Below are 57,105 nucleotides of genomic sequence, written 5' to 3' on the forward strand. Positions count from 1 at the left end.
TTACAGTTACTATCGCGATTTTGGATTTTTTGTGGATTTGGAATGACTTTTTGCTTCCATTGTTGATGCTGACGGATGTGAACCATTACACCCTGATTCTCTCGACCAATATGCTGTTTGGAGAGTACAACAAGGAATGGTCACTTATCCTGGCCGCACTCGTGCTGACCTCCATCCCGGTTATCCTGATCTATGCATTCTTTCAGAAATTCATTATGGAAGGAATCGCGGAGGGAGCGGTTAAGGGATAAGGTGGAAAGCCTTCCTATCAATAAGGAAGGCTTTTTTCTCTGATTCAGCTTTTTTCGCGCCAACGTTTCAATAAAAAGATAGGAAGGGTTACAAACAAAATTGCAAAGGCTACAATGATCCACCACTGAGGGTCAATGATATACAACACGACTCCGATCAGCAGAACTGTTGTTATTATGGAAATTCTCACTTTCAACATTGTTCTCTTACTCACCCTAGCTTCTAATTTTGGCAGCGTTATGAGGGTGATTGCAGTTAACGCAGCAAAAAATGTTGAGGTAAATGAATTATAGATAATATCAGCTCCTTAATCTAATTACCCACCCAGGAATGTTCGGAATTAATGTGATAAAACAGAAACCCTCCGCTGAGGAAGGCTTTTGTTTTGGAACGACGCACATCCAACGTTACTTCGAGAAAATACTTATAATAAAAAATAAAAGCGAAATGATGATCAAAGTTAGATATATACTAGAAACCCGTTTTCCGATTGTAGCTCCAAACTCTTTAGGATTTTTATATCCAATGATTAAACTGGGAATAAAAAAAATACTGGATAGATAAATGGTGTAGTGAAACCTAGTATTATCGACAGGATTGGACCATGCGGACAATCCAAAAAAGGAAAGCAACTGGTCTCCCCATATGTAATCGCCAAATTCAAAAGAAACAGCCATGCCAAGAAGAGATAACAGCAGTGAAAGTGATCCCCAGCCTACTTTTTTTCTGTTTTTTCTCAACAATTCAAAGATAATTAGTAAAATTGCAATTGCTTGTATGCTGTATGTCAACATGATTGAAAACATAAAGTACCTCCTTGAACATCAGAATCAAATGATAAGATGTCAATTTCGGAAATAAGTGTACCATTTTATGGTATGTTTTCATATGCCTTTCAATATAGCGATCGTAAGATCAAATGGAACGCGAAGCGGCCTTAGCCATACAATATTTCATCTGAATGTAAAAGGAGATGATTATGTTGGCTACCTTCTCGGCCGCGCTTCAAGTAAAAAAGCGGATGGCCAAGCGAGTCTTAAAAATGTCCGGTGTCCACGGCATTGGCGTAGGATACAGGGACCCTGCCCATCCCAAAAAGGGAGCCGCTGTCATTGTGTACACGGACCGTTTAGCGTCGGCCTCTACTGGACTCCTGTCGGCCACCGCATTAGGAAAGAAAACGAACGTTCCAGTCCGAATTGTAAAGACTGGAAAGATCAGAGCCAATGCTACGGACTACAGAATGCGCATACGCCCGGTCATCGCCGGCTACAGTGTCGGGACGATTGAAGGCTCCGGTACAACCGGACTCATCGTTGCCCCAACTGGAGCGCCGGCTACACGTTATCTTTTTAGCAACAACCATGTCCTCAATCCCTCCAATACAGACAATCGGGAGGCTACAATTCAGCCAGGCGGAGCCGATGGGGGGACGGTTGCTCAGGATCGTATAGGACGGCTATATCGTTACGTACGCTTGAATCCCACCGGAACGAACCTGATTGATGGGGCGCTTTCGCTTCCGACCCGTAACAACCTGCTCAATCCGCGTTATGCCACAGTAGGAGCGATTCCGGGTCATGTGACCGCTTATCGCATAGGGGATAGGTTGAAGAAGGTAGGGCGTACGACCGGGCGGGTCAATGGCACGGTAGAGTCCGTCTATACGGACCTGCAAATCAATTATGGTGGAGAGTTGGGCTTACTGACCTTCGAAGATCAGACGGTTATTAGAGGTACGACTCCTGTATCACTACCCGGGGATTCTGGCTCTGTATGGCTCAGACAGTCTGATAATTATGCAGCTGCGGTTAATTATGCAGGCACGGCAGATGGTCGCTTATCCATAGCCTTTCCAGTGCAGTGGGCCATGCAGGTATTCAACACACGGGTAGCCCGCCCCAACGGGGCAGGCAGGGTGCTGAGGGTAGATACAGGATCTTCCCCTCGCTCCTATACTAGACAACTCACCAGTGAGGAACTGGCTCGCTTAAGACCAAGAACGACACGCATTAGACGGAGCTAAACGCCCTCCCGATGGAAAAATTGCCGCTGATCGTCCCGGTAAGGCGTCAATTTAAATGCTTTCCATAGGGCGGCTCACTTCGGAAGCATCACCTCCCCGGATTTCACCCCTGATTACAGAATTAATATAAGAAATCCGGGGTGGAGGCAATGAGAAGCACCAGCAGAAGTAATTCACGATCCCAATCATTTACGACGCAAATGATTCACGACACAGATGATTCACGGTACAAATCATTCACAATCTAAAACGTTAATGGCATGAAATGAATGCATAATGCATTCTAATCTGCCCCCTCAGCATATGCTTGGACTCCCACATCAGGGGCTGTAATGATGCTACTTGCCGAGGCCAAGCCCCGGATTTCCTGAGCGGTCAGGGCTCTGTTGTAAATGATCAGTTCATCTACTGCGCCGTTCAGATAGGGATCATCAAACTGGGATTTTCCAATATAGTTCCGGTCTGTCAGTCCAAGGCTGGAAGGATTCAGCGTCATGTTCGTGTTACGCGTCCCCTCTACACCGTCCACATACATCGTTCCAGTATTGCCTGACAAAGTCACGGCGACATGCTTCCAAACCCCTGTTGCTAGCTCCGGCGCATTCAACTGTTGTTCCTTTCCGTTCCCCGAGATAGTGATAGCGAAGCGCATACCAGTTCCCTCGGCCTTAGGTGTCAAAAACATATACCGATCCGTGCCTGCTCCAAAATCAAACAGGCGTGCCCAGCCGTTATGCGTGTTCACCCGTACCCACGCGGCAATGGTAAAGTCATTGAGGCTGCTAACGATACCACCGGGCAGGCTAGCATAGGCGTCTGTACCGTTAAAGTGCAGGGCATTGCCTTTCCGTCCGGCTCCCCACGCGCCTCCATTTACACTGGCCTGCTGTCCATAACCTGACGAATCGGCTGCGGTAGATCCGGCCGTTTCGTCAAATTCATAACGGGCTATGATGTCTCCAGCGGGAGACGGATTACCTGTACTCGACTGAATACGGATATCATAGTTGGCTGCCGTACCGATATTCAGTCTGACCGTGATCGCAGAGCTGTTAGCAGCCGTGACTGATCCGGTTTTTGTGCCGTCTACGAGCACGTCATACGTACCTGCCGCGAGTCCGGTCAAGCTCATAACGGTAGTATGAGTCGTGCCTGGGGTCATATTTTTCAGTGTCAGGCGCATGTTGTTCTTGGACTTGGACACGATGGCCAAGGTATATTGGTCCCGGTTCAACTCCAGACTCAGCTTCTGGGTGATCAGATGCAGACGTTGGAATACGCCGTCTTTTGGAGTAACCGTATAGCTGTTATTGCTTTCTGTAACGTCACAGCCATAACCGAACAAACCGAATATGGGATCGACAGCCACATCCGAGCTTAGAATTTTAATGGCTCCAAACAGCCCTAGATCGGCTTCCCCGGACATGCCACGCCATCCGTTAAAGAGAGGGCCGCCGTCCAGACCGAGTGCGCCATAATTGCCTTTGCCTGCCTGATATGTCCACGATACCGCCCCGATATTGGCAGGATCAGAGCTGATCTGTCCCGAGTTAATCGCCCCGATGTTCGCCAGCTTGGCGGCATAGGATAGACGCTGATCCACTTCAGGCTTGGACGAATAACGACGTGTCCAGTCATCCATCGCATAGCCGGCCAGTGAGGTCGTGTACTGGAAGTTCCACCAATTCTCTCCGGTAATGGTGACCGGATCGGCGTAATAGTACCAGACAGGCATATGACCGCGTGCAGCACGCGTTTTGGCGTTGATTTTGCTCATCATCGTCGTGTTGTTGTTCATTTTGGCGAGTGTATATACGGCTTCTTCGCCTGTATTGTCATAGTTATACTCAGAGCCATAAGGATAGGTGGTATTCTTGAAATTGTTGTACTTGGTAGCCATTTTGGCAATCAGGTCGTTAGCCTCGGTGGTCAAGCCTTCTTCCTGAAGCGCTTTAATAATATCAGGTGTAGTTAGCTCACCCATGAGTCCCGTGTTCCAGTTATAGGCAACAGGGCCTTCATACAACGCTTTAAAAATATGATAAGCACGTAGCAAATATGTGTTTTTGCTATTGCGATAGCTGATCAGGTTGGGATACAGCTTGGCAAGTTTATACATGCTAAAAAACGTATTATAAATGTGCGGATAGGCATAGCCCCGGTACGTTGGTGTCGTATTAGGCTGCGGCATCAGGAAATCAGGAACCAGATAATCGCTATGATGGCCTTCCATCAAATTCGTCCAGATGGCCACTTCCAAATAATCATCGACTGCCTTGATCTCAGATGCCACGGGCTTCTGAACGTTTTTCTCCGCCAGAAACTGACCGTGAGTTAGCCCCCAATCGTCACCCCAGCCCCAGTAACCAGCAAAGCTGTTGCGTTTGGCCTTGTACTGCATCATCCAGTCATCAAAGACCTTGTCCCTCAGGTCGCCTGGCACGTTCCATTGGGTGCTGTTGACCATGAAGGTAGAGTGACGCTGAAGTGCAGCTTCGATTGGCTCGATGGCATAGAACTGGAGAACGGTTTTTTCGCCGTTACCATAGTTAACCATAATATTGTTATGTCCCAGTCGTCCCAGTGTAAGTTCATATATTTTATGGTTTGTAGGGGCTGTTTCCAGATAGCTGATGGTCGTTTCCGACGGATATTGCGCGGTGACAGAGGTAATGGATTTGCTGGTATGCAGATCGAATTTAGCCTTGAGATTGGTTGGGACAATCATACCCGGAACCACGGTCACATCCACATGTCCCTCACTGTACAGCCTGTCCTTTACGGCCTGCTCGTCCGCTACCTTGTAAAATTTAAAGGCATACGTTTTGCTTTCACCAGGAGCCAGCGACAGACTGGTGCTTCCAAGATAGCCACGGTTGGTGCTCTTGATGACATTGGAGTGGATATAGAACACATTCAGTCCTTCAGACCACCCCCCTTGCTCCATAGCCCATGTGCTGCCGGGATGCTCCTCAGTTCTCCAATGGTCCTGATATTCGAGACCAGCCCCCGTTGAGGCATCAGGGATTAGTAGTACATACGGTCCGATGCCGCTAGGTCGTCCAGCGGTAATAAAGGAACTGTTATGGCCTACAAAGGAGTGTGAGAGTACTCTGGTTTCATAAATTTGTTCATTATTGCCACCGGACCAGTACTCGTTAAACGGAAGTGGCAGTCCCCAATCTCCGATCTCCAGCGTTTGATTAGAGCTGTTCGTTACTTTCATTTGCCAGTGCAAATAATCGTTAACCAACGAATAAGTTTCATGTAAAATGAAATTACGTATTCCCTGATGGTTTGATGAATTCTGATAGGCCACCTGGACACTGTTTCCAGAAGAGGTGATCTGGCGCGCATCAGCAGAATTGCTTGTCCATGCCCGAGTCCACGTTCCGTTGCCGAGACGATAGGTGAACATAAGTTCACCCAGCCATTGATGATCCGACGTATTCTGTTTAGGTGCGTTGGAGCTGTTCATAACATAGTTGGTATTAAAAGTGTCCCCTACCAGTCGCAAGGAAGAGAGATCCCCGTAATCTCCGACAGAGATGGAGAACACTTGATTAGATAGCTGTACTGTCATGCTATCAACCTCCTAACAAAGGTTCGTGAGTGTGCTCACTACGTTAATATATGTGTGAGAAATACTTTTGCTACCCTATGTATGAGAATTGATAGAAAATAGATTCATATAGATATCCTAGAGGGCTCTCAATCGTGGAGGTAGAGATATAATGAAAAATAAAATGGAGTTGCCAAAGATTCCTGCGAATTTACCCGTATTAAATGAAGAAATGCGCTCCATACGATCCAAAGACGAACTCAGTATAGGGTCTGTAGAGGATATCATTTTGGACAATATGGAAGCGGTTAAGGTTTCATTAGAGAAGATGACTTTTAAAAATGTAACGATCATGGAATCGTCATTGCCGGAAAGTGAATGGACAGACGTTATTTTTGATAAATGCGATCTATCGAATGTTAATTTTTCAGGTTCCTTTATCCATCGGGTAGAGTTCAGAAACTGTAAATTGCTTGGAACAGACTTTTCCAGAAGCAGGCTCCAAAACGTTCGCTTTTCGAATTGCTTAGGGGATTATTCGATGTTCCGTTTTGCTAATTTCAAGCAAGTTGGTTTTGAGGATTGTTCTTTGATAAGTGCAGATCTGTATCATTTAACACTACAAAAAGCTTCTTTTGCCCGTTGCAATCTGGATCAAGCGGTGCTATCCGGGTCCAAGCTCAAGGGAATTGATCTCAGTGATTGCGAATTTGATGGATTACAAGTAGAGATAGAAGACTTGAATGGCTGCATCATTTCACCGCATCAGGCCTCATCCTTTGTGGGCCTTTTGGGGCTAGTGATTAAATAAGGGGTTCCTCACTGATTTTTAACATGGTTCCAAGCCTGGCGCAGACGGTTACACCCTTCAATAATTTGTTGCTCCGTTAAATGGGCAAAGATAAAGCAGGCAGATGGAGGTCCCGGTGTCAGTTGATAATCGGCGGCATCACGCCAAGTGACTCCGTAAAATCGTGCTGTCTGCATCAAATGATGATACTGGGCAGACTCATGCTTCCAGATGGCATAGGCATGTAGCCCGCAATCGTTCTGATGCCAGTGAAACAGTTCATTCAACTGCTGTATTTCCCGCTGGAACACGTCGTAGCGTGATCTGTATATGCGAGTCATCCGACGCACATGACGAACGTAGTCGCCGCGCATCATAAAACGTGCCAGTGCGCGCTGTTCCAAGCGGGCAGGCGGCAGGGGATCGTATAGTCGTTTGGCAGCTGTCAGCGCTTGGGCTAATTCAACGGGCAGGATTGCAAACCCGAGTCGAAGGCTGCTGAACATGCTTTTGGAAAAGGAGCCGACATAGATGACACATTCTGCGCGATCCAGTGCTTTTAACGGTTCTATGGGTCGTCCTGCCCAGCGGAATTCACTGTCATAATCGTCCTCAATGATCCACGCTCCCTTGGATGCTGCCCATTGCAAAATATGTTGACGGCGTGTTAATGGCAACACTGCACCGGTTGGAAACTGTCGTCCAGGTGTAACAAACAGCAATTTGGAATCCCAATCCTGTGGGACAATTCCGTGTTGATCCATTTCGGCAGCGAGTATCTGTCCGCCTGAGGCAGTAACTGCACGGTAGATGCCGGAATAACAAGGATTCTCCAATACAATTCGATCTTGTTCATGAATAAGCAATTGACTTAATAACGTGATTACTTCCATGGAACCACTGCATAATACGATTTGATCCGGGCTGGCCGTAATTCCGCGTGTTCTGCCAACATGATGGCAAATCGCTTCACGTAGCCATTCATCACCGCTCACTGGTGCAGCCGTCTCGTCAGCCGAGGGCTTTTGCAGATCTTTTCCAGCGGCAGTCAGTGCACTTTTCCATGCGATCTGTGAATTGCCCTCCAATACAACTTCTCCTGCCTGAAAAGAAATCAAAGGCTGTTGCGTACGGTCTCTATCTGTAGCAGTAGTAGGAGAGGGCTGTAAGCTTCGTTCTCTTTCGATCTGCATGATTCGTTGTCCCCATGCTGACAGAGTAGGGGATTTTTGCTTTGCAACGGGTGGATTCTGATTCTGCTGGCCGATTTGAGATGGGTTTGGTAGCACCGCTGTCTGTTGCATAACAAAGGTTCCTCTGCCTACTGCCGAGTCTACATATCCTTCTGCCAGCAGCATATCGTATGCTTCTTTAACACTCCCTCGCGAAATTCCATACATCACAGCCAGATCACGAGTGGAAGGCAGACGCGTACCACTGGCAAGGGAACCATTGAGGATTCCCTCACGAAGAGCATGATACAATGCCAAATATTTTAGATGATATTTTTGAAGCGCGCGCTGATAAGTAATCGTAATATCCATATTCTTCTCCTTCAATTGGGCCACTCATTTTCGTTCATATTGGGTCTTTTTATGAATCCATTTTCAACATAATCTGAAATGTATCATTGGTCAATAGATGGAAGGAGAGTTCACTATGAGAAGGAAAGAATTTGCGGTGGCAGAACTAGAGGAAATAGAGCAGTTTCTAAGCGAGGTCAGTTTCGGATTTTTAGGTATGAACAGCGAGGATGGTTTTCCGCGTGTGGTTCCCTTGAATTTCGCTTATGGAAATGGCGTTTTTTATATTCATGGCAGCCGTGCTGGAGAAAAGATGGAACGGATGAAAGAGGATAATCGGGTTACCTTTTCAGCCGCCAAAGAATATGCGCTCATTCCATCTTATTTTACGGATGAACATATGGCATGTCCGGCGACTTCATTTTTTAAAAGCATTACCGTGCGTGGTCATGCGGAGCATGTAGTGGATTTGGAAGAAAAAGCATCGGCCTTTTCCATTTTTATGAGTAAGCTGCAACCGGAAGGCGGGTATGACACGATTGATGCTAGCGATTCTCGGTATGCTTCACGTTTGAAAGGGGTCGCTCTGATCAAAATTGTACCGGAGGAATGGACTGCCAAGTTTAAATTCGGTCAAAATGTCAAAGAACAGGAACGTCAGAAAATTATCGACGGCTTGCAACAACGGGGGCTGGATGATGATCTGACAACGATTGAGATGATGCGCAAATATTGTCCTCATCACTCGGTTTAATAAACCCTGCTCGCTCACCATCAGATTGGTTAATTATACCTTGTAGGGAGATGCCCTTGATTTTCCGAAACTTTCAGTCCTTCCGTATTAGGACTTTTGAAGGACAGGTATATATCATCCTCAAGCCCGTTGTTCTTACTGCAAAGGAACTTTATAATACGATAGATTTGTGGCGTAAGGGGGCAAGACCGTGATGGGAGCAGGAGTCAGAAGTCGGGAGAGTCGACGGTTGTTACTGGAAGCAGGGGCTGAAGAGTTCGCTCAGACGGGGTTTTATCAGACAAAGGTAAGTTCGATCGCGGCACGCGCAGGATTGACGCAGCCGGATTTTTATATTCATTTTGAAAGCAAGGAACAGATGTATGATGAGCTTGTGGAGAGCTTTCGTACTTTGGTGAATGAAACGGTTCAAAGCATGAAGATAGGCCCGGATCAAAGCGAAGCTGAAATTTTGCAACGGGGACAAGTGTTTCTGGAAGCTATTTTTCGCGTGTTGTCTAATAATCCGGCGATCACTCGTGTCGGATTTTACCAGGCGGCAGACTCAGTGCGCATTAAGGCGGAAATGGTCGAACATATCAAAAAGCATCTACTGGCGGCGCAACGATGGGGCTCCTGCCGTGAGGAACTGGACCCTGAACTGACAGCAGAATGCGTGATCGGCTTGATTGAACGGCTGACGTTAACGAAATTGCTGCCTGGACGTGAAAGTCCGTCTGTGCTTGCCAAGCAGGCACGAAACCTTCTGTATCACGGTATGCTCGGGTCTGAAGAATAACAGGACTGTACAACCCCAACCTAGATTTGGGCGGCAGGCGCGGCATTTGTCCCTATCATGGATGACGGCATAAGCATAAGATGCTTTTGTAAACCATGAAGGGAGGAATCACCATGTCTGGAGTAGGCGCTGGTTATGGAGCTTTTACATCTACAGGAGCGATTCTGGTACTTTTCATTCTGCTCGTTATTATTTCCAAAGCATTCGTCATCTAATTCGTAGCTCATGAATCTGATTTCGGGCGATTTGTTGTAATCGACAGAGGGAGGAGGAACTTAAGATGGGTGAAGTAGAAAGAGGTTGCGGTGGTGGCGGCTATAACATGTTTACTTCCACTGGTGTTATTCTGGTACTCTTTATTTTGCTGGTTATCATCACACGTACCATTTTCATCTAAAGCAATAATCATGGGCTTGAGCGCCGATGCTTCGGGTCTATGACCGTGCAAACCAAACTAGGAACCGTCTCCAACAGGGGCGGTTTCATTTTTGTGTAAAAGTTGACGTTGACGTTAACGTTATAGAAGCGTAGTATTTATATATAATCTTTTTCATAAGGTGGGTGTCATGGTTACGTATAAAATTGATGAGGTCGCCAAACAAAGCGGATTAACCAAGCGAACCATTCGTTATTATGAGGAAATCGGCTTATTGCCCTCTCCACAGCGCAGTGAAGGAAATATGCGCCTGTATACGCAGGAGGATGTGGATTTACTAAAAAAAATAGTGAGTGCCAAGGAAGTACTTGGATTCTCCTTGCAAGAGCTTCAGCGTTACATCTCCGCAGCGGAAATGCTTAAGGGTCAGCGGGAGGAATATCGCGAGCGAACAGAGCATTTGCAACCGAACGAGCGACGGTCCATGTTGGAGGATATGGAAAGTACATTGAACGAACAGTTGGAATTAATGGAGGGAAAAATCAACAGCATACGTATGCTCCAGACTGAGCTGGAGGAGTTGCGGGTTAGGGTGCGTGAACGCAAGATTCTTCTGGATGAGGAACTTGATCACGACCCATCATAACAAGAACATTTACATTCAGATGTGGAGGTAACATCATATTATGAGTTCACAACATGCATTACCTGAAGAGTTAAAAGAACGCTCAGGCTTGCTGTCTCAACCTAAAGCGGTATGGGCGGTTGCCTTTGCTTGTGTTATTTCATTTATGGGGCTGGGATTGGTCGATCCGATTCTTCCGGCCATTGCTGATCAGCTTCATGCTACGAAAAGCCAAGTGTCATTGCTGTTTACCAGCTATAATCTGGTGACAGGCGTTGCGATGCTGATTACGGGCGTCGTATCAAGTCGATTGGGTGTCAAATGGACGCTACTAACCGGGATTTTATTTATTATTGTGTTTGCCGGATTGGGCGGCACGGCCAATACAGTTGGCGGAATTGTAGGCTACCGAGCAGGCTGGGGTTTGGGGAACGCTTTGTTTATCGCAACAGCGCTGTCTGCGATTGTAGGTCTGTCTACTTCTGGAACAGCTAAAGCAATTATTTTATATGAAGCGGCCTTGGGCCTCGGGATTTCAGTAGGTCCGCTGCTGGGCGGTGAGTTAGGCTCCATTTCCTGGCGTGGTCCGTTTTTCGGTGTAGCCGGACTGATGGTCGTGGGATTTTTGTTCATTACGTTTATGCTGCCTTCGATTCCAAAGCCCAAAAAACGTGGTTCCATTGCCGATCCGTTCAAAGCGCTAAGTTATCCGGCTTTGCTCACGCTCGGCATTGTGGCGTTGTTATATAACTTTGGATTTTTTACGTTGATGGCGTATTCTCCATATGTAATGCATCTGGACGAGCATGGTTTGGGTTATGTGTTTTTTGGTTGGGGAATTATGCTGGCCTTTACCTCGGTGTTTGTGGCTCCAAAGATTCAAGCACGCTTGAGCGTGGTATCTTCCATTAGTATCATGCTGACGCTGTTTGCCATTGATTTAGGTGTTATGGCGATTGGGACGGTAGCCGGTTCGCCAACGACTGTCATTGTCGCCGTCATTGTAGCTGGTATTTTCCTGGGGATTAACAATACATTGATTACAACCGCTGTTATGCAGGCTGCTCCAGTGGAGCGCTCGACAGCATCTGCGGCCTACAGCTTCATGCGGTTTTTGGGCGGGGCCATTTCGCCGTGGCTTGCAGGGAAGCTGTCAGAGTGGTACTCAGCAGAAACCCCGTTTTATTTTGGAGCATTGATGGTACTGATTGGTGTAGTTGTGCTGATCGGACGTCGTAGACATATGCAGGATATTCAGGTGGATGCACACTAAGATCGAACTTCTGAGGAGGAAAAAGAGGATGAGCGAATACAAACATATTCTGGTCGCAATTGATGGTTCGGAACACGCGATGAGGGCGTTGGAGACCGCCAAAACGTTGTCTAAGCAGCTTCAGGGGAACCCGCATCTGACTGTATTGCATGTAAACCCGGCTTTATCCATGAATGAGCCCCCGATTGGGGTCGATGTGGATGAGCGGATCGAAGAGGAAGGTCGTCATATCCTGGAACCTGCATCCGACTATTTAAAGGACGCGGACATCCCTTGCCGTATGTTGGCGGGTCATGGTAATCCGGCGAGTATCATTTGTGAAATTGCAGATCAGGAAAAGGTGGATCTGATCATTATGGGAACACGGGGAAAAGGACTTGTTTCCGAAATGATACTGGGCAGCGTGAGTCATCATGTGATTCAGCATGCACCTTGTCCGGTGCTGACGGTAAAATAGATGGTAAAAGAGACGTTAATATAGAGAAAAGGAGGAAAAAGCATGCAGCAGCATTTATTTATTGGAGGAGAATGGAAGGTAGCTTCAACGTACACGACGTTGAAATCACCGTATTCCGGGGAAATCATTGCTGAGGTGGCAGAGGCCACGCCAGAAGATGTCAAGGTTGCTATTCAGGCGGCCTCTGATGCACGCTCGGAGATGCGGACCATGCCAGCGCACCAGCGGTCAGCCATTTTGGAGAAACTGGCTGACCTGCTGGAAGAGCGGCGTGAGGATGCAGCGCGCATCATTGCACGCGAAGCGTCAAAACCATGGAAAGCTGCGCTGGCGGAGGTTGACCGGACGGTGCAAACCTACAAGTTCGCAGCTGAAGAAGCCAAACGGATTCACGGGAAAACCATTCCGCTGGATGCCGCACCGGGCGGCGAGGGCCGTATGGCCTACACGCTCAAAGAACCTGTCGGAGTAGTAGGAGCTATTACACCATTTAACTTCCCGATGAATCTGGTCGCTCATAAAGTGGGTCCCGCGCTGGCAGCAGGCAATACAGTCGTATTAAAGCCTGCGGAGCAGACGCCGTTGTCGGCTTACCTAATCGCGGAGCTGTTGGAGCATGCTGGATTGCCTGCGGGCGCTCTTAACGTGATCAGCGGCGATGGTAAAACCATTGGCGACGTACTTGTCACTGATCCGCGCGTCAGCTATATCACTTTTACCGGTAGCCCGGCGGTCGGTACAGAAATTCGCTCCAAGGCTGGCTTGAAGCGGGTCACGCTGGAGCTGGGTTCCAACGCGGCCGTTATTATCGACCGTGATACGGATGTGGAAGCGGTCATCGACCGTTGTGTGAGTGGAGCCTTTGCCAATCAAGGGCAGGTGTGCATATCCGTTCAACGTATTTACGTTGTCGATGAACTGTATGATACCTTTGTATCCCGATTTATAGAAGCAACTCAACGTTTAAAAATGGGAGATCCGCTAGAGCCGGACACGGATGTATCCGCGCTTATTTCAGCCAAGGACGTCGAACGTGTCCGTGAATGGTTGGAAGAAGCGGTTCGAGCAGGTGCGAGAATCGCTCTGGGTGGCCAAGTCAAGGGAGGTATTTTGGAGCCGACGGTTTTGCTTAATGTGGACCCGACTTCCAAGGTATCCTGTCGTGAAGTGTTTGCCCCGCTCGTGCTGATTCATTCTGTTAGCTCTATAGATGAAGCCGTAAACCATGTGAATGATTCGATCTATGGCCTGCAGGCGGGAATTTACACACGTAATATCACGACCGCGCTGGATGCAGCAGACAAGCTTGAGGTTGGCGGCGTGGTGATCAATGACATTCCAAGCTTCCGTGTCGACCATATGCCGTATGGTGGTGTGAAGCAAAGTGGCACCGGACGCGAAGGCATAAAGTATGCTATGGAAGAAATGCTGGAAACAAAGCTGATCGTTATTAAACGGTAGTAGTTATATAAAAGCCTATCTGATGGACATAGATAATACGTTTTGCGTATGTCTGTTCATTAGATAGGCTTTTTTGGCACCTTCTACGTGATTGTCAGATGAAAATAAAGTGTTTTCTTAGTGCTAGATTAAGATAAGGCTCTTTTAAATCACTACTGCTACCCGCGTATGTTCTTTAATTAATATTTGAAAATGGAATATAATGGCGGATGGTCGTAGCCCCAAAGAGACAATAACAAAATAGACCTAGCCAAATGATTTTTTAAAAAAGGCAGTGCCTGAGAAGGGTTATGAAATTAAAGTACCAAAGATCTTTCAAGGCTAAACGTAAAAATGAGGATGTTGCAGCAACCAGAGTAGGCTTAATCTCCCATGAGTGCTTCCCAAAAGGGAGCGACAAGCCACTAAACCCTTTGAAAATGCACGTTTCTCCTTGGAAGTTTACAGCAACAAGGAATTCACCCCAAAAAAGGTTGTTTTAGTTCATTCAAATGATTAAACTAACGGTTAACAGTAGGTTCAAGTAATCGATGAGATGAAGAGGGGGAAACCGAAATGAAGACGATCAAGTGCATGATGGACCACCTGTACTGGGCGGACGGACGCATCTTGGACGCGCTCGAGGAGAGTGAGACGAAGAACAAGGACCTTCTGAAGCTGGTTCGGCACGTCGCGGTCGCGGAACGAGTCTGGCTGTCCCGATTGCAGGGCAAGGGCAGCGCGCAATATTCGTTGTGGGAGGAAGCGGAAGACCTGTCGGCGATCCGGACGATGTTCGAAGAAAACGCCGAACAATATCGTGTCTATATCGAAGGGCTCGAGGAATCCGAGTTGGACGAGATGATCGACTATGCGAACCAGAGCGGGGTTCCGTTCCGAACGTCCGTCCGGGACATCCTGTTGCAGGTCCTCTTACATGGGCAATATCACCGTGGACAGATCAACCCGGCACTTCGGATCGAATCGGCAGAGCCTGTCCAAGTCGATTACATCACGTTCGCGAGGCTCTGAAAAGTTCCGCAATGAGAAGGAATGGAAACGCAGTAAAACCGAAATATCCTACTGCACAAGAAATGGCAAAGGTAACTCAGGATGAACTTAGGCAAACTCTAATTGCGATTGGAGCAAAATCGGCTGCTACAAAGCCTCTACGGTTTTAGCAGAGCTGTTTAGGATCAAAGAGAGCCCATACCCTTATAAATTGGAAAATTAATTTGCTTCCAAATACGGTTATGGGCTTATTGATAAAGCGTATTTAGCTTGAGTTTTAGACCGTTGGAACTGTTCCACCGTCAATATTATATTCACTTCCTGTAATAGAAGCGGCCCGGTCGGATACCAGAAAAGCAACAAGCTCAGCGACTTCTTCTGGTAGTCCTGGACGACCAATTGGAATTCCTCCCAACGAGTCCATTAGTTGTTTTAATGCACTTTCTCGGTCACCTGTCGTCTCAGCAATCCGATCAATCAAACTTTGTGCTGCCTTCGTTTCGATAAAGCCTGGCGCAACTGTATTAATACGAATGCCTTGAGGCGAAAACTGCTTGGATAACCCTTTGCTGTAAGTAGTTAAAGCTGCTTTGGCCGCAGCATAAGCCAATGTTGCATCATACAGCGGCAAGCGACGCTGAATGGATGAAATATGAATAATAACACCGGCTCCCTTTTTAACCATAGCCGGTAGCAGTCCACGGTCTAAACGGACAGCAGCAAACAGATTGGCGTTAAAAGTTTGCTGCCAATGCTCGTCTGTCAAGATAAGGGCTCCCCCGGATGGGGCTGATGAGCCTCCAACATTGTTGACAAGAATATCTACACCGCCTAGGCGCTCAAGAACACCGTTTACTACTTTACCTACACCCTCAGGCGTACTAATATCGGCTGGAATAAACAGGTCCTGATTTTCTGAATTAGCTGGAGTAGTTCGAGCCGTAGTTATTACGGTAGCACCTGCAGCCGTAAGTCTCTTAGCAATAGCCTCTCCCATTCCTTTGGTACCGCCCGTGACCAAGGCCTTTTTGCCTTTAAACTCACTTACAATGTTTTCTAATTGAAAACTCATGCGAATAATTCCTCCTGATTTTCACAATGTGGTTGAGAAATACCTCTAGGGATCTCTACTCCGAGTTCACTTGTCCTGCGAGCCTTACAAACTAGCGACAATGACGCCCCGGTACCGCCCTCCACGTAGTCGATGCTTTAGGGCTTTTTGATAGGCTGGACTAAAGTACCAAGCTTGTGCTTCCTCAAAAGTGGGGAATTCCAGGATGGTCAACCCTTCAATATCGGGTCCTTCGAGGACCTGGTATGCGCCATACATTGCTAGAGGTTTGACGGAATGTCCCGCCAAACCTGCCGGTGCCAACTGAGAATAGAGTTGGAGTTCAGTTTGATCGGTACTCTGTTCACGTATAAAAACAACATAAGCGGGCATATACGTTTTCCCTTTCTTATTTTTTTCAGGATTTTGCAAAATTCGATTCCAGTCGCTCCGAAGTGCAAGATATAGACGAACTAAACCATCTCGATCTATATCTTGTTCATTGGAAGTCGCTTATGGAATTTTTGCAAAATCCTCTTTTAATTACTTTATGGAAGTGTAATAATCAGTTCTTTAATTTTATTGTTGTTTACTAGAAATTGATGTTTAAGTAGGAGTGGGTCGGGAAGATTCGATTTATCAAAGTCTCCGTCTACTTTCGCAGTTACGACGACGGTATTATTTGTGTCATCCATATCCATGATCTCGAAGGTGACATTCGGCTCCAATATTTCTGCTTCACACCATGATTTTATGGCTTCCATACCTTTGATTTCGCGATGATTATCCAAGATCAACGCATCTTTATCGAAAGCGGAAGTAAATGTTTCAAACCGGGATTTGTTCGCTGATGTAAAGTAAGTTTCTACTGCTGCTGGCATGGGTCTATGTGGATTCATTGATTCTTCAACCTCCTATGGTGAGATGTTGTGAGCGATAACTTCAAACTCATCATAGCAGTGATAATATGACTACATGATGTCATATTATAGAGGATCATTTAAATTTCTTTTCATCGTTTCTAAATGAGCCAATATTCTTGTACGTACTTGTTCGGGGCTAACTTCTATAAGGAGGGGACCAAAAGACAGCAGATAACTGTCCAGCCAATTGCCTACAGGAAATTGTGCCGTAATGGAATAAGAGCCGTCTTCCTTCTGAGTAATTGTTTTCTCGGCAAATTCATCGTATACGCGGTAAGCTCCTTGAGCAGAAATATGAAGAGTTACTTCAATGGTATGAAGCAAGTTGTTCATCTTTGTATCTGTAGATGCTACCACCGTTCTTGGCTCATAACTAATTTCGGTAACTGCAATCTCTTTCATTCGGCTAATCTTAAATACACGATGACTTTCGGTATTTAAACAGTAACCTTCCACATACCAGGATTTATCTTTAAACAAGAGCTTGGCAGGTTCGACGCTACGATAACTCTGTTCCCCGGCGACGTTATAATAGCGGAACTTTATAACATGGTTTGTAATTATTGCGTTGCGTATGAGAGTAAATAGCTGTCTCTGACTGCTTGGGCTTCCCCATGGCGAAAAATCTACCTCGATCCAGTTACCCATGTCTTTTTTAAAAAGCCTACTCAATTTGTTCAGTACTTCTTCTACTTGTGGGATGGTAGCGGTAGCCACACTCTGAAGGGCCATTAAGATATCATCTTGTTCCTGCTCGGACAGTAAAGAGGTGTTAAAGACATAACCCTCCATCAATGATATTCCGCCACCCTTGCCTCTACTGCTATAGATGGGAATCCCAGCTGCGCTTAAGGCATCTATGTCCCGATAAATGGTTCGTGTGGAAACCTCAAAATGTTCTGCCAATTCATCAGCAGTCACTTTTTTCTTATGGAGTAACATATAAACGATTTCAAAATGTCTGCTTAACGGCATACGCTTCACCTCTCTCGGTAGCATACACCTTATAACATGACATTATAAAGTCATATTAAGTGATTGCTCTACATCACACCCTAATGTGCATCAACTGGGGTACTTTATTTTCTTTGAACAGCGATAATAACACTGCCTTTGGATCAGATGTTTAAATAATTTTTTTGACAAGTTGAACAAAAAGCCCTTGCATAGTAAAAAGGAATATACTATACTGAGGCCAATTGAGTTAGTGATTGATCAATTACTAACTCAATTAACAAGCAATGGAGGTGCTATTCATGAGCAGGATACCGCTCAAGGTTACTCAAACGTATCTTTATCGGAACTATGGATTGAGCATATTCAGTTAATTGAAGGTGTACAAAATTAAGTAATTGATCAATCACTTACTTTAAAGTAAACGGAGGAAAACCAATGAAACATCTTATTATTTACGCACATCCATCTGAGGGAAGTTTTAATCATGCGATTTTGAACACAGCAGTCGAGGGGCTAAAGCAAAAAGGACATGATGTGGTTGTTCGTGATCTATATGCAATCAATTTTCAACCTGTGGTTAGCAGCAGCGAGGTCATTGGAGGCATTGGAGAGGATGTTGTACGGGAGCAGGAGTATTTGCAATGGGCAGAGGTAATCACCTTTATTTATCCTATTTGGTGGACGGGGATGCCAGCCATTATGAAGGGCTATATAGACCGCGTATTCTCTTACGGATTTGCTTATAAATATGTAAATGGAGTGCAGATGGGATTACTCAAGGGAAAGAAAGCCATTATCCTCAATACACAAGGAAAATCACATGCGGAATATGCCAGCAATGGCATGGATCAAGCCCTTCGCCTGACGTCCGACAAAGGTATATTTGAATACTGTGGACTTGACGTCATGTATCATCTATTTTTCGAGTCGGTACCTCAATCTGATGAAGATACGCGTAAGAAGTGGCTTCGCCAGATTGCAGACATGGCCAGCAAAGCCTAATAAAAATAGGTTAAGGAGAAGAAGGCCTGTGATATTAAGCCTTCTTCTTTTGGAATGTGCAATAAATATGTTTGATAGTGCAGTAAAACTGAATTGGTAATTTAACAGGGCCTATATAGTGATATCTATGCCTTGAGTATGAATGCTTACCGAAGATTTAGATAGCTCGATGGCCTGAGCAAACAATTGATCGAAGGATTTACGGTCCACAAGCCCTTTGTACGAGACAACGTTATCCATCGCGTCCAGCTCCTTGCTTTTCACCTTGCTGGTGACGGCCTCAAGGATGTGTTGATCCAAGTTGTTTGCTTTTTGGAATTCACTTTTGACTTGGGACAGAGTGGAGCCATAACTTTCGAGCTTCGCCAATACGTTAGCAAATAGGCTTCGGATATCGTCGCTTTCAGTAATATGGTCAAGTCCTAATGTTTGGGGACTCACATCCAAGAGATTGACATCCGTCTGCTGCGTTGTACTATCTTTAGGCTGGATAACCTCTTGGAATGCTCCATCGGTGGCTTTGTTATACATTTTGGCAGTTCCTTTTAAGAATCCCCCATATAAACCTGTAATTGTATCCGTCATTTCTTGAAGATGTTCCTTGATTTCAGACTTCGCTTGCTCCTTATATTCTGAAGATGCGTTACTTTGGTCAATCTTATCCAATTCATCCAGCCAAGGATCTACCGAGTTTTTCAGGCTTTGATGCAATGCAGTATATATTCCTTGTACGACCCCTAATCCCCGATCAATGAGAGCGCTTTGAGTCAATCCATCATCTAGCGCACTTTTGTTATTCATTTGCTTCAAATTCAGCATTTTCTCTGTACGTTCACTTTTTTCCGCCTGGGCATTCTGCTGCATACGGGAAGCAGTCTGCTGGTTGAGCTGTTGAACCGTCGAATTATTGATTGAATTCCCTTGTTTGCTGATGCGATTGAAAGCTACTGGCAGAGATGCATTGTTTAACCTCATTAAATTCGTACCTCCTATGTATATTGAATATGAATACGCATACTCTATCACTATCGGCAGAGATCGAGAAAAATTAAAGGAAAGTGCACGCGCATTCGTATACCCTCCCTGTTAAACAAGCATTCTAATTAGTGATAGGCTGGTCTGACCTGTATTCCTCATTTTTTCCAAAATAATACGCTTGGCCGCTGCTATAGCTTTGGTCAAGGGATGATATAGAGGGGTTTTCACCTTTTTGGGCTTCATTCACCGCTAGGTTGTGCAGTTTATTTTTGGTCAAGGATGTTTTACTACAGAAAAATGAATAAATAAATGAAATGACCTTCTCTAATTAAAGAAGGCCATTTTTTAATTCAGGAACCAATATTAAATGTAGCACTGCCTTTTGCTATAGGCGTTCTCGCTTGTAAGTCATTCAGTGGGTCTTTATACCTGGTTTGGAATTTTCGCATGGACGTTTTTGCATTTTGTCGGTTAGCTATGATGCTGCGTATCACGGTTCAAAAGTAGCTGTACATGATGAAATCACTGGTGTATATCTATGTAGGGTATCAAGCTGTGGTTATAGCATTTTTTTGAGCTGGGATATACGGGCTTGGGAAACCTCAAGTATTTTGGCATATTCGTGCTGTGCTGCATTGGGGTGCTTTTGCATTAATTCTTTTAGACTTTCGATCATCTGTTGTGTCGATCGCCGCAGACGTTTGGACTCTTTATTAGATCGTTGTGAGTTGGATAAAGCTGATTTGGCTGGTCTTAGGACTGGGCTGAAATTTACCCCCTTCTTTAAACTCTCAATACATTCCCCGCAAATAAAGCTGTCTCTAAAATAAGTTAATTGTTCTGTTGAACCACACATTTTACACGTCACCCCAGTATATTTTCGAAAGGCGAGAATACCGGTTTCCTCATCTGCAAAAATCTCAACAGGATCACCCACATTATAATCCATGGAAATTCGCATTTCTTTGGGAATAACGATACGGCCTAACGCATCTAGGGGACGTGTCATACCTGTACTTTTCAAATGATAACCTCCTTTTTTATATCCTTATAATACTAAATAGTTATGATAAAAAAGAATAGGCTTAGAGAAGCAATCGCATATATTTAGTAAACTGTTGAAAAGTATATAAGTAATTACCAATATATGTTTATTTATTAGGGGATGTGTGAGGGTAATTATAAAGAATTACCGATATATATTCATAAATAATATTCTGCTGGCAATAAAATTTTTAGTAATACCGGATAAGGAGCAAGCTGTGGTGGCAATCGATCCCCATGCTGTATGAGGTGGCGTTTGGTGTGTAGAATTGGATGCAATATAAGGTGGTTCGGGTATGAACTCGATTAGCACGTGAAGGTCTTCAGACCGACCAGATTGTGGACGATATTATCAGCCATGTTGACGATTTTCGTTATGAGGCACAAATGCCCACGTTCTATTTTCTGTCCGGACTGACGGGCAATAAGAAGGTTGCCTCGCTGCTGCAAGGTAGTAGGAATCTTAATTTTGCACTCTTTACTATGAAAACTTATACTTATCGTTAAAGCTGACTTGAAGAGAAAATAAAAGAATGAGGAGGGGAATAACCATGTACTCCATTAAGGAAGTTCAAATCAAGAGCGGATTGCCCGCATCTACCCTTCGTTATTATGAAAAAGAAGGCATATTACCTGATGTCGGTCGGGATGAAGGTGGAAGAAGGGTATATACCGAAAAACAAATCGATTGGATCAGGTTCCTTATGGCTATGAAAGATACAGGGATGACCATTGAAGAAATTAAGGCATACCTTGAGCTAAATGTAAAAGGAGAAGCCACAATCCAAGAGAGAAGAGATTTCCTTGTAGCCCACAAAAAGAAGGTGGAAGAACATGTGGCACAAACGCAGCACAATTTGGAGAAAATTATTCAAAAGATAGCTTTTTATGATCGTGTGGTTATGGGAAAAAGCCTCTCTTAGGTATCGTTTGATCTGTAAATAGTGGTTAAGTCAAATCGAATATATGGAGCCCCCAGCATATTTGAAAATACGCGTTGGTGGGCTTTTTTTGCATAGTTATCTAAAGATGCCGATTGTAGGTCGCAAGTATGAAAAATGGTTGGCAAATGAGCGGTTCACAATGCGCTTATAGGGTAAAAGTGTAGTACCAAGGTGGGTAAGTGGGGGCGTTGACTCTCACGCCACGTGAGACTGTAGACTGTCAAGCAAGGGAGGTGAAGCGGAATGGCTTATACGGTGAAGGAAGTATCTAATCTGTCGGGAATCAGCGTACGAACCTTGCATTATTATGATGAAATAGGATTGCTGAAACCGCATCATATTGGAAATAATGGATATCGCTATTACGAACAGGAACAACTGTTGAGGCTTCAGCAAATCATGGTATATAGGGAACTGGATTTGCCTTTATCTGAAATTGGAAATGTGCTGGAGCAAACCAAGGAACAAAAGGCCGAGGTTTTGCAAGAGCATCGAGCCAAGGTCGAGGCCAAAGTCTTCCGCTTGCATACTCTCCTACAAACCATCGACGAAACGGTGGCTCATTTGAAAGGGGAACAAGCATTGAAACCAGAGCAAATGTACCAAGGGTTTAACCCGGAAAAGCAGGAAATGTATGAACATGATTTGACAGACCGTTATGGTCAAGAGGCTCAGAAAACAATTCAGGAGAGCAAGACGGCGACGGAGAACTGGAGCAAAGAGGATTATTTGGATTCGCAGGCAGAGGCTGACCAGATTCATCGACGGCTGGCTGAAGCCATGAATAAAGGATTGAAGCATAACAGTGAAGAAGTACAGGCGCTGATCCGCCGTCATCTTCAATGGGTAAGCCGATTTTATACTCCTACCGCAGAAATTTATAGCGGGCTGGGAGACTTGTATGTCGAGCATGAGGATTTCAATAAAATGTATGAAGGCTATCGCCCCGGGCTGGCTGAGTATTTGCGAGACGGAATGAAGGTGCTGGCCGAACGGGAATTAAACTAGCAACAGCTGATGAAAGGGCTTAAATGATATGAAAAAGAGGTGAACAACAAGCCGATTTGACGGCCTGCTGTTCACCCTTTTTTTGTGTAAAACAGCTTACATGCTGCTTGGTACTGTTCTCATGCCTTGCTGACTGCTGTTTCCGAACTGCTGCATGTTACTACTGCCTGCAAAATGCTGTCCGGTCGACCCCATATGCTGCGGAAAGCTGTGATTCATGTGGCTTCCTGTACTAAAGGTGGATGGTTGCATACTACGGGAAGCATAGTTATCGCCAAATCCAGGCTGAGTCATTTGGCTGCTCGAGCGGATAGTGTTTTCCAGCTGGCTACACAGTTGAATAACTTGTTGGTATTGTTGCATAGCTTTTTGGTGGTCCTGGATTGCGGTTTGGATCATTTGAGCTGCATTACGTTCACGTTGCATCAGGTTTTCAAGGCTGGATGCATTTTGTTGCTCTTGTTGCAGCAACTGCTGATACATGGCGGTTCCTTGCTGTGTTTGTTGTGCCAATTGCTGAATAATTTGTTCACATTGATGAAGTTGTTGTTGTGGAGCCATGTTGTTGAACATTGATCATCAATCTCCTTCGCCGGATAGTTTTGGGTTTCAGACCCTCCTATATTGTGGCGAAGGAAGACGATATATATGCGCTATTTTTGGTTATAGGCTGGCTAACAGAATAGCCGTGAATTCCTCTAGGAATACACGATCTTCGTGATCAAAACGACCTTTAAGTGGGCTGTCAATGTCCAGCACTCCTATCAGCTCCCCATTCTTGACAAGGGGAATAACGATTTCACTATTGGAAGCAGCGTCACAGGCAATATGTCCTGGAAACGCATGTACATCATCTATAACAAGCGTTCGTTGTTCTGCTGCTGCGGTACCGCATACGCCACGTCCCAATGGAATCCGTATACATGCAGGCAAGCCCTGGAAAGGACCAAGTACAAGCTCAGTGCCATCATAAAGATAGAAACCGCTCCAGTTAATATTTGGAAGGAAGTGACCGAGTAATGCTGAAGCATTTGCCAGATTAGCAATGGTATTGGATTCATCATGAATCAGTGCCCGGAGTTGTCCGAGAACGGATTCGAATTGTTCATGACGTGTGCCTTCGTAAGGTATAGTTTGAAACATGTAGAGTTCACGCTCCTAACATTAAATTTTCACATGAAGTGTTGTATATATCGCCAAAAATAGGTAATTATGCAATTCGCTTTTACCATTGGTTAATTAATTTAAGATATAACGATTGTGCATATTCAGTCAAGTGGAAAACTATACGTTTTAGCGGGGCAAACAATATCGAAAGTAATTCAGCAAGGGTTGCCCTCATCTGTTTCCAGCTTATCCTCTATGGGTAAAAACAGTGTAACATGGTTGGCCTAGGCCAGAGAGGAGTTACAATTATGCATGCAGATGTTCAGAACTTGTTTATCCGTATACAGATGCTTTCTTATGCACATCAGAACGATCTCACGATAAGAGATATTCAACCTGTGTTGGAAGAGCGCGGTTACCGTGTAGGAGAACGTGAGGTCAAGCAGGAGCTTGAAAACCTGACGCAGGAAAACTTTCTGACACCGCATGATGATATGTACAGCATTACCGGTGCAGGGATCGATGAATTACAGGAAATTCAGTCGATGCTGGACGTACTGTACAAGGATGTTGTGAAGAAACCGACGCGCACCGCAGTTTAATCTTTTATAAAAATAGAAGATGCCCTTCTAATTCCTAATCCTAGGAACAGAAGGGCATCTTCTATATATATAAGTTTCTCAGCTTTAAATAAGGTTGTGTTTGTTGAAGGTGTATGCTTAAATGTAGCGTATATTTATTGTCATTTTAAATGCTGGAAGGATGATTAAACATGTGTGCATATGCATGTAAGGGGCATATACCACCGCTGGAGAGTCCGCGTCTTCGGCTGCGAAGAATGGAAAGCGGAGATGCGGCTACCATGTTCGCTTGCTGGTCTGACCCGGAGGTTCACCGTTATATGAACCTTTCTGGTATGTCAGGACGTGAGGACGCAGAGGATATGATTGAGCTGTTGAATGAGCTGGCGAAGACGGAGGATGCGCTGCGCTGGGGAATAGAGCTGAAGGAGAACGGGCAGTTGATTGGAAGCTGTGGTTTTAATTATTGGCAGACAGCGGGAGCTTATAAAGCTGAGATTGGTTATGAGATAGCCAAGCCTTATTGGCGACAGGGTTACATGACCGAGGCGCTACGCTTGGTGCTGTCATTCGGGTATAACACGATTCGGTTGAATCGGATCGAAGCGCTGGTGGACCCGCGCAATACAGGCTCGCAAGCTCTGCTGTCCTCGATGGGCTGGACACAGGAAGGACTGTTGCGGCAGGTACAGCATACATCTACAGGCTTTAAGGATATGCTGATGTATTCTTTACTGCATGAAGAATGGCTCAGACTGGAGGCACAACGAAATGCTGTTTCAGTATAACGGCGGTTCATCACCACTGCACAGACTAGGGCCGTTAAGTAAGCTAATATGGGTGGGATGCTTTAGCCTCCTGTCGATGGTTTGGGATTCGACGCTGCGGGAAGCAGTTCTCTTGGCTGTACTGATTGCTGTGGCTGGCTTGGGCGCACGTTTGACCTTAGCACGCCAGCTTCGGGCTATGTCATTCCTGATTGGGTTAGGCATCCCATATTTTATATTGTCTATCCTAGCGATTCGAGAAGGACATCCCGTGGCTTCATGGGGACCCATTGTCATTACAGCAGAGGGACTGGACATCGCAGGGGCGTTAACGTTGCGGATTTTTGTGTTGTTTTTGGCGTCTTATATCTATCTCTCGACGACCGATCCCCGAGATTTTGTGCAGGCATTGAATCTGCGCTTGCGTGTTCCTTATCGGTTTGCGTTCGGTATTTCAGTGGCACTGACGTTTCTCCCCTTATTGGAAGAAGAAGGGCGAACAATTATGGCAGCACGGCGTGTTCGTGGACAGGAACCACCACGGGGGTGGGGCAATCGGTTATCATGGTGGAGCGGGTATGCGGCTGCCGTGTTGGTGAATGCTGTAAGACGGGTTCAGCAGACGGCGCTGGCTATGGAGGGTAAAGGTTTCGGCGCTTATGCAGAACGGACCTATCTTCGCACACTGAAGAATGGGCGTTTAGGCAACTTATGTGCTGTGACTGCTGTAGTAGCTACGGCTGTTTTAGGGTGGAGCTTATAAAGTGAAGCCTCTTATTTTTGTTCTTATTGTCAACCTTTTAAATATAATTAGGTTGACAATAAGGCTGCAGATGAATACATTTATACAGTAGCAGCTTGTATAAGGATCAGAGCTGCAATCTTATAGATTAGATAGGGAGAGGAGTCAAGAATACATATGAAGGAATCTCGTATGTTTGCAAAGTTTACAACGCTGGATATCGTACTCATGGCGATGCTGGCCACGTTGAACGGCGTCATGACTGTGTATTTGTCGATCATTAACAAAACATTAAACAGTCTGGGAGGGCCTATCGCAACTTCCGCTATTGTCGGTCTGTACATGATATACGGTTTGTTGGCCTATTATATTATTCGTAAGCCGGGTACGGCGGTTATTGCTTATGCATTTGGTGCGGTAGTGCAGTCTTTTATGGGCTCTGCCTATGGAATTGCTTCTATTATTGCGGCGGCTGTCTGCTATATGATTGCGGCTGAGTTGGTATTTGCCTTGTTGCGGTATCGGCGCTGGAACGCAGTTTCGCTGATGCTAGTGGGTGGGGCTATGGTTCCGCTGTGGTTTATTGTGGCAGCCAATATGTTTGGCTATATGCATTGGGGGTGGAAGGTGCTGACGATTGCACTGGTCGTTCGTATCCTGAGCGGCATTGTCCTGTGTGGTCTGCTGACGAAAGTGCTGGGCGATGCCTTAAATCGTACGGGACTGTTAAAACGGTTTGAACTAGGACGCGCTTCACGTGCATAGCCGTGGGTGGCTATGCATGTGGTTATATCTTCAACAATGGGGATCGAGGATATTTCAGTTATGAATGAACATAGCGATTATAATTTGAACAGTAAAATAGCCGTATCCTTGAAGAATTTTGGCTATCGGTATGATGATCAGGTGGAGCCAGCGTTACATGGCCTGACACTGGACATTGCGGTGGGCGAGCATGTAGCCATTGTCGGAGCCAGCGGAAGTGGAAAGTCTACGCTATGTCAGCTACTTCATGGCGGATTGTCCCGTTCTGGCGAGGGCGAACGAACGGGTGAGCTGACCGTGTACGGGATGGACCCCGATACCGCTGATTTGGCTACTGTCGCCACCACTGTCGGCGTCGTGCTTCAGGACCCGGATGCCCAGCTGGTGCAGGGAATCGTCGAAGACGAGATTGCTTTTGGGCCGGAGAACCTGCGCGTGCCTCCGGCAGAAATAGCGCAGCGCATTGCCGCTGCGCTGGAGGCCGTCGGCCTAGCTCCCGAGCGCGACTCCTTCGTGCGGCGCCTCTCGGGAGGCCAGCGCCAACGCACCGCGATTGCTGCGGTACTGGCGTTGGAAGCGCCGCTGGTCGTGTTCGACGACGCAGCTGCGCAGTTAGACCCGCCGGCTGTCTGCGACTTCGTCCTGTTATGTCGGCGGCTCCATGCCGAAGGCCGGACGGTAGTTACCGCGTCCGGCCGCATAGACGATGGCGCACGGGCAGCGCAGCGCATCATCGTCCTGAAGGGCGGGACCGTGCAGCTGCAGGGTCCGCCCGAAACGCTGCTGCGCGAACATGGTGCGCAGCTGGCCGCCTTGGGGCTGCTCCCCTCTTCCGCAGAGAGGGGAGACGTGCCGTGTGAGCCGGGCGCGAAGCCCGGGTCAGCGGCGGACCGCGCTGGACAGCCGTTGCTGGAGGTGAAGGGATTGCCCTTCACCTACCCCGGCAGCCAGCGCCCGGCGCTCAAGGGCGTGAGTCTTGCCCTTGTACCTGGCGAACGAGCCGTGCTGTTGGGCGAGAACGGCTCAGGTAAAACCACGCTCGGCAAGCTGCTCATGGGCCTACTCCCTGCACCGAAGGGGTGCATGTGGTGGGAGGGGCAGGATATGGCGAAGCTGCCCATTCACCAGCTGGCTACCGAAATCGGCTATGTGTTCCAGCAGCCAGAGCATCAGTTTGCAGCTGCAACGGTGTGGGAAGAGTGCTTGTATAACGTGCGCGCCAAGCTTGGTTTACGGAACGGGGAGCCAGTTCCCGCCGCATATGTGGAACGGGCGCATCATTTGCTGGCCGCCGCCAGGCTGAACCACAGGCTAGAGGCTTCGCCATACCTGTTAAGTGGAGGCGAAAAAAGGCTTTTGAGCGTTGCGGCACAGTTCATCCTACCCAAAAAGCTTTACATTTTGGATGAGCCAACTGCGGGAACGGATTACGAAGGGGCAAACATCCTGCTCCATATGTGCACAGAGCAGTCTGCTGAAGGCGCGGCTTTTTTGATCATTACCCACGATTTGCAGATAGCTGAACGCTTTGCCGACCATGTTCTTCGTATGGAAGAGGGATATCTCTATAAAACGGAAGATAGCGGGAGTTATCATACGATTACAGTTGACAAAAATTAAGGATATGTAGACAATAATATATTATACATCGTACACAACAGGCGGCCTATATAGGTCGCCTGTTTACGATTAACAGTGTGGGTAATCATCCATCTGAGAGGGAAAACTGCACAGATACAACACAGTTTGTACAAGGAAAGGATTTGTGATTTGCTTGGGAAACGATAAACCTATGAAGCGCGGACTCGTGCTGACAGGTATTCTATTGGCCACCTTTCTGGCCGCGATTGAAGGAACGGTTATCGGTCCAGCGGGACCGACAATTGTGAGTGAACTGGGCAGTGTGAATTTGCTCAGCTGGATTTTTACGGCATATTTGCTAACGATGGCTGTAACCACGCCTATTTTCGGCAAGCTTAGCGATTTGTTTGGACGAAAACCCATTTTTTTAATTGGCTGTTCGTTATTTGTCCTTGGCTCTTTGCTTTGTATGCTGGCTGGTAGTATGGAGCAGCTTATTATCTATCGGGCCATTCAAGGGATTGGTGCGGGGGGTGTCATTCCCGTTACCTTTACCATTATCGGTGATATATACAAAATGGAGGAACGCGGCAAAGTCCAAGGCATGATCAGCTCAGTATGGGGAATTTCTTCCCTGATCGGGCCTCTCTTGGGTGGTTATGTGGTTACCTATTTTGGCTGGGAGTGGATTTTCGGCTTTAACGTTCCCTTTGGATTGCTGGCTATGTTCTTCATCGCCCGTTACTTGCGGGAACAGGTAAGCAAGCGTACCGCGCGTATCGACGTGCCGGGAGCAGTGACCTTTACCATCGGGATGACGGCCCTCTTGCTCGTATTGGCACTGGGCGGACAGTATATCGGTTGGGCTTCTCCTGAATTGCTGGCCTTGGCTACCGTAGCCATTTTGTTCCTGATTCTGTTTTTGGTTATCGAAAAACGCGCCCAGGAACCGATGGTGCCACTAAAGCTATTTCGGATACGGGATATCGCTTTTTCCTGTGCCGCAGCCCTGTTAGTCAGCACCCTGCTGATCGGACTGACTAGCTATCTTCCACTATGGATTCAAGGTGTATACGGTGGGGATGCCGCTTCATCTGGTCTCGCATTGGCTCCAATGTCCATAGGCTGGCTATTTGGCTCTATGATCGGAGGACGCATTTTGCTGACGCTGGGCTCGCGTCGAACCTCATTGATTGGACTGACCCTGATTGTATTGGGAGCCTTCGTCATGACCTTGATGGGCCAAACGGCTCCGATCTGGCTGCTCTTCCTGTCTACATTGTTGTATGGACTGGGATTCGGTTTCTCGATAACTGTGTTTACGATTATTGCCCAGTCCTCGGTCGGGTTCCAGTTGCGTGGCGCGTCTACAGCTTTGAATACATTCCTGCGCACGTTGGGGCAAACGATCGGGGTTGCTGCCTTCGGTTCATGGCTGAATTATCGCATTGCTGCCCAGACAGCAGAAGGACAGCTTACACAGCAAGGGGTTACGCAGGAGGATATTAACGGTCTGCTTGCACCTCATGCTTCACAGAGTCTAAGTGACAAGGTTGCCGGATTGCTTCGTTCTGTACTGGAAAACAGTCTGCATTCCCTGTTCGTTATCATGGTCGTTATTGCAGTGATTAGCTGGTTTGTCGTGCTCGGACTGCGGAACCGTCCGCCGGGTACGGAAGAAGAGGCAGATCAGCGCGTAAAGACACCACAAAGAGAACACGCATAAAAAATAATATAAATCTTTCATTATAAAAGAGATAGCCCGGACCTTTGAATAAAAGTCCGGGCTATCTCTTTATTCAAAGGTCTCTCCTCCTAATGATTCAACAAAAAAACACCTCGCATAGGACCAATAAATTTCCCAGCATACAAAAAGGAAATAAAAATCCCCTTGAGACTGCGATATATTCATATGGTATAGGTAACAAAATAGTAAAAAAGTCTTAAGAAATTGTAACAAAAAATTTGTTTCTGGATGGAGCTGTAGGGTACTAAGGAACTATTTTTTTGAACCCGCTTACAAATTGGGCTTTGTATGATTTATTTTAGAATGATTTTGCATGTGAATGAAGCAACCAAGCTAGCAATATGAAACACGGAAAAAAATCAAGCAGCAAATTTTTCTGAATGTAATAAGAATGAAAAAAAAGGGATTTTCAGAAAATTACTAGGAAAATATGAGGATGAAATTCATAGAGTAACCTGTTTTCTTATCTCACATAATAGGGCTTTTCAGTCTATATCAATCGTTTGACATACCATATAAAATGGCCCTATCAACCAAAAAGTTGGTTTTCAAATCTAGAAGCATAATTAGATTAAGGGAGATGGAGTACTTGAAGTTTAACAAATGGTTCAGTAAAGCAGCCACTGCAACAGTAGCAACTACCTTGCTGTTAGGAGGCGGCGTTCAGGCTTTTGCCGAGGAAAATGATGCATCTGATCTCAAAACAGACAATGCATTTACGCAAATTACGCGTAATGACATGCTGAATATTTTCAAACAGCAAGGCAAAGAGAAATATGAGGTTCCGTCCTTCGATGCGTCTACAATTAAGAATATTCCTTCTGCTATTGGTCGCGACAGCTCAGGCAAGCTGACTGATTTTGATGTCTGGGACTCTTGGCCGTTACAAAATGCCGATGGCACAGTAGCCAATTACAAAGGGTATAATATCGTTTTTGGATTGGCAGGCGATCCTAAAAGAGCAGAGGATACATTTATATATCTGTTCTATCAAAAAGCGGGTAATACCTCGCTGAGCGGCTGGAAAAATGCCGGAAGAGTATTTAAAGACAATGATAAATTACTTGCCAACGATCCGATTCTAAAAAATCAGTCAGAAGAATGGTCCGGTTCTGCTACGTTAACCTCTGATGGACAAGTACGTTTATTCTATACCAGCAGACAGCCCTTTGAGCCAAGTAACCAACTATACGGCAAACAAACCTTGAGCACGGCTCAAATTAATGTCTCTCAGCCTGATGACAAGACACTGAAAGTAGATGGAGTCGAGGATTTGAAATCGATCTATGACGGTGGAGATGGGAAAACCTATCAAAATGTACAGCAAAGCGTCGGAATAGATATGGACAACCATACGTTTAGAGACCCTCACTATGTCGAGGATCAAGGCCACAAATATATTATATTTGAAGCCAACACAGGAACAGAAACCGGCTACCAAGGCGAAGATTCGCTTCAAAACCCAGCTTATTATGGCGGCAATAAGAAATTCTTCACGGAAGAGCAACAAAATTTGTTGCAAAGTCCCAAGAAAAAGGGAGCTGAGCTGGCTAACGGCGCACTGGGCATCGTTGAATTGAATGATGATTATACGTTGAAAAATGTAATGCCTCCTTTGATTGCTTCCAATTTGGTAACAGATGAAATTGAACGGGCAAATGTGTTCAAAATGAACGGTTTGTGGTATTTATTTACGAGTACGAGAGGCTCCAAGGTGACTGTAGATGCGATCGGTGACGATGATATTTACATGCTGGGTTATGTTTCTACTTCCTTGACAGGGCCTTATAAACCCTTGAATGGAACCGGTCTCGTTCTTCATCAGGATCTGGATCGTGATGATATTACCTGGACGTATGCCCATTTTGCTATCCCGCAAGGCAAAGGCAATAACGTAGTCGTTTCGAGTTATATGACCAATCGCGGGCTTTTCCCGGATCACAAATCTACTTTCGCACCAAGCTTCCTGCTGAATATTAAAGGCTCGAAAACCTCTGTTGTGAAAAACGGTATTTTGGAGCAAGGGCAAATCACGATTGATCCAACGAATGACAAAAAAGAATCCCCAAATGAGTATGGAAAGAAATAAGTAAGTATATGTAATGCAGTATGTCCGAAGGCGGCAGATTGGTAGCAACCCGATCTGTCGTCCATCGGACGGTACATAACGATGCAATGAGAGGTAAGGAGGATCGTCATAATGAAAAAAAAAACTCCCAAGAGCATTTGGATACGATCCGTTGTAATCATCACAGGCTTAACTATATTCATAGCTATGGGTTGGAGTATGTACCAACAGGATACAGCCGAACCCCCAAAATCTGCTGCAACTCCAAAAAGTCAAGCTAAACAAAGTAAGCATACAACACCGACCTATCGGTCAGCCTATCATTTTACCGTTCCGGATAAGTGGAAGAATGACCCCCAACGGCCCATTTATTTCGATGGAAAATATCATTATTACTATTTATACAATCGTGACTATCCCAAAAAGAACGGTACAGAATGGCGACATGCCACATCAACCGACCTGGTTCATTGGAAAGATGAAGGGGTGGCGATTCCCAAATATACGAACCGGAATGGAGATCCTTGGTCCGGTTCGGTCGTGATCGATGATAAGAATACCGCAGGTTTTGGAAAAGGGACGCTGGTAGCCATTGTGACACAGCCCTCCGCAGATGGCGGAAAGCAGGAACAATTTTTGTGGTACAGTAAGGATAGAGGCAAGACGTTTACTTCTTACCGCAACAAGCCTGTGATGTCCAATCCCGGTACAAAGGACTTCAGAGATCCCAAAATCATCCGAGATACTGGGCGTAATCAATGGATGATGGTCATGGCAGAGGGAACGAAGATTGGCTTTTATAAGTCTAAAAATTTAAAGGATTGGCAATTTACGAGTGGCTTTCAAACGGAAAATATCGGGCTTGTGGAATGTCCTGACCTTTACCAGATGCGTGCAGATGATGGAACCTATCAATGGGTTTTGGGCGCGAGCGCCAATAGCAAACCAACAGGCGGACCCAACACGTATGCCTACTGGACGGGAGATTTTAATGGAGAAGCGTTTCTCCCTGATCACAGTGAACCTGAGTGGCTGGATTATGGGTTTGACTGGTATGGTGCAGTTACGTTCGAGGAAGGAAAAGACAAAGATAAATACAGTCACCGTTATGCTCTGGCCTGGATGAATAATTGGGATTATGCCAATAACACGCCTACCCTAAAGGAAGGCTTTAATGGAATGGATTCGATTGTTCGTCAAATTCGGTTGAAGCATACAGCAGATGCTGGGTATCGCTTGGTTTCACAGCCAGTAAAAACTTTGGATCGATTCCAAACTTCTACGAAATCATTTGGACAGATCAAAGTAGACGGTGTTTACTCGCTTCCGGTAGCAGGCGATACCTATCAGTTAGAGGCGGATGTATCTTGGTCAACGATCAAAAATGCGGGACTGAGGCTTCGAGAGTCAGCAGATGGCAAGCGCCATGTGGATGTCGGTGTTTCGGTGGATGGGCAATACTCCTACGTAAATAGAGCCAATACCGGACATCCAGATCAGAGTGGGAAATATGTAGAGAGCAAGGCGCCTTTTGATGCTAGTAAGAAAAAGGTCCACCTAAACATTCTCGTCGATAAAACCAGCATTGAAGTGTTTGTAGATGATGGAGAAGTAGCTTATTCCTCCTTAATATTTCCACGATTAGAGGATCAGAAAATTACTCTTTTTTCCGATGGCGGTCCGGCTATGTTTAACAATGTAGTGGTCAAACATTTTAGTCGATAGCAGATACTTATGCTGCTCGTAAGCTTGGGCATATTTCGCTCTATTCAGGTATATAAAAAGTCCACCCATGAATATAAGGGTGGACTTTTCTAGTATAAATCTAATCTACGTTTAGCACAGCTAAAGATTGTTCATTTCTTCACAAATGTTTGTTTGCTAAAATTACTATACATTCTATTTGTGATAAGGTGACAGGTTATCAGCGCTACGACCCAATTTTTTAAGCAAGCCGATGAGTTGATCTCTTTCTGTTTCACTGATTCCGCTAAAGGCACGTTCAATCTGACGTGTATAATCAGGATAAATTTCGTCCATGACACGTTGTCCCTCGTCCGTCAATTCTGCATATATAATCCGACGATCTTGGTCGCACGGGTGACGGTGCAAATAACCGCGACTTTCCAGCTTGTCAATAACATAAGTGACATTTCCGCTTTGCAGAAGCAGCTTTGCTCCAATTTGTTGGATTGGCTGCGCGCCCTTGTGATATAAAACTTCCATCACGGCAAAGGCCGTTGGGTTGAAGCCCACCGTTTTGATGCCAGCAACCGCATGTTCGTTTACACTTTTGAATGACTTGGCAAACACGCTATACAAATGCATGGATTGCTGTGTCACCAATGTTCGGTAATCTATCATCTTCATTCCGCCTTTATGTATGGATTTGGGCATCCTTTGACCGCTCGGCTCGGATGACCGGGCAACCATACCCTTGTTACTAGCATAAAGGGATTTACATAGCGAAAACATGCGATTTGTCACAGTAGCTGCTTTTTTAACTATTTAATTTCAAAGCATTATAGTAAATTTTTGAAAAATAAAGGATTTGAATGTAAAAATACTGTTCTGGTTGGTTATATTAAAAAAGAACATACCTAACCTAATGAACAAATTAACAAAATAAGCTAATTCAGAGGAGATGAAACACATGGATACGGGTTCTTTCCGTTTTCAATTTCGTGATCCGCAGCAAGCTGCTCAAGCCTGTGAAACATTAAAGGAAATTGGATACTCTGCCAGCACGAACGGTGACACAGGTCTCAATGTACATATTGAGAACCAAGATGTACTGTCTGCATTGGAAATTTGCCAAGCCTATGAAGGAAGCATGATTGAGGTAGGGACTCTTTTCTCTAAACCGGATGAATATCCCGGTTTGCAAGGAAATATAGGTGTACATAATCCAGGTTATAGCCCGGAAGACTGGATTATCCCAGCACATACGATCAACGAAGACTGGAGCGAAGCTTATAAAAATGGCTCCTCTCAAACGTACACTAATACGACGGAGGAGCACAACGTCAGCTCTGATCCTCAACCCGAGGACGATGTGGATGGATTTTCTGGAAGCATCCATACCTGATTTTTATCCTAAAATCATGATTAGAAATTTGAGTCTTCACTGTCCAGCACATTTTAAGGAAAAGTTCCTATAAGACCATGGATTATTGTGGCTTTGAAGGAGCTTTTTTTTGTGTGAGAAAAACTCAGTTGGAGCTTTTGCCAGAACTGAAACTCTGTAGGATTTGCATAAATAGCAGCGACAGCAGGGAATAACAATTTCAGAAAGGAGGTTTTGACCATGCAAAAATTAGGAGTTCACGAAAAATTGGAATTACATGAGCTGCTTACATTTAAAACAACTTGTCTCACAAAAGCCCAAACCATGATTCCTTTAGTGTCAGACACAAACTTAAAAAACATTTTGCAGCAGGATGTCAACGGTGGTACACAAGATATTCAACAGCTTAGAAATCTACTTGTGTAATTTTAAAGGAGGATTAACGTGAACTCTTTTGTTGAGAATATGACTGGAACGAGTCCCATGAACGATCAGGTGATTGCTTCTGATTTATTAATTTCAGCTAAAAGCGGAATTAAGAACTATGCTCTTGCGCTGACAGAGTCAACCAGTTCGGAAGTTCGCAATGTTCTTTGTGACCAATTGAGCAAAGCGGTTAATCTTCATGAACAAATCTTTAATTACATGAAGAACAACGGTTACTATAACGCTTATGATCCGGAGCAGCAAATACAAATGGATATTCAAAATGCCGATAAGGCCCTTTCTTTATCTAAAGTTTGATCGTTTGAGTTTCACTTAACCCCTCGGACAATTTTATACATTTACAAAGCACCAGTAAACCTTAACGGGGTTCTGGTGCTTCTTTATTCATAAATAAAGCCAAGTCATGCTTCACATGAAATATGGTGAAATAGGCAATCTTAAAATAGAGAACTCGGTCTCAAATTCAGGAATAGGGTGATTCTCTTTTATGGGTAAGTCTTCGGATCGTATGCAAAAAGAAAAAAAACTAAAATGGTGGCAACTAAGCTTGTTAGGAGTTGCAGGTACCATCGGTACAGGATATTTCCTCGGGTCCGGCTTAGCGATTTCCATCGGTGGCCCAGCCGTACTCATTGCATACTTTTTGGCAGCGGTGGGAACGTATGTGGTGTTTGACGCTCTTTCGCGCATGACGGCAGATCATCCAGAACAGGGCTCTTTCCGTTCCTATGCCCAAAAAGCATTTGGTAATTGGGCAGGCTTCGGTAGTGGCTGGGTGTATTGGTTCTCAGAATTGCTTATCAATGGGAGCCAACTAACGGCGCTATCTATATTCTCACGCTTCTGGTTTCCTCAGGTACCGATGTGGATTTTTGCGGCAGGCTTCGGGATTTTAGGGCTTGTGATTGTTTTTTTTGGTAACAAGGGTTTTGATCGAGTTGAAAATGTATTGGCTATTATTAAAATGGCAGCTATTGTTATGTTTCTGGTCTTGGCCGTTGCTCTTTTGGCAGGCTGGATCGGAGGAGGAAAATATAATCCAAAGTTCCCCATCAGTTACAAAGACTTTTTTCCTACCGGCGGTATGGGATTATGGTCATCTTTTATTTTTGCCTTTTATGCATACGGAGGTATTGAAGTGCTCGGAATAATGTCTAATCGGCTTCAAAAACCGGAGGATGCACCTAAAGCAGGAAAAGTAATGTTGATGACGCTCGTTGTAGTATATGTGCTTTCGATTGGTCTGGCTGTGTCTATGGTACCCTTAAGTGCCTTTAACCCGAAGGAAAGTCCATTTGTGCTTGCGCTGAGCAGCGATCATCTGGTTTTTGTACCTCATTTATTTAATGGAGTGCTTATTATTGCAGGGTTCTCAACAATGACAGCCTCCCTATATGCAGAGACATCTATGATGATTACACTTGCACAGGAGGGAGATGCGCCCACATTGTTTTCACGGAAGTGGAAGGGCAAATATCCTCTGTATGCACTTAGTTTGATCACTGTTGGATTAATCTCAGCCATCGTAATGTCGTTGCTGCTGCCGGGAAAAGTGTATGAATATATTACAACAGCTGCAGGGTTAATGCTGTTGTATAACTGGTGCTTTATTTTGCTGTCTTCAGGTAAGTTACTGGAATCGAGCACATCTAGCAACATTAAACGCTGGGTTGGATTATTGTTGATAGCTATGGCTGTGGTCGGATCCTTTTTTCATAAGCTTAGCCGTCCTGGGGTTTACATCAGCTTACTTCTGGTCTTGTTCATTGCAATATGTGACCTCATTGTACAATGGGTTCGCCGAAAACACGCCAAGGAATCTCGTTAACTTTGTCAGAGAGTTAATCGTCAGTGTAAAAAAAGTAATTGAAATGCCTGTACACCAAAATAAAAACCAAAACCGATAAGAGATAATCCAGACATCCAAGAGATGGTTTTAAGTAATCCGGTTTTTAGAAACCTCCGGAAAATACTTGAAGCGGCTGCCATGGTTACGTCCCAGAGTAACACACCTAATACAATCGCTCCGCTAAAGATCATTAGCTGTTGTACTGGATATGTATTAGCGACGTTGGCCAGTATGGACCCGTAAATGCCAAGCCAGAAAAGGATGGAGAGAGGATTAAATAATGACATCAGAAAGCCTGCCAAAAATGAATTGGTTAAGGTATTGCCATTTCCCCTTAATTCAGATTCTGAAATCACACCTGCATTTTTGATGCTTTCAACACCTGTATACACAAGTACGAAAAAACCAAATAACCATAAAAAAGCTTTAACAAACGGGGCATTGAGAAGGTGGATCATTCCCAAATAGACAAGCAGCATATAGATTATATCTGCGGTTATTGCCCCAAGCCCGATAAACCAAGCATGCCAAAATCCATTCTTAATACCTCGATCCAACTGTGCAGCATTAATCGGCCCAATGGGGGCCGAAAGTGACAGACCGAGAAAAATATAACTGATAAATGTATTAATGGTGTTTTCCTCCTTGATTTTTTATGGGCTGTTATGTACTTGTCTACTTTAGTTTATTCGGACAAACCCATGGGTAAGACCAATTTTTTGCGTATTTTGTAGGTGTAATCTCGTTATGACCAAACACTCAATAAATCAAATCCCAATAGAAGCTCTAATTCTTCGACAAAAGGATTAGAGCTTTTTGAATGCAGATCATTAAAAGTTCATTGAATAAATGGGCTTGACACTTTTGGTGAAAGCGCTTATATTTATCCCATAAACAATACGTTATATAACGTTATACAAAAAGGAGAGGTAAAAATGATGAATGTACAACAGACGGTTCAAACGATTTATGAACAATCAAGTGGAGAGATTTCTGAGGTTTATTTAGTAGCTTGCGGGGGCTCATTAGTCGATATGTATCCCTCAAAATATTTCTTGGATAGTGAAGCGAAGAAGCTGGTAGCAGGCATGTATACAGCAAATGAGTTTGTGCACGCGCTGCCAAAACGATTAGGTAAAAACTCAGTTGTCATCGTGTGTTCCCATGGAGGAAACACGCCGGAATCGGTTGCGGCTGCTAAATCAGCCAAAGAGAAAGGCGCTTACACCATCGGCTTAACCCACAATAGTGAAGCGACACTGCTCAATTATTCTGATTATTCATTCCTCTACGAGTGGGGAGATGAGAGCGATGTCAAAAATAACCCGATGGCTATTATTTTGGAGCTTACTGTTGAGCTGCTTCAAGTCGCTGAAGGCTATGTGCATTATCAAGCTTTCCAGAACGGCTTGGGAGCAATCAATGGAATTATTAACAGGGCCAAAATACAAGTCGAACCGCGTGCCAGTGTATTCGCTGACAAATACCGCAATGAAGATCTCTTCTATATCCTGACCAGCGGAGCTTCTTATGGACATGCCTACGGATTTGCTATCTGTTCTCTAATGGAAATGCAATGGCTTCATGCGGCTTCAATCCATTCCGGTGAATTTTTCCACGGTCCGTTTGAAGTAACGGATAAAGAAACTCCATTTATTCTGATGATCAACGAAGGACGCACACGGGCATTGGATGAGCGGGCACAGACTTTCCTGAATCAATATGCCGAGAAAGTAGAAGTAATCGATGCGAAGGAGCTTGGAATCGGAACCATTGCTGACGAGGTTGTCGAGTTCTTTAACCCGGTTTTATTTTATAGCATTGTATGTGTTTATCGTGAAGCACTCGCAAATGTACGCAATCACCCACTGGAAACTCGCCGTTATATGGGCAAAGTAGCTTACTAAGCGCACTTACCAACAGGAGGAAACCATCATGAAAGTTCTAGGCATTGGCGATAATGTGGTAGATAAATATGTTCATCTGCGCATGATGTATCCTGGCGGCAATGCGCTTAATTTCAGTGTGTTTGCCAAAAAAGCGGGAGTAGATGCAGCCTTTATTGGAGTATTCGGGGATGATAACGAAGCACAGCATGTAGAACACATTCTCCGTGAGCTGGAAATCGACATTTCACGGTGCAGATATCACAGCGGTGAGAACGGCTGCGCACGTGTAACCCTGGAAGACGGGGACAGAGTATTTCTGGGCAGCAATGAGGGAGGAGTTACACGTCTCCACCCGCTGAAGCTGAGTGAAGATGACAAGGCCTATGTTGGCGGGTTCGACCTTATTCACACGGGCTTGTACAGTCATACAGGGCACTTGCTGCCTGAATTGGAGACGCTGGGAATCCCTCTTTCTTTTGACTTTTCAGATGATTTCGTAGATGAACAGGTCGAGAGATATATTGCGTACGCCGATTTTGCATTCTTCTCTTGCAGCCATATGACGGATGAAGAGACACAGAACTATATCCGCTCCAATCGAAAAAAAGAGGGACAAATTCTGGTAGCCACACGCGGCGGAGATAGATCTATTGCCTATGATGGTACCAAGTTCTATTTTCAAACGCCTGATTCCGTGGACGCTGTGGATACGATGGGGGCAGGAGACTCCTATATCACCGCCTTTTTACTGAGTTTTTTGAAAAAGGATAATATTCAGGACGCTATGGCAGAAGGATCGAGGGTTGCCGCCCAGAGCTGTCTGGTAGAAGGTTCATTCGGATACGGCGTCCGTTACTAATAAACTTTTTTCAAACATCTTCACTTGTAAGAATATGTAACATTTGATACTCTAAGTGGGAGTAATATAACGTTATATGACAAGTGAGGGTACATTATGTTGAATTCAGATCAAGCAGAGCCATTATATATTCAATTACAAAAAGCGGTCAAAACTGCTATTCATAATGGAACATATACGCAGGGAAGTCGTATACCGACCGAAACTGAGCTAAGCGAGACCTACAATGTAAGTCGAATTACCGTAAGAAAAGCGATTGCCGAATTGGTTCATGAAGGTTATCTGACCAAACGTCAAGGAAAAGGAACCTTTGTCAATGTACCCAAAATTGGGCGGAAGATTGAACATGTGATCAGCTTTACGGCTGCCTGCAAATCCAACAGCCTCTCTTCACACAGTGTGGTCACAGAACGTGAAATCATAGAAGCAGATGAGGAAATTGCACATCAGTTGCAGTTGCCACAAGGAGAAAAAGTGTTATTTATTCAGCGCCAAAGATACGCCGGTGATCGACCGCTCATGCTGGAGAATAATTTTTATCCTTATGACCGATTTTCATTTCTAATGGAAGAGCAGTTAGAGGGCTCTGTATACGAACTATTGCGTCATAAATACAGCATCGATCCTAACCAACCGGGAGAGACGATATTACAAATCGCTTTGGCGGATGAATACCAGGCAAAGCTGCTAGAGACAGCCATCGGACAGGCGTTGTTCTACATGCATACGATTATTTATGATCAGCATGGAAGCCCCGTTCATGTAGGTAAGCAGTACATCATTGGGGACCGTTATCAATTCTCAATATAAATCCGTTGCCTGTTACGTAATGTTATTCAGGTACGGCGCAGCTTCTGCTTCCACTCCATGAGAGAAGCAGAAGCAATGTTATAACGTTATATTACGTTATGTTATGAAGCGGATAAATAATGAGGAGGTGAAACTGTGCAAGGGAAGAAGGACACATTAGCGGACAAGGTTCTACTGTCAAATGCTATTTTTAATGGCTTAGAAAATGAAGCTTCGCCTGGGTTTATTGCACTGCGGGGAGAATGTATTGCAGCAGTGGGGCGTCCCGAGGAAGCACAAGCTTGGATAGGAACTGAAACGGTTGTCTGTGATTTGGGTGATGCTTTTATCATGCCAGGAGTTCATGACAATCATGTATTTTTTACCGGATATATGTCGATGCATCGGGGCGTGGATTTGACTCATGCAGCCTCGATTGGAGAAGCAGTGGAATCCATGCTGCAAGCGGCAAACAATCTTCCGCCAGGGAAAGATGTAACCGCTTACGGTTGGAGCGAGGAAAGATGGGGCAAGCTGCCGGAACAAAGCTTGTTGGACGAGATGTTCCCTGATCGGGCGGTAATTGCCATTAACCTAAATAAAAGCTACTGCTGGATGAACCGACTGGCTCAGGAGAAATATCAATTTTTGCCGGATCAATGCAGTGCTGAGGCACGCGCTTTGCTACTCCAAGCCATGATGCAGGATCGCAGCCTTGTCAAACAAGAGTTTGTGGAGTTTTGCCGCCTGCTGGCTGCACGAGGAGTTACTTCCATAAAGGATATTGGCTTTGACCGACATAGCGAGCTACTGCCGATTCTAGAAGAATTGAAAGAAGCAGGAGAACTGCCACTCCGATTTCATTTTTCGCTTGAACCCGTTGTTGAACCGTTGGATGTTGGCACCGGTATCAAGTATAAAGCACTTTATAATGGAGACCTTATTCGTTTCCAAGGATACAAGCTGATGCTTGACGGCGTTGTAGCCGATCATACAGGGGATATGTTGGAGCCTTACGCAGATATGCCTGAAGTCACGAATTTAAGAACGGTTGATTATGAAAAAATTGAAGCCTCAGTTCTGGAAGCAGACAGCCAAGGTATCAAATGCTGCCTAACTGCAGAAGGGGATGCTGCAATTCGCCAGGCAGTATCGATGATTGAAAAATGCCGCGAACAACAAGGTAATCACCTTATTAGACATTCGATCAGTGATCTAGAGTATCCTCATTCAGATGATCTGATTAGAATGGGCGAGAACGAAATTTTTGCCGAAGTCTACGCCCAAATCCTGCTACTGAATCCTTCTTACGAGGATGCTTATATGTCTGCTGTGGTAGGTAAAGACAATGAAAACCGCTTTTATAATTATAAATCCATGCTGGAGGCTAACGTGCCAATAACCATTGGGACTGATCTGCCTTTATTTATCACTAGTGTCCCTGATTCACTGTATGCAGCCTCTCACCGATTATTCCCGGATGGCTCGCCTGCAGGAGGCTGGTATCCTGACCAAGGGATGCCGCCATCCGAAGTTTTAAGGGCATGGACCATTAATGGAGCCAAACATTGTTATATGGAAGAGGTTACAGGTACGCTGGAGGCTGGAAAATATGCTGACATCGCCGTTTTTGATCGCGACCTCCTTAACGCATCCGCTGGGGACATCAGGGATGCCCAAGTGATATTGACCATTATGGGAGGGAAGGTTACGTATAACCATTCTTGGAATGAGGGATAAACATGAACATCAAGAATAAGAAATGGAAATTATCCTTGCCCCATAGTTATACTTTAATATTTTTGATTATTATTACGGTCGCTACGTTGACATGGATTGTACCCAGCGGACAGTTTGAGCGTCATGAAGTGACAGTGAACGGTGTGATCAAAACGGCAATCGTTTCGGGAACCTATCACACTGTACCCAAAACGGGTGAGAATGGTGATTTAAGACAGGGAATCCCCCAAATCCTTAGCGCCCCGATTGAAGGGATTATCAATGCTGCCGATGTGGTCTCTTTTGTCCTTATTGTAGGCGGCTCCTTCGGGATTATTCTGCAGACGGGAGCCATCGATCGTGCTCTGATGGCTCTTGCCAGGCGACTGAAGAATAAGGGGATTTTGCTTATTCCAATTGCCATGGTTATATTCAGTCTTGGAGGCTCTACCTTTGGGATGAGCGAAGAAATTATTCCGCTGTATGCAATTTTTATTCCGTTAATGTTTGCCCTAGGCTTCGATTCTATGACTGCTATTCTCATTCTATTTCTGGGAACGCAAATTGGCTATGTTGGTTCGACTGTGAATCCATTTTCAGTATTGATTGCCCAGGGGATCGCAGGAGTGGAGGGGAATCCACAGCTCTGGCTGAGATTTATTGAATGGCTTGTATTTACTATGATTTCTATTGCCTTTACGATGTGGTATGCGCACCGGGTTAAGAGAAATCCGGAGAAATCCATTGTTTTTCAGAGTGATATTATAAATCGTGAGCAATTTATAAAAGAAAATACAGGTGAGGACGTCGTCTTCACGTTTCGGGACAAATTAATTATAGGTGGATTTATTGTAACGCTGGGAGCCATTGTCTGGGGAATTTTGGCCAAAGGCTGGTATATGACTGAAATCGGCGCCCTTTTCTTCGCACTCGGTCTTTTTGTCGGGGTAGTTACCAAAATGAGCCAGAAGGAGATAGCTGAGAATTTTGTAAAAGGGTGTGGAGAATTCATCTACGCTGCAGTGATTATAGGTCTCGCTCGCGGAATTCTGATCATCGCCGAGCAGGGTATGATCATCGATACCGTATTGAATGCACTCGCAGGCATCCTGGAAGGATTGCCAAATTACTTGTTCACAACCATTATGTTGGTTGCACATAATATTATTACTTTCCTGGTCCCATCTTCTTCGGGGGAAGCAGCACTAACTATGCCTGTACTTGCACCGCTTGGCGATCTTGTAGGCATCAATCGTGAAGCCGTAGTCACAGCGTACCAGTTTGGTAACGGGTTAACCAATCTCATTTCACCGACAGGTGGAGTTCTGCTAGCAGGATTGGCCATTGCCCGGATCAGCTTTGGACAGTGGCTGAAGGTAATCTTCAAGCTATTCCCCATCCTGTGGTTAGTTGCTGCTATTTTCGCTGCTATTTCGGCTGCGGTGGGTATTTAGTAAATCAAGTGAGAACCCCTGTCTTTAGAGACAAGGGTTTCTTTTTGTGTATAAGTTTACGTGGAAAATGAATAATATGGATAGCCTTTTTCTAAGGAGGAAATAAACTTGATGCTTGGTGATAATAGATTACTCATTGCTGCTCTAGGCGGTGTGAATGAAATCGGGAAAAACATGTATTTCATCCAATACGATCAGGATATCGTCGTAATCGATTGTGGTTCGAAGTTTCCTGATGAGAACTTGCCTGGTATTGACCTTATTGTGCCCGATGTCACCTATCTGCTGGAAAATCAGGATAAAGTCAGAGCGCTCATTGTGACTCATGGGCATGAGGATCACATCGGAGGTATTCCCTATCTGCTCAAGCAGATTAACATGCCTGTTTATGGGACAAAGCTCACCATCGAATTAATTAAGATTAAGTTAAGGGAACATAACCTTTTGCGTGATGCCGAGCTTCATCTTATAGATGCGGATTCAACCGTTCAAGCGGGAACGATTCAGGCATCCTTTTTCACCACGGTTCACAGTATCCCGGATTGCCTGGGTGTCTTTTTTCAGACACCGGAAGGAAATGTGGTCCATACCGGCGATTTCAAATTCGATATGTCTCCCGTAAGCGGACCTTTTCCCGATCTTCATCGAATGGCTGAAATAGGAAAGAAGGGGGTGAAAGTGCTGCTCTCCGAAAGTACAAATGCGGAAAGGCCAGGATTTACCCCTTCAGAACGTTTGGTTGGCGGGCATATTCTAGATGCATTTGCCAGAGCCAAACAGCAGGTGTTTATCTCCACGTTCGCTTCTAATGTTAACCGTGTCCAGCAAGTCATTGACGCGGCTGTGGAAACAGGCAGGAAACTGGTTTTACTCGGACGAAGTATGATAAATGTGGTGTCAGTGGCCAAGGAGCTGGGCTTCTTGCATATGCCTGAGGATTTACTGATTGAGGCGGGAGAAACAGAGCGGTTTCCCGCAGAAGAAATTGCAGTTTTATGTACCGGAAGCCAGGGAGAGCCGATGGCCGCATTGTCACGTTTAGCCAATTCCCTGCATCCCAAAATCGAAATTTTGCCTGGTGATACGGTCATCATTGCTGCGGGAGCCATACCGGGGAATGAGCGAAACCTTTCCCAGGTTATTGACAACCTGTATGTGCTGGGTGCCCAGGTTATTTATGGATCAGGTAGCTCTACAGGGATGCACGTATCCGGTCATGGTAGCCAGGAAGAATTGAAATTAATGATGACTTTGATGAAACCACAGTATTTGATTCCTATACATGGTGAATTCAGAATGCTGTATCAGCATCGGCAATTAGCGGAGTCTGTGGGGATTCCGATGGAGAATGTATTTATCGTCCATAACGGTGACACGATTCAAATTGAAGAGGGAAGGGCATCCCTGGGCCCTAAAGTACCAGCTGGCAATAGTTTGGTAGACGGGTTGGTAACCGGTGACGTAGGTAATATTGTCCTGCGTGACCGTAAAAAACTTTCTTCAGACGGAATGCTGATTATTGTGATGACGTTGAGTAAAAATGAGAAGCAAATGCTCGCAGCGCCAGAGGTCATTTCAAGAGGCTTTGTATATGTTAAGGATTCCGAAGAGCTCATGAGTCAGATCCACGACACGATTATGTCCACAGTGAACGAGCTAACAGAAATCGAAATGAGTCAGTGGGGACTGATTAAGCAGATGTTAAAAGATGATGTTGGTCGGTTCATTTACAATCAGACGAAGAGAAGACCCATGATTTTACCTATCATTATTGAGGTTTAAGATAGCGGCAAATGTCAAAACAAGATAGAGCTTGTTCAATACACGATTACTCAAAAAAAGACTTAACTCAGCAATTCAACTGATTTAAGTCTTTTTCATTTCCTTTTCCTATCTCCCCCAAACAAATGAGGATGCAGTGGTGGTATGCAGCGCAGCGGAGGATTTGAATCTGAAGAAGCGAAGCGTTCGCCTTTGCCACGGAATTCTTACCCTTAAATGTTTTATATAATCAAGAGAATCCCGTGGCAACAGCGATCGTAAGATCAAGTCCTACGCGCAGCGTCTTAATCGCTTACGGCCGCTTGTGTCCCTGCTGTATGCCCTGTCGTAAACGCCGCTGTAATATTATAACCACCTGTGTAACCGTGAATATCGAGAATCTCACCGCAGAAGAACAATCCAGGCATCAGCTTGGACTCCATCGTTTTCGGATTAATTTCCTTCAAATTCACACCGCCCCCGGTAACAAATGCTTCCTTCAGAGAGAGCGTACCGTTCACACGGATTGGAAACGCCTTAATGCGATGAGCAAGTTCTTGCCATTGCTGCTTGGGAATATGATCATAGGTCAAGTCCTCACGCAGTTCGGCTTGCTGGAGCAACAATGGAATCAAGCGTTCCGGTAAATAAGGCTTAAGCACGTTTTTGATCGCTTTTTTAGCATCGACCGATGCCAACTCCAGCGTCTCACGGTAGACTTCATCGGCATGTTTATGAGGCTGCAAATCGAGAGTCAATAACACCGTGTTTACCTTATCTTTTTTCATTCCCTTGACGACAAATTGACTGCACCGCAAAGCAGTTGGGCCAGATAGACCGAAATGTGTAAAAATCATATCTCCTTCATGGACGACAACTTTCTTTTGCTTCGCATTCCATACGGTCAGACTGATGTCGCGTAAGGATAGTCCCTGAAGCTCTTTCGTCTGGATGAACGTTTCGCCTGAGGTCAATGGCACCTCTGTTGGATACAGCTCCGTAATGGTATGCCCCGCTTGTTCTGCCCATGCATAGCCGTCACCTTCCGAGCCGGTATGCGGGACGGACTTGCCACCGACGGCTACAATGACATTACGGCTATGTAGGATTTCACCGGAACGCAGCCGTACCCCAGCTGTATGACCTTCTTTGTAAATAACCTCTTGAACAGGACGACTTGTCCGAATTTCGACTCCTTGAGAGCGTACCTTGTTAATCAAAGCATCGACTACTGTTTTGGCTTTGTCCGTCACTGGAAACATACGCCCATTGTCTTCTTCCTTTAAGGCTATACCCAGCTGTTCAAAAAAGGCGATGATATCCCGATTGCCAAAATCCGCCAGTGCACTGTGCAGAAAACGGCCATTGCCGGGGATGTGCCGAATGAGTTCGTCCAGCTCTTTGGCATTCGTGACATTGCAACGGCCTCCACCAGAGATCCCCAGCTTTCGCCCGAGTTTATTTCCTTTTTCAAGTAAAAGCACCTTGGCGCCCTCACTGCTGGCAGCGGCAGCAGCCATTAATCCGGCTGAGCCGCCTCCGATCACAATAACGTCGTAAGTCATAAACCTCTTCCTTTTCGTCGACAAATTTTCAAAAAATTCAGAACGGCGTAACCAATTTTTCATCATATCGCAATACCGTCATTTTAGATAACCTAAGGGCACGGTAAACGTGTATATTTTTCAATTTACAGGATTTTAAAACGCGTAAAAACGATCTTCTTATATACATCTGGTATTTAGCAGATTTTGTCGTTCTATACCGGAATTTTAACACATATATTGTAATATATTGTAGCCTGTGCTTTAATTCAACTAACGGCGTCAAGGAAAGATGATGAGGGGGAGAAGTCCTTGTTAATTGCGTTGAAGGAAAGTGTGCTCCAAGTTCTCCTTGCCGTTATATCGGCGGGTTTTTTCTCTATATTAACGGATTATGGGGATAAGAAAAAGGTTTGGGGCGGCAATCTGCTTCCTGGACCCACTCAAGGAATACTGTATTTGTGTTGCTTACCAGCCATATTGCTATGTACACTCTTTCAATATCAGTCTCCGTATGGTCTACCTTCTAATCTCGGTATTATTCCCCTTGCTGTTGGCATCATGTACGGTAGACGTCGCACTGCCTTTGTGCTCGCTGCTTCCGCACTGATGGGTGTCCTGATTATAGCCCAGTCGACAGAAATGTCCCCAATGTATGTGGGCACTGGTTTTATCCTTTTTCCTTTTATGCTCCTGCATGTCAAGTTTTTTCAAAGAGGAACATTGCTGGACAAAAAGCTCCTGATCTCTGCATATGTTGTGGCTGATATGCTGTTTAAGGCGATATTTCCGCTACTGTGGGGCAAACAGGATGTTTCTGTATACATTCCTGACTTACTTACAACGTTTTGGAATATGGGTGCAGGGGTGCTGGCAAGTTTTACGGTCGTGAGTCTAATGCATAATGCCTTTGAGAAACTGACGCTTCGGCGTGATGTGACTGAGTTTACGAGCAAATACTTAATTGAAGTGGATAAGCTGCGTCAAGTTATGGATTTGATGCCGTTATCTCTTGTTACTCTGGACAGCGAAGAACGAGTTATACATATGAACAAAACGATGCTGGAACTCTATCGAAACTACGATCCCTACATTACACTGCCTGAGATAGTGGGTCGTCCATTGAGCACGTTATATGGTTTTGACACTTTACCTGTGGTTAACGAACGAGTTGCGAAAGCATTGGAAGGAGAGGCGGGTGCTGATTTTATAAATGTTACTCCCAAAGTATTCTTCTCCAGTTTCCTTCCTATTCGGGATAAACATGTAAACCAAACGACAGGCGTCATTATCGCCCTGCAAGATATTACAGAGCTTGAGACGCTGCGCAGTGAGCTGGGCAATTTCGAGAGGCTCAGCCTGGTTGGACAGATGGCAGCGGGCATTACTCATGAAATACGTAATCCGATGGCGGTTGTGCGTGGTTTTTTACAGCTTATGCGTGAGAAAAGCCCAGAATCCCTCAACCATTATTACCGCATTGTGATGGAGGAACTTGACCGGGCGAACGGGATTATTAACGATTTTCTTTCACTGGCCCAGAATCGAATTGTCGAGAAGGAGCAATGTCATCTGCATGATATTATTCGCGAACTGACGCCTTTATTGTGGGCAGATGCGAATCTGAGGGGGCAGACGATTGATCTAAAGCTGGAGGATCATGTGACGATGCTGCATTTGAACCCTAAGGAAATAAAGCAATTGCTGCTTAATTTATCGCGTAATGCGATGGAAGCCATGGGGGAAAAGGGAGTGCTGACCATTTCTACTCATGAGGAAGGGGATTTCGTGGAACTGGAAGTAAAGGATACAGGGCCTGGAATTTCGCAAAAACAGCTTGAAAAGCTGTTCCAACCTTTTTACACCACCAAAACGAAAGGTACAGGTCTGGGTCTGGCCTTATGTCAAAGTATAGTGGAGCGTCATCACGGTACGATTGCCGTAGATTCGGTGGAGGGAATGGGCACGCAGTTTAAAGTTCGATTGCGCAGAACCGTCCCGACTTACCGGGATCATTCTGAGCCTCCTGTCATGAGTCCGATACAGAAATAATCGTTCAAAAATATAGCCGGATTTTTGCAAATTACGTGAAAAAGATTGTATAATGAAATTTAGATGTCCATGCCTTTACTACGGCAAAGGATGAAATTAGAAACGTACTATACATGATTTTCGGAAAAGGAGTGAAAGAATATGTCTATGTCTTTCGATCAATATATGAGAGATTCAGTTCAGCCGATGCGCGATGAACTGACGAATCTTGGGATTCAGGAACTGCGTACCTCTGAAGATGTGGAGGCCAAGCTGCCTAATAGTAAAGGAACAGTGCTGGTGGTTGTGAACTCGGTATGTGGTTGTGCCGCAGGCCAATGCCGCCCGGGTGTGGGTGAAGCACTGAAGCATGATATTACGCCAGATCATCTGTATTCGGTTTTTGCCGGACAGGACAAGGAAGCAACGGCAAAGGCTCGCGAATTTTTCGCACCTTACCCACCGTCTTCCCCTTCTATCGCGCTGTTGAAAGACGGCGAGTTGGTTCACTTCATCGAGCGTCATCAGGTGGAGGATCGTTCGGCAGATCAGATTGCTGCTGATTTGACCAGTGCATTTGATCGTTTTTGCCGGTAAGACTGCTCAAGCTATGCCCCGCATTTTTCGCCTGCGAAACTTGCCGGGGCTTTTGCATGTTGGCTTGTGAAGGAAATTCCTAAAAAAGAGGTGCTTATCTGATGAGTTTGCAGGAACAGATTATTGCTGAATTGGGAGTACAGCCTACGATTAACGTAGAGGCAGAGGTCCGTAAGCGTGTGGATTTCCTCAAGTCGTATGTAACGAAAACGGGAAGCAAAGGGCTGTTGATCGCCATCAGTGGCGGGATTGACAGTGCCGTAGCAGCTGCTTTGTGCAAGCGCGCTACAGATGAATTGACGCAGGAACAAGGAGACGAATACAAAACGTTGGGTGTATTCCAGCCATACGGCCAACAGGAAGATATCGAGCATAGCTACGCGGTTGCCAAAGCGTTCGACCTGAAATATGCCGGGGAAACGAACATTAAGGAAGCCGTGGACAAGGTTGCCGTGGAAGTGGAGCATACGTTAAAGGATATTGGTCTTGAGCGTTCGATTACTCCGCAAGTGAGAGGGAATGTAAAGGCAAGAACACGGATGGTGGTTCAGTACGCACTTGCGAATGAGCTGAATTTGCTCGTCGTTGGCACAGATCACGCTTCCGAAGCCATCACAGGCTTTTATACCAAATGGGGCGATGGTGCGGTCGATATTACGCCACTTAGCACGCTGAACAAACGTCAGGTGCGCTTGCTCGCCAGCTATCTCGGAGTTCCGCAGGCCATTTTGGACAAAGCGCCTACAGCTGGATTGTGGGAAGGCCAGACGGATGAAAAAGAACTGGGGATCTCCTACGAAGCAAACAGTGACTATCTGGAAGGCAAGGAAATTGACCCGGCGGCACGCGAAAAGCTGGAAAGCTTCTTTACACGTACTGCGCATAAGCGGACAAGCATCCCGGGAGTCTAAGCATTAATCATTATGTAATTTTAAAATGCTCAAGCGAGGATTTTGCAAAATTCTGAAGTAAATAAATGCGGCGATCCGCCCGGCGGATCGCCGTTTGTATTGAAGGGGTAATAATTAATTGGCGATCCACTCAATGAAGCGGCGGGTTTCGGTAATCGCCTGATCCAGTGGAAGACTGCCTCCCTGGAATGGATGAACGGTATTAAAGGTATGATTGCCGCCTTGAATTTGTACCCATTCGATGTCGGGACGAACGGATGTGAGCAGGGCAGAGCCTTCTCGTAGACGTTTGGAATCTTCGGTTCCCTGGATCAGTACAGCTGGGAGCTGGCTGTTGGCAAGTCTGTCTACAATGGCAAAACGCTGGCGATTTTGTTCCAGGTCTTCCAGAATGATAGCATCCAGCGGGAGCTGTTGCCCGGTTCTGGCGTTCTCCACATAGCTGCGTCCCTTGGCGCGCATTTCTTCTTTTTGCGGTAAAGTAAACAGATCAAGATCTGTCACGCCATTCCATGAAATGACGCCAGCAATCTCGCCGGGATGATCTAGAGCATATACAAAGCAGCTTCCCGCGCCTCGGCTATGACCTAACAGAAACAACGGCAATTCTCTGAACTCATGACGGGCTCTCAGATTGGATAGCAATAGTTCCAAATCCTCTTGTTCGCGGCTATAGGTGTTGCGTGCGAACTTTTCCAGCTCGGTAAAATTCTCCAGATCCTCACCTATGCCATTATGTGAAAAGTTGAAGGTCACAACATGGTTATCCATACTCAATGCTTCTGCTATATAGGGGAACATGCCCCAATCCTTAAATCCTTTGTAGCCATGAGCGATGATGAGCAGGCTTTTGGCTGTATTTTTAGAGGGAAACCAGGAAGCCCGGATCACCGCATCTGTTCCTGCTTCGGTACCTGCTTCAACAATAATGGTTTCTGACATCCTATCCTTCCTTTCTACGGGAATTTTTTTAAAATGGGCATATCAGCTGAATTTCAAACATTCATCTACAGCCTTTCTTATTTTAACATATTTTGGTGCTGTTTTTACGCCTTTGTGACTCGCCAGGGTGTGGACGCACTGTTACAATAGATCCAGTAAAGTATAAAGGACGGGGAATACCCAAATGATCTACGGAATTGGACATGATGTGCTGGAAATAAGCCGTATGGCTCATATTTTGGCAGGTAAATATGCAGATGCGTTTTTGAATCGGGTGCTGACCCCGGCAGAACGTGAGCTTGCTGTGGAACGCAAGGGTAGACTAACGGAGTTCGTAGCAGGGCGCTTTGCTGCCAAGGAAGCGATAACCAAAGCCTTCGGTTGCGGAATTGGGCAAATCATCGGGTTCGGCGATATGGATATTTTACCGGAACCTGGGGGGAAGCCAGCCGTTTATTTGTCTTCATCCGCGTGGGATCGACTGAGATTGCCGAATACAGGTGACTCAAATTACAGCATTCACTTGAGTATTACACATCAGCCTAACATTGCCTCTGCTTTTGTGATTGTCGAATATAAGGAGACGTGATGTGATGACTACAAATACATTGGAACAAAAGCGTTATTTCAGCTTTGAACTGTTGAATTGGTATACACGTAACAAACGCGATTTGCCGTGGCGACGTCATCGGAATCCTTTTTATATCTGGATCTCGGAAATTATGCTTCAGCAGACGCGTGTCGATACGGTCATTCCGTATTTTAATCGCTTTATTGCACGCTTTCCTACGATTGAAGCGCTGGCGGAAGCACCCGAGGAGGATGTGCTTAAGCTATGGGAAGGACTGGGCTATTATTCACGGGCCCGGAATTTACAAACTGCGGCAAAACAAGTAGTTGAGCTTCACGGCGGGCAGGTGCCAGATGATACACAAGCTGTTGCTGCACTGAAAGGAGTAGGCCCGTATACGACGGGGGCGATTATGAGTATCGCCTTCAATCGACCAGAGCCTGCTGTGGACGGGAATGTGATGCGTGTGCTGTCGCGTTATTTTCTCATTGAAGAGGATATTATGAAAGGCAGCACGCGGGCACATATGGAAAGTCTGGTACGGGAGCTGATTCCCGAAGGAAGAGCCTCTGATTTTAATCAGGCTCTGATGGAGCTAGGCGCACTGGTCTGTACGCCGAAGTCGCCTCATTGTCTGACCTGCCCGGTCATGGAGCATTGCTCGGGCAGGCTGGCAGGTCGCGAGGAGACACTGCCAGTCAAGACCAAGGCAAAGCCGCCGCGGCTGGAGCCGCGCTCCGTCGCTCTCATCGAGGGCAGCGGAGCGAACACCGGCCGCCTGCTCGTACGGCAGCGCCCGGCCAAGGGCCTGTTGGCCCGCATGTGGGAGCTGCCGCATGAGCTTGCTGTGCCGGAGGGCTACAACGGCCCGGTGCCAGATGAGCCCGCCATGAACCATCTGGCGGCTCATTTGCTGGCAGAGGGCGTGCTTGCGCGCCCGGTGCGGTTTGTACGTGAGGCGGAGCACACGTTCAGCCACATTCACTGGAACCTGCGTGTGTTCCAGTGTGAGGAGGTCGCCGCCCCTGCCGGGGAGGCGGGAGGCCCCCCGCTGGCTGCCGAGCAGCGGGCCAGCTACAGCACCGGAGCGAAGCCGGGTGCGTTGATTGCGCTGGCTGAGCAGGCGGAGCACGCGCGCTATGTGCTGCCAGCGGGGTACCGCTGGATCAGCGAAGCCGATATGGCCACCTTGGCGTTTCCCAAGGTGTTCCTCGATCTGATCACCGAGTATTATGCGAAGCAAAAAGAGAACTGATGTTAATGAAATAACTGTCAGTAAAAGACAAAGTGTTTAATTTATCCTATAAAATGGAAACGGCGACAACTAAGGACGAGAAAATAAAGTCCTAGACTGTCGCTGTTTCCCTTGAACTAACGTTTCCCGTTAGCGGAATGCTCGCTAACCGTAACAACATTAGACGTACCTTTCTCGCGTATTGTTCTCTCCACCCCTAGAGTCTTCGCTCTTGTCCCCAATGGGGTTAGATTTGATTTCACATAACAAGCTATCTCCCCCTACCTGAATAAATAATATTCCTTAACTGGATGACCTGACTTTTAAGCTCTTTCTCTCTCTCCAAAAAGTAGAGCGAAGCTTGCAGCAACGGGAAGTTCGGTTCCGCTTTACGAGTTTCGTTCTGGATAAAATGGTAAACCTCTTTCAACTCCGAACGATGTTTTGCGCCGGATGGAAGAACATTAAGGGCCGAATCCATCTCCCGGAACAGCTCGGTAAGGAACTGCTCTCTCTCCCCTTGGCGGTCCTCGAGCCCCCAGCTTAAATACCTCTCGAACGAAGCCTGTTTCAGCAGAGGCTTCAGGTTAGAGGCCATCATATGCTTAACGAGCACATTGAGCTTATCCAAAATGAACCTTGCCGTTTCCTCAAGCGATAGAGACTTTTCTTCATAAACGATCCAAAATAAGTACTCCTTCAGAATCGCACGATAGATGGAAACCAAATCCCACAGGAACGGATAAATTTCTTCGCCATAAACCTGTATCAAGCACTCTTTATGCCATCGGATGAGCCGCCCTCTAACCTTGTGTCTAAGCGGCTGGAACTTGGGATCCTGTTGGATGGGGAGCTCCGTGAATTCGATCAGAATATGCTTGTATTCCATAAAATAACGGAATCGCAGAATGATCTGCTGCAGAAACTGCTCTTCTGGCGAGAGTTCGGGAAAGCGTTTCAGTTCATCGACTTGATCAAAATAGGCGTTATGGCATTGATCAAACACCTCGCTGAAGAGGTCTTCCTTGGAAGGGAAATATTTATAGACTGATCCTTTGGCAATACCGCAATCCTCGGCAATATCCTGTATCGTCGTCGAAAGAAACCCATGTTCCTTAAAAAGCTTCATCGCCGATTTTAAAACCTCTTCCCTTGTCACACTCATAAGAAAAATCTCCCCCTTGACTATTCATGAATGATAGTACAAAATACGGAACATGAAGTCAAATGACTATATGTTCGCGTAATTAGACATACGGTCAAATCGAAGAGATGAGGAGAACATACAGAATGGAACGATTATGGGATCCACAAAAAACAGCGTTGGTTGTTATTGACTTGCAAAAGTGGATAGGAAATCAATACGCCCCTTATTCTGCTGAGCAGGTAGTGTCTAACGCCGCAGCCTTGGCAGATACTTTCCGTGAGCAAAGCTCAATGGTTGCACTGGTCCGGGTATCTAGTAAAGATTTGAAGGATATCCCGCGTCCTAAGTTGGATTCGCCTGGACCACCCCTGAATCTGCCTGAAGGATGGGATCAAATCGTCCCGGAAATGCGGGTCACCGAGACAGACCATATCATCACGAAGAAGCAATGGGGGGCTTTTTACGGAACGGAGCTCGACCTTCAGTTGCGCCGCCGAGGAATTGATACCATCGTCTTATGCGGCATCGCTACTGAGTTGGGCGTTGATACGACTGCGCGGGAAGCGTTTATGCATGGGTATCAGCTGATTTTGGCGATTGATGCTATGACTGGATTTTCCGAAACCGGGCATGATTACGTAAAAAATTTCATTTTTCCACGCATCGGGCGTACCCGGACAACACAGGAAATCCTCTCTGCCCTTTCAGGCAACTGTTTATAGTTGAAAAAATGACTTTCCCATTCCCCGTGTATTATTTGACCGAATACACGAAGAACGCCACAGCTTGAAACTCGCTTTGCGTTTGCTGGGAATCTCATCTGGCCATACTTAAAGGACGATTATGTGTTCCCAGGGTGCACATATTGGCTGACGGCATGGGATACGACCTGCTGCACCAAATATACAAAGTAACCGCTGAATGATATAGAGCGAACGGCTCGTCGCAATTGGCACGCGCTTCTTGTATAGCAACCAGCATGAGTTCCGCAGTGCCCAATGGGACGAGTACGCCTAGTGGCGCAGCGCTAATGCTAATAAATTTGCATAATTGCCAGTGGAATTGGTGGTGCTCTTTTAAACGGTCTTTTCCAATCATGAGCTGCGCTTTTATTGTCTTTCGTAAGGCCATACGATTTATCGAAAGCTTTAAACTATCCTGCCCGTTAGTTAAAGGCAGCCGATCACTATGATCGGCTGCCTTCTTGTCTTTTATGAGCTATCGTTTTCCGTTAGCATAATGACTTAATGTGATACGGTTCACCGTGCTGTCTGTAACGGCAAGTTTAATGGTCATCTACACGGATGGCCTTCTTAGCGTTATAAGCTACAAACTTTACAACGATTACTCAGATAACGGACGACAGCATCAATAAGAGCAAGTCGGGAGAAACGAACGCGTTCACGAAATGGTTTGTAAAATACGAATGATTTCTTTTTCGATAACGGAATCGTCAACAGTATCCAGATACTCAGGACTAATTACTTGATACTGTTTCATCTTATAAAATTCCATAACGGCTTGTTTCAAGGTGAGATCATACCATTGAATACTAAAGGTCGGTTCCATAATGCGCCGAAGCGTAGCATCGTCTTGAACTAAGGACAGCGCAACGTGCATTCTGTTAAAAATCTTTTTATCCATACCGGATTGAAAAAAAGATTGTAAATTTTTAATTCTATTTTGTTGAGCAACGGAAATATTTTCAAAAAGTCGTGGATAAAACTCCTTAAGGTCTTGCAGGAACAAATCGGATAAATAAATAACACCTATTAACGATTCCAGAAACGTTTTTTGAAAGCGATCAATATATGAAACGGAATCATCATATACAACGGTGTCAGCCTGCTGCAAGTACTGAATTCCATACTCTACAACCTGTTCGATGATTTCATCTTTGGATGAAAAATGCTTGTAAAGCGTCACTTTACTAATATCCATATGTTTTGCGATATCGTCAATTTTCAGTTGGCTGAATCTGGTTCTTCTAATTACAGGTTTGATTTTATTAAGATATTGATCTGCGCTCATGGGTTTTCTCACGATTGAAGCCTCCTCTACCGCTCGTCAAATCATATTATATCAAAATAGAGGTATCAATAAACAATGTTTAAAAAGATTATTAAATTAACTAATTTTATTAAATTAGTTTACTTAGTTTA

57 protein-coding genes (1 of these 57 cut by a window edge) are annotated in these 57,105 nt (G+C 45.5%); 39 read left to right on the forward strand and 18 right to left on the reverse strand.

What is annotated here, in order from left to right; all coding sequences use genetic code 11:
* On the forward strand, positions 1 to 251 hold the 3' end of the coding sequence (locus ACYCS5_RS18300; protein ID WP_029515843.1) for a carbohydrate ABC transporter permease. It extends 577 nt beyond the left edge of the window; only the last 251 of its 828 coding nucleotides appear in the window; its start codon lies off the left edge, out of view; it ends in the stop codon at positions 249 to 251.
* A 408-nt stretch (positions 252 to 659) separates the two neighbouring features.
* Here ACYCS5_RS18300 and ACYCS5_RS18305 read toward each other — a convergent pair whose 3' ends face one another.
* Positions 660 to 1,058 carry a hypothetical protein gene (locus ACYCS5_RS18305; RefSeq protein WP_459759901.1) on the reverse strand — a complete coding sequence of 133 codons (399 nt, stop codon included), beginning with the start codon at positions 1,056 to 1,058 and terminating at the stop codon, positions 660 to 662.
* 173 nt (positions 1,059 to 1,231) lie between these two features.
* On the opposite strand from ACYCS5_RS18305, the gene ACYCS5_RS18310 reads away from it, so the two are divergent.
* Complete coding sequence (locus ACYCS5_RS18310; protein WP_318627591.1) at positions 1,232 to 2,278, forward strand: hypothetical protein; 1,047 nt, start codon at positions 1,232 to 1,234, stop codon at positions 2,276 to 2,278.
* A 283-nt stretch (positions 2,279 to 2,561) separates the two neighbouring features.
* On the opposite strand, the gene ACYCS5_RS18315 is transcribed toward ACYCS5_RS18310, so the two are convergent.
* Positions 2,562 to 5,861, reverse strand: a complete 3,300-nt coding sequence (locus tag ACYCS5_RS18315; protein WP_459759902.1) for a DUF5695 domain-containing protein — start codon at positions 5,859 to 5,861, stop codon at positions 2,562 to 2,564.
* Positions 5,862 to 6,012: 151 nt separating this feature from the next.
* On the opposite strand from ACYCS5_RS18315, the gene ACYCS5_RS18320 reads away from it, so the two are divergent.
* Positions 6,013 to 6,651, forward strand: a complete 639-nt coding sequence (locus ACYCS5_RS18320) for a pentapeptide repeat-containing protein (protein WP_459759903.1) — start codon at positions 6,013 to 6,015, stop codon at positions 6,649 to 6,651.
* An 8-nt stretch (positions 6,652 to 6,659) separates the two neighbouring features.
* Here ACYCS5_RS18320 and pdxR read toward each other — a convergent pair whose 3' ends face one another.
* Entirely contained in the window at positions 6,660 to 8,174 is a 1,515-nt protein-coding gene (gene pdxR, locus ACYCS5_RS18325) for a MocR-like pyridoxine biosynthesis transcription factor PdxR (RefSeq protein ID WP_459759904.1), read from the reverse strand.
* A gap of 115 nt (positions 8,175 to 8,289) precedes the next feature.
* Here pdxR and ACYCS5_RS18330 point away from each other — a divergent pair, with 115 nt between their 5' ends.
* The 8 genes from ACYCS5_RS18330 to ACYCS5_RS18365 all read left to right on the forward strand — a co-directional run bounded on the left by ACYCS5_RS18330 (position 8,290) and on the right by ACYCS5_RS18365 (position 14,888).
* The gene (locus ACYCS5_RS18330; RefSeq protein ID WP_459759905.1) at positions 8,290 to 8,907 is read left to right on the forward strand and encodes a pyridoxamine 5'-phosphate oxidase family protein; all 618 of its coding nucleotides are present in this window, start codon (positions 8,290 to 8,292) and stop codon (positions 8,905 to 8,907) included.
* 193 nt (positions 8,908 to 9,100) lie between these two features.
* Complete coding sequence (locus tag ACYCS5_RS18335; RefSeq protein ID WP_029515834.1) at positions 9,101 to 9,685, forward strand: TetR/AcrR family transcriptional regulator; 585 nt, start codon at positions 9,101 to 9,103, stop codon at positions 9,683 to 9,685.
* Positions 9,686 to 9,798: 113 nt separating this feature from the next.
* On the forward strand, positions 9,799 to 9,900 hold the full coding sequence (locus ACYCS5_RS18340; RefSeq protein ID WP_014599460.1) for a hypothetical protein: 102 nt from the start codon (positions 9,799 to 9,801) through the stop codon (positions 9,898 to 9,900).
* Between the two features lie 351 nt (positions 9,901 to 10,251).
* Entirely contained in the window at positions 10,252 to 10,707 is a 456-nt protein-coding gene (locus ACYCS5_RS18345) for a MerR family transcriptional regulator (RefSeq protein WP_459759906.1), read from the forward strand.
* 40 nt (positions 10,708 to 10,747) lie between these two features.
* A complete protein-coding gene (locus tag ACYCS5_RS18350; RefSeq protein ID WP_029515832.1) occupies positions 10,748 to 11,959 on the forward strand; it encodes an MFS transporter in 1,212 nt (403 codons plus the stop codon).
* Positions 11,960 to 11,987: 28 nt separating this feature from the next.
* Positions 11,988 to 12,416, forward strand: a complete 429-nt coding sequence (locus ACYCS5_RS18355) for a universal stress protein (RefSeq protein ID WP_039270609.1) — start codon at positions 11,988 to 11,990, stop codon at positions 12,414 to 12,416.
* Positions 12,417 to 12,458: 42 nt separating this feature from the next.
* Positions 12,459 to 13,877 (forward strand): aldehyde dehydrogenase family protein, encoded by a 1,419-nt coding sequence (locus ACYCS5_RS18360; protein WP_459759907.1) that lies wholly within the window; start codon positions 12,459 to 12,461, stop codon positions 13,875 to 13,877.
* Between the two features lie 555 nt (positions 13,878 to 14,432).
* Positions 14,433 to 14,888 (forward strand): DinB family protein, encoded by a 456-nt coding sequence (locus ACYCS5_RS18365; protein ID WP_459759908.1) that lies wholly within the window; start codon positions 14,433 to 14,435, stop codon positions 14,886 to 14,888.
* A 256-nt stretch (positions 14,889 to 15,144) separates the two neighbouring features.
* Here the strand turns inward: ACYCS5_RS18365 and ACYCS5_RS18370 are convergent, their stop codons facing one another.
* The 4 genes from ACYCS5_RS18370 to ACYCS5_RS18385 all read right to left on the reverse strand — a co-directional run bounded on the left by ACYCS5_RS18370 (position 15,145) and on the right by ACYCS5_RS18385 (position 17,816).
* Complete coding sequence (locus ACYCS5_RS18370; protein WP_459759909.1) at positions 15,145 to 15,939, reverse strand: SDR family oxidoreductase; 795 nt, start codon at positions 15,937 to 15,939, stop codon at positions 15,145 to 15,147.
* 84 nt (positions 15,940 to 16,023) lie between these two features.
* Entirely contained in the window at positions 16,024 to 16,311 is a 288-nt protein-coding gene (locus tag ACYCS5_RS18375) for a DUF1330 domain-containing protein (RefSeq protein WP_459761322.1), read from the reverse strand.
* A 155-nt stretch (positions 16,312 to 16,466) separates the two neighbouring features.
* Positions 16,467 to 16,817: a nuclear transport factor 2 family protein gene (locus ACYCS5_RS18380; RefSeq protein WP_459759910.1), complete on the reverse strand. Its 351-nt coding sequence runs from the start codon at positions 16,815 to 16,817 to the stop codon at positions 16,467 to 16,469.
* Positions 16,818 to 16,904: 87 nt separating this feature from the next.
* Positions 16,905 to 17,816, reverse strand: coding sequence for a helix-turn-helix transcriptional regulator (locus tag ACYCS5_RS18385; RefSeq protein WP_459759911.1), 912 nt, complete (start codon positions 17,814 to 17,816; stop codon positions 16,905 to 16,907).
* Positions 17,817 to 18,048: 232 nt separating this feature from the next.
* On the opposite strand from ACYCS5_RS18385, the gene ACYCS5_RS18390 reads away from it, so the two are divergent.
* Together ACYCS5_RS18390 and ACYCS5_RS18395 are read left to right on the forward strand one after the other, a co-directional pair.
* Positions 18,049 to 18,189: a hypothetical protein gene (locus ACYCS5_RS18390; protein ID WP_459759912.1), complete on the forward strand. Its 141-nt coding sequence runs from the start codon at positions 18,049 to 18,051 to the stop codon at positions 18,187 to 18,189.
* Between the two features lie 44 nt (positions 18,190 to 18,233).
* The gene (locus ACYCS5_RS18395; protein ID WP_459759913.1) at positions 18,234 to 18,800 is read left to right on the forward strand and encodes an NAD(P)H-dependent oxidoreductase; all 567 of its coding nucleotides are present in this window, start codon (positions 18,234 to 18,236) and stop codon (positions 18,798 to 18,800) included.
* 111 nt (positions 18,801 to 18,911) lie between these two features.
* Here ACYCS5_RS18395 and ACYCS5_RS18400 read toward each other — a convergent pair whose 3' ends face one another.
* Both ACYCS5_RS18400 and ACYCS5_RS18405 read right to left on the reverse strand, forming a co-directional pair.
* Entirely contained in the window at positions 18,912 to 19,775 is an 864-nt protein-coding gene (locus ACYCS5_RS18400) for a hypothetical protein (protein ID WP_459759914.1), read from the reverse strand.
* Positions 19,776 to 20,337: 562 nt separating this feature from the next.
* Positions 20,338 to 20,802: an AbrB/MazE/SpoVT family DNA-binding domain-containing protein gene (locus ACYCS5_RS18405; RefSeq protein WP_029515828.1), complete on the reverse strand. Its 465-nt coding sequence runs from the start codon at positions 20,800 to 20,802 to the stop codon at positions 20,338 to 20,340.
* Positions 20,803 to 21,373: 571 nt separating this feature from the next.
* Here ACYCS5_RS18405 and ACYCS5_RS18410 point away from each other — a divergent pair.
* Both ACYCS5_RS18410 and ACYCS5_RS18415 read left to right on the forward strand, forming a co-directional pair.
* On the forward strand, positions 21,374 to 21,745 hold the full coding sequence (locus tag ACYCS5_RS18410) for a MerR family transcriptional regulator (RefSeq protein WP_029515827.1): 372 nt from the start codon (positions 21,374 to 21,376) through the stop codon (positions 21,743 to 21,745).
* 264 nt (positions 21,746 to 22,009) lie between these two features.
* A complete protein-coding gene (locus tag ACYCS5_RS18415; RefSeq protein WP_459759915.1) occupies positions 22,010 to 22,774 on the forward strand; it encodes a MerR family transcriptional regulator in 765 nt (254 codons plus the stop codon).
* Between the two features lie 96 nt (positions 22,775 to 22,870).
* Here ACYCS5_RS18415 and ACYCS5_RS18420 read toward each other — a convergent pair whose 3' ends face one another.
* Positions 22,871 to 23,347, reverse strand: a complete 477-nt coding sequence (locus tag ACYCS5_RS18420; RefSeq protein ID WP_459759916.1) for a hypothetical protein — start codon at positions 23,345 to 23,347, stop codon at positions 22,871 to 22,873.
* A gap of 90 nt (positions 23,348 to 23,437) precedes the next feature.
* A complete protein-coding gene (locus ACYCS5_RS18425; RefSeq protein ID WP_029515824.1) occupies positions 23,438 to 23,917 on the reverse strand; it encodes a GAF domain-containing protein in 480 nt (159 codons plus the stop codon).
* A 272-nt stretch (positions 23,918 to 24,189) separates the two neighbouring features.
* On the opposite strand from ACYCS5_RS18425, the gene ACYCS5_RS18430 reads away from it, so the two are divergent.
* The 8 genes from ACYCS5_RS18430 to ACYCS5_RS18465 all read left to right on the forward strand — a co-directional run bounded on the left by ACYCS5_RS18430 (position 24,190) and on the right by ACYCS5_RS18465 (position 33,857).
* The gene (locus ACYCS5_RS18430) at positions 24,190 to 24,483 is read left to right on the forward strand and encodes a hypothetical protein (protein WP_165148363.1); all 294 of its coding nucleotides are present in this window, start codon (positions 24,190 to 24,192) and stop codon (positions 24,481 to 24,483) included.
* Between the two features lie 170 nt (positions 24,484 to 24,653).
* A complete protein-coding gene (locus tag ACYCS5_RS18435) occupies positions 24,654 to 25,250 on the forward strand; it encodes a GNAT family N-acetyltransferase (RefSeq protein WP_459759917.1) in 597 nt (198 codons plus the stop codon).
* Positions 25,234 to 25,992, forward strand: a complete 759-nt coding sequence (locus ACYCS5_RS18440; protein WP_318627587.1) for an energy-coupling factor transporter transmembrane component T family protein — start codon at positions 25,234 to 25,236, stop codon at positions 25,990 to 25,992. The genes ACYCS5_RS18435 and ACYCS5_RS18440 overlap by 17 nt, the downstream gene beginning before the upstream one ends.
* A gap of 156 nt (positions 25,993 to 26,148) precedes the next feature.
* Positions 26,149 to 26,736 (forward strand): ECF transporter S component, encoded by a 588-nt coding sequence (locus tag ACYCS5_RS18445; protein ID WP_220026966.1) that lies wholly within the window; start codon positions 26,149 to 26,151, stop codon positions 26,734 to 26,736.
* A 60-nt stretch (positions 26,737 to 26,796) separates the two neighbouring features.
* The gene (locus tag ACYCS5_RS18450) at positions 26,797 to 28,356 is read left to right on the forward strand and encodes an ABC transporter ATP-binding protein (protein ID WP_459759918.1); all 1,560 of its coding nucleotides are present in this window, start codon (positions 26,797 to 26,799) and stop codon (positions 28,354 to 28,356) included.
* Between the two features lie 172 nt (positions 28,357 to 28,528).
* Complete coding sequence (locus ACYCS5_RS18455) at positions 28,529 to 30,043, forward strand: MDR family MFS transporter (RefSeq protein ID WP_459759919.1); 1,515 nt, start codon at positions 28,529 to 28,531, stop codon at positions 30,041 to 30,043.
* A gap of 610 nt (positions 30,044 to 30,653) precedes the next feature.
* Positions 30,654 to 32,153, forward strand: coding sequence for a glycoside hydrolase family 68 protein (locus tag ACYCS5_RS18460; protein ID WP_029515816.1), 1,500 nt, complete (start codon positions 30,654 to 30,656; stop codon positions 32,151 to 32,153).
* Between the two features lie 111 nt (positions 32,154 to 32,264).
* On the forward strand, positions 32,265 to 33,857 hold the full coding sequence (locus tag ACYCS5_RS18465) for a glycoside hydrolase family 32 protein (protein WP_459759920.1): 1,593 nt from the start codon (positions 32,265 to 32,267) through the stop codon (positions 33,855 to 33,857).
* 174 nt (positions 33,858 to 34,031) lie between these two features.
* Here the strand turns inward: ACYCS5_RS18465 and ACYCS5_RS18470 are convergent, their stop codons facing one another.
* A complete protein-coding gene (locus ACYCS5_RS18470; protein WP_013369372.1) occupies positions 34,032 to 34,496 on the reverse strand; it encodes a MarR family winged helix-turn-helix transcriptional regulator in 465 nt (154 codons plus the stop codon).
* 289 nt (positions 34,497 to 34,785) lie between these two features.
* Here ACYCS5_RS18470 and ACYCS5_RS18475 point away from each other — a divergent pair, with 289 nt between their 5' ends.
* The 4 genes from ACYCS5_RS18475 (at position 34,786) to ACYCS5_RS18490 (ending at position 37,474) form a co-directional block, all read left to right on the forward strand.
* Positions 34,786 to 35,220, forward strand: coding sequence for a hypothetical protein (locus tag ACYCS5_RS18475; protein ID WP_029515814.1), 435 nt, complete (start codon positions 34,786 to 34,788; stop codon positions 35,218 to 35,220).
* Between the two features lie 219 nt (positions 35,221 to 35,439).
* Complete coding sequence (locus tag ACYCS5_RS18480) at positions 35,440 to 35,625, forward strand: hypothetical protein (protein WP_029515813.1); 186 nt, start codon at positions 35,440 to 35,442, stop codon at positions 35,623 to 35,625.
* Between the two features lie 18 nt (positions 35,626 to 35,643).
* Positions 35,644 to 35,943 (forward strand): spore coat protein, encoded by a 300-nt coding sequence (locus tag ACYCS5_RS18485; RefSeq protein ID WP_165148387.1) that lies wholly within the window; start codon positions 35,644 to 35,646, stop codon positions 35,941 to 35,943.
* Positions 35,944 to 36,133: 190 nt separating this feature from the next.
* A complete protein-coding gene (locus ACYCS5_RS18490) occupies positions 36,134 to 37,474 on the forward strand; it encodes an amino acid permease (protein WP_165148390.1) in 1,341 nt (446 codons plus the stop codon).
* Between the two features lie 20 nt (positions 37,475 to 37,494).
* On the opposite strand, the gene ACYCS5_RS18495 is transcribed toward ACYCS5_RS18490, so the two are convergent.
* Positions 37,495 to 38,127: a LysE family transporter gene (locus ACYCS5_RS18495; protein ID WP_029515810.1), complete on the reverse strand. Its 633-nt coding sequence runs from the start codon at positions 38,125 to 38,127 to the stop codon at positions 37,495 to 37,497.
* Positions 38,128 to 38,430: 303 nt separating this feature from the next.
* On the opposite strand from ACYCS5_RS18495, the gene ACYCS5_RS18500 reads away from it, so the two are divergent.
* From ACYCS5_RS18500 to ACYCS5_RS18525, 6 genes are all read left to right on the forward strand, one after another.
* Complete coding sequence (locus ACYCS5_RS18500; protein WP_238437995.1) at positions 38,431 to 39,402, forward strand: SIS domain-containing protein; 972 nt, start codon at positions 38,431 to 38,433, stop codon at positions 39,400 to 39,402.
* A gap of 28 nt (positions 39,403 to 39,430) precedes the next feature.
* Positions 39,431 to 40,243, forward strand: coding sequence for a fructoselysine 6-kinase (locus tag ACYCS5_RS18505; protein WP_165148393.1), 813 nt, complete (start codon positions 39,431 to 39,433; stop codon positions 40,241 to 40,243).
* 96 nt (positions 40,244 to 40,339) lie between these two features.
* Entirely contained in the window at positions 40,340 to 41,053 is a 714-nt protein-coding gene (locus ACYCS5_RS18510; RefSeq protein WP_459759921.1) for a GntR family transcriptional regulator, read from the forward strand.
* A gap of 135 nt (positions 41,054 to 41,188) precedes the next feature.
* Positions 41,189 to 42,772 carry an amidohydrolase gene (locus tag ACYCS5_RS18515; RefSeq protein ID WP_342425641.1) on the forward strand — a complete coding sequence of 528 codons (1,584 nt, stop codon included), beginning with the start codon at positions 41,189 to 41,191 and terminating at the stop codon, positions 42,770 to 42,772.
* A 2-nt stretch (positions 42,773 to 42,774) separates the two neighbouring features.
* Positions 42,775 to 44,205: a YfcC family protein gene (locus ACYCS5_RS18520; protein ID WP_459759922.1), complete on the forward strand. Its 1,431-nt coding sequence runs from the start codon at positions 42,775 to 42,777 to the stop codon at positions 44,203 to 44,205.
* 111 nt (positions 44,206 to 44,316) lie between these two features.
* Positions 44,317 to 45,987 (forward strand): ribonuclease J, encoded by a 1,671-nt coding sequence (locus tag ACYCS5_RS18525; protein ID WP_029515804.1) that lies wholly within the window; start codon positions 44,317 to 44,319, stop codon positions 45,985 to 45,987.
* A gap of 284 nt (positions 45,988 to 46,271) precedes the next feature.
* Here the strand turns inward: ACYCS5_RS18525 and ACYCS5_RS18530 are convergent, their stop codons facing one another.
* The gene (locus ACYCS5_RS18530; protein ID WP_029515803.1) at positions 46,272 to 47,531 is read right to left on the reverse strand and encodes a BaiN/RdsA family NAD(P)/FAD-dependent oxidoreductase; all 1,260 of its coding nucleotides are present in this window, start codon (positions 47,529 to 47,531) and stop codon (positions 46,272 to 46,274) included.
* 291 nt (positions 47,532 to 47,822) lie between these two features.
* On the opposite strand from ACYCS5_RS18530, the gene ACYCS5_RS18535 reads away from it, so the two are divergent.
* The 3 genes from ACYCS5_RS18535 (at position 47,823) to nadE (ending at position 51,049) form a co-directional block, all read left to right on the forward strand.
* Positions 47,823 to 49,562, forward strand: a complete 1,740-nt coding sequence (locus ACYCS5_RS18535) for a two-component system sensor histidine kinase NtrB (RefSeq protein WP_039270619.1) — start codon at positions 47,823 to 47,825, stop codon at positions 49,560 to 49,562.
* A 141-nt stretch (positions 49,563 to 49,703) separates the two neighbouring features.
* Entirely contained in the window at positions 49,704 to 50,138 is a 435-nt protein-coding gene (locus ACYCS5_RS18540; RefSeq protein ID WP_029515801.1) for a BrxA/BrxB family bacilliredoxin, read from the forward strand.
* A gap of 101 nt (positions 50,139 to 50,239) precedes the next feature.
* The gene (gene nadE / locus ACYCS5_RS18545) at positions 50,240 to 51,049 is read left to right on the forward strand and encodes an ammonia-dependent NAD(+) synthetase (protein ID WP_025722646.1); all 810 of its coding nucleotides are present in this window, start codon (positions 50,240 to 50,242) and stop codon (positions 51,047 to 51,049) included.
* A 114-nt stretch (positions 51,050 to 51,163) separates the two neighbouring features.
* Here the strand turns inward: nadE and ACYCS5_RS18550 are convergent, their stop codons facing one another.
* Entirely contained in the window at positions 51,164 to 51,991 is an 828-nt protein-coding gene (locus ACYCS5_RS18550; protein ID WP_029515800.1) for an alpha/beta hydrolase family protein, read from the reverse strand.
* A gap of 184 nt (positions 51,992 to 52,175) precedes the next feature.
* Between ACYCS5_RS18550 and acpS the strand changes: the two genes are divergently transcribed.
* Entirely contained in the window at positions 52,176 to 52,580 is a 405-nt protein-coding gene (gene acpS, locus ACYCS5_RS18555) for a holo-ACP synthase (RefSeq protein WP_340884333.1), read from the forward strand.
* A gap of 4 nt (positions 52,581 to 52,584) precedes the next feature.
* Positions 52,585 to 53,817, forward strand: coding sequence for an A/G-specific adenine glycosylase (gene mutY / locus ACYCS5_RS18560; RefSeq protein WP_459759923.1), 1,233 nt, complete (start codon positions 52,585 to 52,587; stop codon positions 53,815 to 53,817).
* A gap of 250 nt (positions 53,818 to 54,067) precedes the next feature.
* On the opposite strand, the gene ACYCS5_RS18565 is transcribed toward mutY, so the two are convergent.
* Positions 54,068 to 54,961, reverse strand: a complete 894-nt coding sequence (locus ACYCS5_RS18565; protein WP_165148399.1) for a TetR/AcrR family transcriptional regulator — start codon at positions 54,959 to 54,961, stop codon at positions 54,068 to 54,070.
* 125 nt (positions 54,962 to 55,086) lie between these two features.
* Between ACYCS5_RS18565 and ACYCS5_RS18570 the strand changes: the two genes are divergently transcribed.
* Positions 55,087 to 55,665 carry a hydrolase gene (locus tag ACYCS5_RS18570; RefSeq protein ID WP_029515795.1) on the forward strand — a complete coding sequence of 193 codons (579 nt, stop codon included), beginning with the start codon at positions 55,087 to 55,089 and terminating at the stop codon, positions 55,663 to 55,665.
* A gap of 94 nt (positions 55,666 to 55,759) precedes the next feature.
* Here the strand turns inward: ACYCS5_RS18570 and ACYCS5_RS18575 are convergent, their stop codons facing one another.
* A complete protein-coding gene (locus ACYCS5_RS18575) occupies positions 55,760 to 56,041 on the reverse strand; it encodes a hypothetical protein (protein ID WP_209949419.1) in 282 nt (93 codons plus the stop codon).
* 303 nt (positions 56,042 to 56,344) lie between these two features.
* Entirely contained in the window at positions 56,345 to 56,986 is a 642-nt protein-coding gene (locus ACYCS5_RS18580) for a TetR/AcrR family transcriptional regulator (protein WP_029515793.1), read from the reverse strand.
* Positions 56,987 to 57,105: the final 119 nt, after the last annotated feature.

This window comes from Paenibacillus sp. SEL3 (assembly GCF_054602585.1).

What these genes read in the sequence shown, in the direction of transcription:
- ACYCS5_RS18305 (WP_459759901.1), bottom strand. Translation starts at nt 1,058, where the DNA reads ATGTTTTCAATCATGTTGACATACAGCATACAAGCAATTGCAATTTTA.
- ACYCS5_RS18310 (WP_318627591.1), top strand. Translation starts at nt 1,232, where the DNA reads ATGTTGGCTACCTTCTCGGCCGCGCTTCAAGTAAAAAAGCGGATGGCC.
- ACYCS5_RS18315 (WP_459759902.1), bottom strand. Translation starts at nt 5,861, where the DNA reads ATGACAGTACAGCTATCTAATCAAGTGTTCTCCATCTCTGTCGGAGAT.
- ACYCS5_RS18320 (WP_459759903.1), top strand. Translation starts at nt 6,013, where the DNA reads ATGAAAAATAAAATGGAGTTGCCAAAGATTCCTGCGAATTTACCCGTA.
- pdxR (WP_459759904.1), bottom strand. Translation starts at nt 8,174, where the DNA reads ATGGATATTACGATTACTTATCAGCGCGCGCTTCAAAAATATCATCTA.
- ACYCS5_RS18330 (WP_459759905.1), top strand. Translation starts at nt 8,290, where the DNA reads ATGAGAAGGAAAGAATTTGCGGTGGCAGAACTAGAGGAAATAGAGCAG.
- ACYCS5_RS18335 (WP_029515834.1), top strand. Translation starts at nt 9,101, where the DNA reads ATGGGAGCAGGAGTCAGAAGTCGGGAGAGTCGACGGTTGTTACTGGAA.
- ACYCS5_RS18340 (WP_014599460.1), top strand. Translation starts at nt 9,799, where the DNA reads ATGTCTGGAGTAGGCGCTGGTTATGGAGCTTTTACATCTACAGGAGCG.
- ACYCS5_RS18345 (WP_459759906.1), top strand. Translation starts at nt 10,252, where the DNA reads ATGGTTACGTATAAAATTGATGAGGTCGCCAAACAAAGCGGATTAACC.
- ACYCS5_RS18350 (WP_029515832.1), top strand. Translation starts at nt 10,748, where the DNA reads ATGAGTTCACAACATGCATTACCTGAAGAGTTAAAAGAACGCTCAGGC.
- ACYCS5_RS18355 (WP_039270609.1), top strand. Translation starts at nt 11,988, where the DNA reads ATGAGCGAATACAAACATATTCTGGTCGCAATTGATGGTTCGGAACAC.
- ACYCS5_RS18360 (WP_459759907.1), top strand. Translation starts at nt 12,459, where the DNA reads ATGCAGCAGCATTTATTTATTGGAGGAGAATGGAAGGTAGCTTCAACG.
- ACYCS5_RS18365 (WP_459759908.1), top strand. Translation starts at nt 14,433, where the DNA reads ATGAAGACGATCAAGTGCATGATGGACCACCTGTACTGGGCGGACGGA.
- ACYCS5_RS18370 (WP_459759909.1), bottom strand. Translation starts at nt 15,939, where the DNA reads ATGAGTTTTCAATTAGAAAACATTGTAAGTGAGTTTAAAGGCAAAAAG.
- ACYCS5_RS18375 (WP_459761322.1), bottom strand. Translation starts at nt 16,311, where the DNA reads ATGCCCGCTTATGTTGTTTTTATACGTGAACAGAGTACCGATCAAACT.
- ACYCS5_RS18380 (WP_459759910.1), bottom strand. Translation starts at nt 16,817, where the DNA reads ATGAATCCACATAGACCCATGCCAGCAGCAGTAGAAACTTACTTTACA.
- ACYCS5_RS18385 (WP_459759911.1), bottom strand. Translation starts at nt 17,816, where the DNA reads ATGCCGTTAAGCAGACATTTTGAAATCGTTTATATGTTACTCCATAAG.
- ACYCS5_RS18395 (WP_459759913.1), top strand. Translation starts at nt 18,234, where the DNA reads ATGAAACATCTTATTATTTACGCACATCCATCTGAGGGAAGTTTTAAT.
- ACYCS5_RS18400 (WP_459759914.1), bottom strand. Translation starts at nt 19,775, where the DNA reads ATGAGGTTAAACAATGCATCTCTGCCAGTAGCTTTCAATCGCATCAGC.
- ACYCS5_RS18410 (WP_029515827.1), top strand. Translation starts at nt 21,374, where the DNA reads ATGTACTCCATTAAGGAAGTTCAAATCAAGAGCGGATTGCCCGCATCT.
- ACYCS5_RS18415 (WP_459759915.1), top strand. Translation starts at nt 22,010, where the DNA reads ATGGCTTATACGGTGAAGGAAGTATCTAATCTGTCGGGAATCAGCGTA.
- ACYCS5_RS18420 (WP_459759916.1), bottom strand. Translation starts at nt 23,347, where the DNA reads ATGTTCAACAACATGGCTCCACAACAACAACTTCATCAATGTGAACAA.
- ACYCS5_RS18425 (WP_029515824.1), bottom strand. Translation starts at nt 23,917, where the DNA reads ATGTTTCAAACTATACCTTACGAAGGCACACGTCATGAACAATTCGAA.
- ACYCS5_RS18430 (WP_165148363.1), top strand. Translation starts at nt 24,190, where the DNA reads ATGCATGCAGATGTTCAGAACTTGTTTATCCGTATACAGATGCTTTCT.
- ACYCS5_RS18435 (WP_459759917.1), top strand. Translation starts at nt 24,654, where the DNA reads ATGTGTGCATATGCATGTAAGGGGCATATACCACCGCTGGAGAGTCCG.
- ACYCS5_RS18440 (WP_318627587.1), top strand. Translation starts at nt 25,234, where the DNA reads ATGCTGTTTCAGTATAACGGCGGTTCATCACCACTGCACAGACTAGGG.
- ACYCS5_RS18445 (WP_220026966.1), top strand. Translation starts at nt 26,149, where the DNA reads ATGAAGGAATCTCGTATGTTTGCAAAGTTTACAACGCTGGATATCGTA.
- ACYCS5_RS18450 (WP_459759918.1), top strand. Translation starts at nt 26,797, where the DNA reads ATGAATGAACATAGCGATTATAATTTGAACAGTAAAATAGCCGTATCC.
- ACYCS5_RS18455 (WP_459759919.1), top strand. Translation starts at nt 28,529, where the DNA reads ATGAAGCGCGGACTCGTGCTGACAGGTATTCTATTGGCCACCTTTCTG.
- ACYCS5_RS18465 (WP_459759920.1), top strand. Translation starts at nt 32,265, where the DNA reads ATGAAAAAAAAAACTCCCAAGAGCATTTGGATACGATCCGTTGTAATC.
- ACYCS5_RS18470 (WP_013369372.1), bottom strand. Translation starts at nt 34,496, where the DNA reads ATGATAGATTACCGAACATTGGTGACACAGCAATCCATGCATTTGTAT.
- ACYCS5_RS18475 (WP_029515814.1), top strand. Translation starts at nt 34,786, where the DNA reads ATGGATACGGGTTCTTTCCGTTTTCAATTTCGTGATCCGCAGCAAGCT.
- ACYCS5_RS18480 (WP_029515813.1), top strand. Translation starts at nt 35,440, where the DNA reads ATGCAAAAATTAGGAGTTCACGAAAAATTGGAATTACATGAGCTGCTT.
- ACYCS5_RS18490 (WP_165148390.1), top strand. Translation starts at nt 36,134, where the DNA reads ATGGGTAAGTCTTCGGATCGTATGCAAAAAGAAAAAAAACTAAAATGG.
- ACYCS5_RS18500 (WP_238437995.1), top strand. Translation starts at nt 38,431, where the DNA reads ATGATGAATGTACAACAGACGGTTCAAACGATTTATGAACAATCAAGT.
- ACYCS5_RS18505 (WP_165148393.1), top strand. Translation starts at nt 39,431, where the DNA reads ATGAAAGTTCTAGGCATTGGCGATAATGTGGTAGATAAATATGTTCAT.
- ACYCS5_RS18510 (WP_459759921.1), top strand. Translation starts at nt 40,340, where the DNA reads ATGTTGAATTCAGATCAAGCAGAGCCATTATATATTCAATTACAAAAA.
- ACYCS5_RS18520 (WP_459759922.1), top strand. Translation starts at nt 42,775, where the DNA reads ATGAACATCAAGAATAAGAAATGGAAATTATCCTTGCCCCATAGTTAT.
- ACYCS5_RS18525 (WP_029515804.1), top strand. Translation starts at nt 44,317, where the DNA reads ATGCTTGGTGATAATAGATTACTCATTGCTGCTCTAGGCGGTGTGAAT.
- ACYCS5_RS18530 (WP_029515803.1), bottom strand. Translation starts at nt 47,531, where the DNA reads ATGACTTACGACGTTATTGTGATCGGAGGCGGCTCAGCCGGATTAATG.
- ACYCS5_RS18540 (WP_029515801.1), top strand. Translation starts at nt 49,704, where the DNA reads ATGTCTATGTCTTTCGATCAATATATGAGAGATTCAGTTCAGCCGATG.
- nadE (WP_025722646.1), top strand. Translation starts at nt 50,240, where the DNA reads ATGAGTTTGCAGGAACAGATTATTGCTGAATTGGGAGTACAGCCTACG.
- ACYCS5_RS18550 (WP_029515800.1), bottom strand. Translation starts at nt 51,991, where the DNA reads ATGTCAGAAACCATTATTGTTGAAGCAGGTACCGAAGCAGGAACAGAT.
- acpS (WP_340884333.1), top strand. Translation starts at nt 52,176, where the DNA reads ATGATCTACGGAATTGGACATGATGTGCTGGAAATAAGCCGTATGGCT.
- mutY (WP_459759923.1), top strand. Translation starts at nt 52,585, where the DNA reads ATGACTACAAATACATTGGAACAAAAGCGTTATTTCAGCTTTGAACTG.
- ACYCS5_RS18565 (WP_165148399.1), bottom strand. Translation starts at nt 54,961, where the DNA reads ATGAGTGTGACAAGGGAAGAGGTTTTAAAATCGGCGATGAAGCTTTTT.
- ACYCS5_RS18570 (WP_029515795.1), top strand. Translation starts at nt 55,087, where the DNA reads ATGGAACGATTATGGGATCCACAAAAAACAGCGTTGGTTGTTATTGAC.
- ACYCS5_RS18575 (WP_209949419.1), bottom strand. Translation starts at nt 56,041, where the DNA reads ATGATTGGAAAAGACCGTTTAAAAGAGCACCACCAATTCCACTGGCAA.